We start from the raw sequence: 57,671 nt of genomic DNA, 5'->3' as shown, positions 1-57,671 counted from the left end.
AAATCGTCACATTATTGTGGGATGTGTTATAATGACAAAGTTGATATTTTATTGGATAGGGAGAAAAAACATGGACGGATTATTACCTTTGTGGAAAGAACGTGGCATGACAAGTCATGATTGTGTATTTAAATTAAGAAAAATCTTACATATGAAAAAAATTGGTCATGGTGGTACGTTAGACCCTGATGTTGATGGTGTGTTACCGATTTGCCTTGGAAAAGCGACTAAAGTTATCGAATATTTAAGCGATGCAGGAAAAGTATACCAAGGAGAGATTACATTAGGATTTAGTACAACGACAGAAGACAAATCTGGTGAGGTCGTCGAAAGTAAAACAGTTGATCGATTAATCAGTGATGAAGAAATTGATGAAACAATGAAAAGTTTTATCGGGGAAATCACTCAGATACCACCGATGTATTCAGCTGTCAAAGTGAACGGCAAACGTCTTTATGAGTATGCCAGAAACAATGAAACAGTTACACGTCCCGTGCGTAAAGCGCAGATTGAACGTTTTGAAAGAACAAGTGACGTGCATTGGGACCAAGAGAAGGGGTTGCTATCTTGGCGTTTTGAGGTAGTGTGCGGAAAAGGGACTTATGTACGAACGCTTGCTGTTGATACTGGGAAAAAATTAGGCTATCCTGCTCACATGTCCGATCTAACTCGAACAGCTAGTGGAGGAATGAAGAAGGAGCAAGCAATCACTTTACAGCAAGTAGCAGATTATATGCTTGCAGGAACCTTTGAAGAACATTTATTGCCACTAGAAGCTGGTGTCGCTCGTTTTAAGAGAGTAGACATTAGTGATCGTGTTTGGGAAAAAGTTAAAAATGGTATGCGCTTAGATTATCAGGTATTTAACTTAGCAGAAATGCCGACAGAAGAGATCGCACTTTTTTACCAAGACAAAGTAGTAAGTATTTACCAGCCAAATCCAAAAGAAAAAAATAAATTAAAACCAAGCAAAGTGTTGAGGAATGAGGTATAAAAATGAAAATTATCAAAATTAGACATCCTTATCAAGCAGATCAGATCCCACCAGAAGACGTTGTACTTGTTTTAGGCTTTTTTGACGGGGTACATCTAGGCCATCAACGTGTTATCAATCGGGGAAAAGAAATTGCCAAAAAAGAAGGATTGAAATTAGCTTTGATGACTTTCAACCAACATCCTTCAATCGTCTTCAAAAAAATAAATCCAAGTCAAGTAAAATATTTGACTACGCTGGAACAAAAAGAAGAAAAAATGGCCTTATTAGGTGTTGATTATTTATACGAAATCGATTTTACGTCATCGTTTGCTCATTTAGCTCCACAAGAATTTGTCGATCAATATATCGTAGGACTTCATGCAAAATATGCTGTTTCTGGTTTTGACTATACTTACGGACCTAAAGAAATTGCAGATGTAGCGCACTTACCAAGTTATGCAAAGAATCGATTTGAAATCATCACTGTACCAAAAGAAGAAGACAGTGGCGAGAAGATTAGTTCGACACGGATACGTGAATTATTAAACGCAGGAGAAATAAATGAAGTAACACGTTTATTGGGGGCTGCTTACGAGGTCGAAGGGGTGGTAGTCCATGGCGATGCTCGTGGTCGCCTGCTAGGATTCCCAACAGCTAACATCAAAGTTAAAAGTACTGTTCATCTTCCAAAAGAAGGTGTCTATGTTTCAGAGATCAAAGTTGGTGAAACGTGGTATCAAGCAATGGGATCAATCGGTCATAATGATACCTTTGGTGATGATCGTGAACTTACCGTTGAATTATATATTTTAAATTTTGCTCAAGATATCTATGGAGAGCATGTAAAAGTCCGTTGGCATCATTTTTTGAGAAACCAAGTGAAATTTCCAAACGTTGAATCATTGATTGAACAACTGAAAGCAGACGAAAAAGCGACAGCGGACTATTTTAAATAAAAGTATTGAATTTAACTGAAGACAATAAAAAAGCCTTTTTTGGTGAAATCATTCGAGTCAGCAAGTAGCTTGCTGACTCTTTTATTATAGAAAAAAGTAAATCGATCGAATAAGCGTATCGTTTGCCTAAAAGACAGGGTGCTATTGTACACTTAATACAGGAAGTATGCAGTAGGTGAAAAAGAAGGGTGGAAAGTATATGTATAAAGATCTAACAAATAAGGTGGCAGTAGTAACTGGAGGATCAAAAGGGATCGGTAAAGCAATCTGTGAACGCTTTGGTAAAGAAAAAATGTGTGTGGTTGTCAACTATCATTCGGATGAAGAAGGGGCACAAGAAGCAGTAGCCGAGATCGAAAAAAATGGTGGCAAAGCAGTAGCTGTCGAAGCGGATGTCAGTACAGAAGAAGGGATGGATCGTCTGCTCAAAGCAGCAATCGAAACATTCGGAAGTTTAGATATCTGGGTCAATAATGCTGGTATGGAAACGCAAAAACCAACCCATGAGCTGGAATTAGAAGATTGGGAGAAAGTGTTAAAGGTGAACCTAACAGGCGTATTTTTAGGGACAAAAACAGCGTTGAGTTATTTTAAAACTCATCAGATCAAAGGTAATATTATCAATATGTCCTCCGTTCACGAACAAATCCCTTGGCCGACATTTGCTCATTACGCAGCATCAAAAGGCGGTGTCAAACTGTTTACAGAAACAGTAGCCATGGAGTACGCACCAGAAAATATTCGAATCAACAGTATTGGACCAGGGGCGATCAAAACTCCGATTAATGCAGAAAAATTTGAAGATCCAAAAGAAAAAGAAATTCTAGAAAGCATGATACCAATGGAACGAGTGGGTAAACCCGAGGAAGTCGCCGCTGCTGCTGCTTGGCTCGCTTCTAATGAATCCAGTTATGTGACAGGAATTACTTTATTTGTAGATGGTGGCATGAAACTATATCCATCCTTTCAAGGTGGTAAGGGTTAAAGCTACTTACCATTATTATAGAAATAAGAAATAGGAAAAATAATAAATTTAGAATCTAAAAAACAAGTAAACGACATCTAAAGAGCTGACCTTTGCCAATAAGACAAAAATCCACAAAACATGGGGAGCTGTTTCGAGATTTTTATCTTGATTGCTCCTACGTTTATTCGTCTTAGTTTTTACTTGGTGAGTATTCAGGTCAAACGCTCTTTTCGCAATCTCTTATGCACGGTGCTTATGCATCCAGTTCTTGAAATAAGCCTGAATTTTTTGAAACATGGGAAGCTGTTTCAAAAAATTCAGGCTTATTGTCATCAGAGCAGATCGTTTCTTTCACAGTCTCTCTTTCAAAATAAAAAACTAATTCTTTTTTAGTGAAATGGATGTTTGTTTTTGTAGTTGTTCATAGATCCATGACCCGAAATTAGTGACATAATTAAAGTTACCACCAATTAAAATATCATATTCATTTTCTTTGAAATGCGTGTATTGGATCAATCGATCCTTTTTATTAGCATAAACCTCTGAATGATAGTTAAAAAGTTGCTCTTTAAAGGCATCCATTTCGTGAAAATCATCTGTTACAAGAGATAATTTTAATGTGACAGGGACATCAAGCGTCACTTGATAATCTTTTTGGATTATTAGATTTTCCTTGTCACCGTAAAGGAAATCAAACAAATTTTGTTCAGAAAACTTCCATTTTCCTCCAACTTTTGTTCCCTTTAATTTCCCTTCGTGCAGATAGTTTCGAATTGAACGAGTTGTCACACCAAGTTGGTCGGCTAATTCTTGTACTGAATAATAACCTTTCAATATATCCCTCCTAAAAATTAAACCACTATTTAAACACCGTGGTATCGAATTAAAATAAAGTCCTTATGACCCAAAAGTTAGTTTCAGATTGATGAGGAATTAAATATACTTTATAGATTGTAATTATACTAAAATTCTTATGAAAAAAATAGATTTGTTCGTTAAATAATCGTTATGTTTAGAATAAAATAAACAGATAAAGCAGTGTTTTTCAAATTTAAACTTAAAAAATCGTTATTTAAAATAACTTAATAAAAATTTATGATCACTATGGAAATTTGAGGTGATGAAATAAAATAAAAACAAATTTACTTATAGATAGTAATGAATCCAATCAAATAAGTCAGAAGAACAAATCAACATGTCTTAGAAATTTTAGCGTTATATAAAAGAAACGCATAAATTGTTTAATTTTTTTTATTTTATAACTAAGGTTTTAATAATTTTTCTCTCGAACCGTCATTGACAATATTTTCATTCAAAGTTTATACTATATTTAGGAAAAAAAATGAATATTATCGTGATTTTTCCTAAAAGTTCAGAAAGGAGACTTGTTATGTTTACGAAACCTGTACTAAAAAAAATCTCTGGCAATGTTTTGTCCCCATGTTCTTGTGGGTTATTGATTGGTAACGGTTCTTAATCTAGTCTTCCGATGTCCATTTTTAATTGGAAAATAAAGTTGCCCTACAAAACTCCCCTGTTAAAAAGGCGACTTTATTTTCCTATTTAATATAGTCAAAATGTTATTATTCGTTTGTGATGCTAATAAAAGAGGTGAGTGATCTATGAAAATCAAGGAAAATTTATACGCGTATCCTTTTCTTGATGAAATGATTCTCCATAATGTTCTAAGAAGCAGCTGGCTAGTGATTTCTAAAGAAGAGTTAGAGTTGGTGAAGCTACGAAAGTATTCAGCGTTATCCGAGTCTACGCAAAAAAAACTAAAAATCTTTCAGCTTCTATTAGACGAGCCATTAAAAGTAAAAAAAAATGAAGTCACCATTCCTGAAACCGCTTATTTGGCGTTGACACATCAATGTAATTTAAAATGTGTGTATTGTTACGCAGAAGCAGATATGACCAAGAACTATCCGGATCAATTGTCTTTAATTGAATGGTTCCAACTATTAGATCAATTAAAAGACTGTGGTGTAAAAAAAGTCATTTTTACTGGTGGAGAAATAGGACTGAATCATGATTCTTTAAAATATATCGATTATGCTTATCAACTAGGCTTATCGGTTGGTTTGATCACTAATGGAACCTTGATTGGAAAAAAAAGGAATGCACAATTCTTGGCAGATCGATGCGAATCAATGACCATCAGCTTGGATTCGATTGATAAAGAAGAAAATGACAAGAACCGTGGTAGAGGTTGTTATGAAATAGCAATGAGAGGTATCCGTAATCTTTTAGATATCGGTTTCCATAATATTTACGTTAATGCAACCGTTACCAACTATAACTTAAAATCAGTTGATCAAACGATTGAGTTTTTTAAAGAGAATGGAATCTCCTATAAATTAGGTGGATTTAGCGAATTAGGAAGAGGTAGTATGGCAGATATTTCATTATCTTTTGAAGAAAGAAAAGAAATCGAGTGCAAAGAAAAAAGTGCTCAACGATCTGCATTTTTAAAGCCATTTACAATTAAAGAGTCTTGTGGTTTGGGCTTGGGAGAGTTCGTTATCAATCCAGTTGGGGATATTTTTGCATGTAAATTATTGGAGACAGATGACTATAAATTAGGTAATATCAGAAAAAACAAATTAGCTGATATTTATAACCATAAAAAAATAGAATTGCTTGAATCTCAAAATATCCATCATTTATCTGGTTGTCAAACTTGTTCTTTTCGCTATTTATGCGGTGGTGGTTGTCGTGCGCAACATTATTATCATACCAATGATATTCATGGAGTGGATCGCTCTGAATGTCAATTATTGCAAGAGTTAATAAAAAATCAAATGTATCGTATCTGGAAACAGACAGAAATGACCTGAAGGAGCGTGATTAGATGAGACTGAACGGCGAATTGGCCTATGAGAAATTAGGGAACGACCTCTATCTTTCCTTGAATGATGAAATCTATCTTTTAGATAATGAAGTATCGATCTATATATTTGAATTATTAAAAACAAATGTAGCACTTAGTCATGTAAAAGAAAAAGTATTAATACGATTTGCTGATTCTGGTGACTATTCTAATGAAGAAAAAGAAAAATATATCACAGAGTTTATCTCAGATTTGATCAACAATCAAATTCTCTTACAAGATCAGGTCAATCAATGAAAACTAGCAAAAGAACAATGCGTTTATCAAAAGATAATCAACATTGTTCTTTTTTGCTTCTTTCTTCTGGCTTCACTCAAATTATCAAATGAAGCGCCATATTTCGGTAAAACTTCTCTTTGTCCGTTACAAGACTCAATTAGATAGAGAAGGGTCTAACTCAGTTCTTTGTTTAAAAATTAAACAATACAGTACGCCTATGATAAAGCCACTGATTGCTGGCAGAATAAAACCAACACCACTGGAAGCAAATGGAATCGTATGAACATACCAATTGGTTAAATTTGTTGTCAAATGATTTTGAATAGGTAATGCTTTGATACCATCAAATAAAGCAGGTATGGCTGTAAAGATTGTCGTCAATTGATAAACGATTCTGCGATTTTGGAAAAAGGCAGAGCAAAGTGCTGGGATGATCATTGCCATGGAAAGAGGATAAAGAATCATTAAAAATGGCATGGTCCAAGCAATAATGGTGTCAAGTCCAAAGTTTGCGGTAATAAAAGAAAGTAATGTAGTGATTCGAAGCCATCCTTTATAGCCGATCTTAGGGAAGCGGACAGAGAAATCTTGGGCAAATGAGGCAATCAATCCCATCGCAGAAGTGAAAACTGCTAATAGCGTCATCAAGGCCATAAAAATCAATCCCACTTTACCAAAATAGGATTGAACGATTTGAGTTAATGCAATCCCTCCGTTTTCGGAGATACCAAAGCGATTTAAAGACATCGTACCTAATGCAATAATCCCCAAATAGATACCACCACATAAAACCATCGTTAATAGACCAGATTTTACAGTATTTTTAGCAATCTGGTCTTCATCATGAATCCCCATTCCTTGAAGCGCACGAATGATCGTAATTCCAAAAGCTAATGAGGCTAATGCGTCCATTGTATTATATCCTTCGATAAAGCCGTTGGTAGTTGCTGCTTGTTGGTAATCCAGTACAGGCTTGGCATCCAATGGTCCTAAGGGAAGAATCAAAGCGACGATAAACACAGCGAATAGTAAAATTAAAAATAATGGGTTTAAATATTTTCCAATGATTTTTAATAAATTTGATTCACGAGTTGATAAATAATAGGCTAAGCCAAAGAAAATAACCGAAAAGATAAATAAGCCAATCGTTGTATACTTTTCTGGTAAAATCATTCCTAAACTAAATTGATATCCTAATGCAGCAGTTCTGGGAGTGGCGAATAAAGGTCCTAAGGCCATATGGTTCATAATAAGAAATAAGGTACCATACCACGCAGCCACTGGTTTAGCAAAATCGTACAACCCGCTTGAGCGTGTTTTACTTAAGGCAATCAGTGCAGCTAAAGGTAATAAAGTAGAGGAGATCAAAAAACCAATCCCAGCAGATAACCAATGACTACCTGCAAGTTGACCTAAATGAGCAGGGAAAATAAGGTTACCTGCTCCAAAAAGCATTCCGAAAATGAGTGAAGCTAATAAAAATAATTTCTTTGTTGATAATTTTTCCATCATAAATAACTCCTTAATCGTTTAGTTAACATAAATGAAATGAAGCTAAACGTCTGACTCGTCTTTGTCTAAAAATTTGCATATATCTTTTCCTTTCTTTGGTGAAAAACACAAAAAGCCCGTTGGAATAATTATTCCAACGGGCAATTGACATTGCGGTACCACCGTTTTTTTTGTTTATGAATAAACAATCTCTTAGCGACTCACCAATAGTGAAGCGCATTATCCGATAACGGGGATCGCCGGCACAAACTTCTAACGTCACTTGTGCATCTCCAGAGTTACTTTCACAAATAACAGACCTACGATTTTCCACCAACCAATCGCTCTCTAAAATGCTTATTATTCGTTACTCTCTCTATCAATGATTTTTGTTCATTATAGAAGCAATGATGGACAGTGTCAAGACAAAAAAAGTAAAAAATTGAATTTTCTGTCAATAGATTTGGGTGAAACGTTCACCATTGATTTTTTTCTTTCTTCTTAATTACGGTCAATTTTTATTGCTGTAAGAGTCTTCGTTAAGGACAGAAGCGTAGTTAAGTGTCTACATAATAAATAGTGAAACGAATGCTTAATGGCTTGAAAAATGTGGTGGAATATTCTTTGAGATTGTTAGAAACAGCCAACTATTGTTAGCAAAGTATTTATTTGACTGTCTCTACAACAATTTTGAAATTTGATCTATCACACCGATTTGTTATCAGTCAGTCGTTCGATTCATCTTTTAAGACAAAAAAAGCAAAAATTGCAAGGTTAAACGGTTTCAAACGCCTTTTTTTAGAATGAATATAAGTAAAATAGGATTTACCCAATTGAGCGAAGATTAAAAAAAGGAGGTTTTGTTACATTTGCTGTAAAGAGAAAGGTGAGGGTAAGTGGATGAGAAAGATGACGATTGTTTTCTTTTTGTTCCTTATTTTTTTGACCATTGAGGCATATACGCGAACAATGATTGTCTACGCTGAATCTGTACAAAGCACAGCGGGGATCCGCTTTGTACCAAATCCTTCAAATGCATCATCAGAAGATCTGGCAAAAGAGAAAGACGGGCAGACAAAAAGAATGATGCAAAGAAAGCTCCCAAAAACAATTGATCAGCAGAGTAGTTCTTTGATGATCTGTGGTGGACTCATTGTAACAGCAGCAGGAGGTTTCCTCTTACTGAGAAAAGGAAAGAAGGAAAAAAATGAAAAAAGTAGTTTTAACAATCGCACTATTTAGCACATTCGTTATTAGTGCGAAGGCAACAACCGTTTATGCAGAAATAGCCGATGATACTCATGGCACAAGTATCGCTAAAGTTGGGTTAGAGAAACAAGATGAAACGGATGAACCAACGGATCCAATTGATCCACCAGATGTACCAGGTACGTATATTCCAACAGGAAACACCGGTGCTTTACGTATTGACTATATCTCAAATATTGACTTCGGTACACAAAAAATCGCTAGTGAAACAAAAAACTATACAGCTGGGAATTCAGATGAATTTGTTGAAACACAAATATCTGATCTACGAGGAAATGGTGCAGGTTGGAACTTACAAGTTAGCTATGATAGTGAAAAAGCAGGATTTTATACTGAAAATGGTGTTGCGTTAGCTGGGGCTGAACTAAGCTTGCCAGCAGGGACAGCAAAAACGGTGACAGAGAATCAATCTCCGGCAGCTGAAACGGCAACGGTAACAGTAAATAAAGATGCGCAAAATATTATGTTTGCTGCCGCAACAACCGGTCTAGGGACTTGGGAAGATCAGATGTCAGCAGAAGCTGTTTCATTAAAAGTACCTTCTGGTAACTTGGCAGGAACTTATTCTGCCACACTTGTTTGGACATTAACAGACGCACCAGCTTAATCTAAAGGAGAAGAAACATGAAAAAAAATATTCTAGCAACTACATTATTAAGTGTGTTAGCCATTAATACCATGAGTATGACCATCTATGCAGAAGAAATGAGTGATTCAGCAACTTCAACAGCAAAGATCACATTCGAAGGGAATGATACCCATTCCAATAAACCAGTGAATCCAGATAATCCAGATGATTTAATCGACAAACCAGACGAAGTAGATCCAGATGATCCTAACAATCATGGAACTGGCGATCAAGGACCACTTTCAATTGACTATGTGTCCAATATCAGTTTTGGTACACAAGAAATTTCACAAAATAAAAAAGTCTATGTCGCAGCAAATGCAAAACCATTTGTTCAAATTACAGATAAACGAGGAGTAGCTGGTGGCTGGTCACTAACTGCGACTGCTTCAAAATTTTCAGCAGCTGACAGCACTGAATTAAAAGGAGCAATCCTATCATTTGCGAATGGAGATACTCGAACGACTTCTGATAACATCAGCGGCAAACCTGATGCTTTTGATTTCACTTTTAACAATCATGAAGCTCAACCAGTTATGACGGCAAAAAGTCTGAATGGTCAGGGAACTTGGTTAGATGTATTTGAAGGAGAAGAAGGAAACAATACAAATGTTCAATTGACTGTTCCTGCTGGTTCTGCTCAAGCAAAAGAGTATACCGCAACGATTACTTGGACCCTTACTGCAGGTCCAATTGATGCACAATGATGCATAAACGTCATCATCGTTTTATTTGTTTAGTCACAGGCATCATCGGAGTTTGGGGAATCCTTGATGTCAATTCGCTTACCTCATATGCAGATTCAGCTGAATCTGCATATAGTGTAAGTGCAAATATACCTGAAGAACAAACAAATAAAGATGTATCTTATTTTGATTTAACTGAAGCACCAAATGAAACGCGCGACCTATCCATTCATTTATCCAATGTCGGAGAAAAAGAAAGTGTCTTTGAAATAGAGATCAACAATGCAGCGACCAACACAAACGGTGTGATCGATTATAATCAACGAACAGTTAAAAAGGATACCTCTGCCAAATACCAAGTCAGTGATTGCTTAACCACTGATGCAAAGGAAGTAACAATTCCAGCTGGAGAAGCAAAAGACATTCATTTTCAATTGAAAATGCCAAAAGAATCATTTGACGGGATTCTTTTAGGAGGTATCCATGTAACGAAAAAAGAGAACCAAAGTGAAAAAGTTTCTGGAACAGCGATTCGAAATAAGTATGCTTATGTTATTGGGGTTGAGCTTAGGAACAACAGTAAACCTGTCTCACCAGATTTGAAATTGATTTCTGCAAGAACTGGGTTACAAAATTCGTATGCAACGATTTTTGCACATTTACAAAATCCTACATCAACGATCATCAGCCAAGTTCATACGGAAGCGACAATCACTAAAAAAGGTTCATCAAAAGTGTTGTATACAGCAAACAAAGATTATATGTCGATCGCACCCAATACGAACTTTGACTTTCCGATCAGTGTCAACAAGAAGAAAATCGATCCGGGAACTTATACGTTAACAGTGGATGCGACAACAGAAAATAATCAAAAGAAATGGCATTTAGCAAAAACATTTACGATCAAACCAGACAATGCCAAAAAAATCAATGATGAAGCAATTACAGAAGAAAAAGCAGAAGTGTCTTATTTGCCGATGATCATTGGTATAGGTAGTTTGCTATTAGGGATCATTGCATTCTTAAGTTATAAATTGTTCCAGCAAAAAGGTAGGTGAGAAAAGAAATGAAAAAGCAAAGAGTGAATAAAAAATTATTATTTCTAGTCGCCTATTTTGCTTTGTTCAGTCTCTTTCAGCTAGCCTTCTCTACTAAGTCAGTTGTTGCGGATTCATGGCCTGATGGACAATCAGAAGCTGACATCTATGGTGGACATATCCATGCTAAAATCACCTATGTAAAAGATGGGAATCCAAATTATACAGCGATTGGGGATACGATAACAGTTACAACAGTTTTAGAAAAAAAAGATGATACAAACCTTGAAGAAGAGTATAAGCAATCAACGTTAGTGACGGTTTTTCCTGATAAAGAGCAAGGGTTGGAATTATTAGGAGAACCCGAACTTGTTTATAAACATGGTGGTGTAACAGGTAACGGAAATTTGATGGCTCCATCTAAGGAAGTTGCCTATGACATCATAACGGCTTATAACTTTTATGGACATACAGAATTTGGAGATTCCAAGTCCTATGATGGGCGGATTACAGAAATATTGCCGCTCGCTTCAGACGGTATCTCTGATGGTCCTTATAGTGACAATTACTCGGTTTATCGATTATTGGAAAAAACGGGTGATTCAATGACGATCACCTATCGTGCCAAAGTCACAGAAAAAGCAGTCACTAAGGATAAATTTGTCTTGCGTGCATCTGTTTGGGATAGTATGAAAAAAGATATTGGATTTACTCATTTTTTATCTGCTGAAATGCCAAGCTTTCAATCAGAAAAGTTAGCCTTATCTTTTGATGATACGAGCAAAAATCTAGAATTAGATTCCGAGCAGATCACGCTAACAGGTAAATGGAGTGGTCCTTTGGACGATCTCACAGCTTACTTAACAATCAATGGGATGATAATGAACACTGATGAACTATTGTCTTGCTTCAAGAGTGATGGCACATTTCGTGTACCTGTTGACCTGAGTCAGCTACCATCAGTTTCAGAAGTGAATAATGTGACTTTGATGATTCAAAAAAGTAATGGTGAGTCAGCACAAGATTCAACGGTCTTAAGAATGACCAAACCTGCTTCACCTCCTACGATTGAACTGGCAAATAATCTTGCTAATCAAACGCTCGTTCTTTACCCGGGGGATCAAGGGTTTACCTTGAGTGGCAAGTGGAAAGCCGATAGTGGTTCGTGGATCAATATTTACTATAAGTTAAATGGTGTTGAAAAAAAGCTGAATGATTCAGATTCGATTGCGAATACACAACCTGGAAATATGGTTGATTTTTCAAAGAATTTCACACTTGCAGACTTAGCAGCAGGAGAAAATCAATTTGAAGTTTATGTTAAAAATGAAAAACAACAACAATCAAATATTGAAACATTTAAGGTGATCAAAGAAGCGGGGGTTGTGAGATTTGTAAACGTACCAGATCTTCTGACTTTCATGTCCATCCCCGTTGCTAGTCATACGATTCAAACAAATTTGACACAGGCAGCCAATCTTTTAGTAGAAGATACAACTGGAAAACCGATTAATTGGAAACTTAATGTGTCACAAACTGAAGAGTTTAAAGATGACAAACAAGTATTACCAGCCACTCTTTTTTATCAAAATGGTGATACGGCACAAGTCATCGAAAAAGAACATCCGATCACACTTCCTATGACTGAAGTAACAACTAATAATAATGTCCGGAATTACAGCATTCTACAAAATTCAGAAAACTATTTTTATCTAAATGTTCAACCCGGTGGATATGCTGGGGAATATTCATCACAGGTGGAATGGACAATTGTCAATGCCCCTTAGTTACTTTTATTGATAAAATATAGTGGAGCTGGTTAACAGGGATATTCAAATGATTGAAATCCAGATTTTTAATATTGAAATTAGCGAAATAAGCCAAAGATAGCCAAAATTACTTTTTGTATTTAAGCTATCTTTGGCTTATTTTTTTGTATTGTTTTATTAAGGATGGTGCAAATGCTGATCAAAGAAGACTGTTCATTGATTGAAATAGTTTGGATAGTTCTATGCTACTAAAAAAAGATGAATAAATGAAACTTGGATTTCCATCTAATCGAGAAGGTTAAGGTAACGTGAGATTCAGTTTTACAGTTAAGCTCTAAGGTGGTTAAATAAAAATTAAATTTTTCAAATATTCTAAATATGCTTGCGATTTTTCTAGTATTTTTTATTATTCATGTTATCTTATAACAGTAATGTTATTGGTTGTCAAAAGGGGAGGCACCAATTAATGAAAAAGTGGTATGTTTGAAAATGATAAACTGGTTTGCTTAGGGGGATGGGTTAATGGAAGTGATTATTTATATTATAGTGGTTCATCTTAATTTTGCACTGATAGGTCTCATTTTATTTGCAAAAAAAAGGATTTTTATGGATTGCTTCATTCGTTTGGGATTAACGCTACTTAATATATGGCTGATTGAATGGACGCCAGTATTTTTGGTTTTACTTTATTTTTATAATGGAAAATATATTTTTCAGGAAACAAGAAATCTATTTATTGTTTTTTTATTAAATACTTTTTGTGTAAATTTTATCGGTATTTCTGTTTTTTTGACAATTGAAGTGCCACGATTTTTAGAAAATTATGACTTGTTAGCGAATGCGATCCTAGAAATTTTGCTTTTAGTGGCAATCCTAATTGTAATGAAAGAATTAGATAAAAAGTTTCGAATTAGTAATTATCTATACGCATATAAAAAAAATCGTCTGTTTTCGACATTTTTGATTATATGTATGTTCATGTCACTTTTGTGGTATCATTTGCTTTTTTCGATGGATTCATTGGATTTCCTTTTAACCTCTTTTATTTTAGTTGCTAGTAATTCCTTTTATGGACTACTTATGCTTTTGATTTTATTGAATGAAAAAAAGGAAGAATACTATCAGATCTATTTGGAAAGCATGAAAAAAAATGAAGAATATTATCAAAAGCTAGAAGAATTTCGTCATGATTATAAAAATTATGTTAGTGTGATGGAAGATCTTGTACAGAATAAACAAATTCATAACGAAATAGAGGCCATCGTAGGGGAAGAAAAAGAGTTTTTTGAAACGCAACTCAACGATGCTTTACACATGAAGTTACAAAAAATTTATGATCCACTGTTGCAAGGAGTTTTTGTCAAATTTGTTAAGCGGGCAGAAGAGCTTGGGATACCTTATAAAATCCAAGTCAATCATATCATACCCAAGCTTTCAATGAATTCCTATGACATGATTCGCTTATTTACAAATATTATCGAAAATGCTTTTGTTCATTATGATCAAACGATGGCGAAAGAAAAAAAAGAAATCACGATCATCGTTGAACATTTGTGGGATTGTTTTTATTTTGAATTTAGTAATCCCAGCAAAAACACTGGAAAAAATCTAACTGAATTGTTTCAAAAAGGAACAACCAGTCAGAAAAGTAGTAAGGGAATTGGGTTATACAGTGTCAAAAAAATCGTAGAAGAGAATGAGAATCTTGCATTGAATTTAAAGTATGACAAACAAGAGCAACGTTTTTACTGTATCTTAACTTTGAAAAAGGAAACAGTCCATTAAAAAAAAGCCACTTGCCTATTTACTGAATAGGCAAGTGGCTTTTTGTTGTACGTATAGGACTACTGAACCAAATGATTTTCATTTTTCAGATGTTCCATAAAATCAACTAATTTTTTTATACTTCTTCGGCTAAGGATCAAGGCATCATCGTTTTTAAACACAATTTCATTGTTCTTTTTATCTACTAATTTGATATTAGCTGGATTGATGGAGTAACTCTTCAAATCATTGAAAAAATGAAAGTTTTGAAACGTTTGTTTTAGTTCTTCAATTTTTCCATGAATCAAAAAAAATTCTGTTTGACAGAAAAATTCAATGGTCGAACGAGAACCTGTGATCTTACTTAAGTAATTGACTTCTTTAGGGTCGATTAAATAGATTTTAGAAAGTGATTCGATTTTAATGAGTTTACTTTGTCCTTGTGGCAAATTCGAATGGTTGAACAATAATTCTTCCAAGCCATTTACAGCTTCCGTGATGTCTTTTTTACTATAGTATTTATCTGCTCGAATATTTTGATTGATAATCTCCATCCCTTTAGTTGTGTCATTCGTCAAAAACAGGATGTAACAAGAATGATTTCTCTGACGAATTTTTTTGCTAAAATCAATCCCAGAATGAAAACGGTTCAATTCGATATCAACAATAAAAATATCTGAGTCTTGGATAGGCATAAAATCAAGGTCAGCATAGAATTTTTCTAATTGAGAAGGCAAGGGGATGGTTAACGAAATTGCTGCTAAATTAGCACTACGATTATATTGTTTACGAAATTCTTCTTGATGGAATACATTATCTTCAATATAGTACACTTTCACACACATCACCTCCAACTTTCAATCGTTCTTAGTATAGCAAGAATCAATGTGTGGATAAAGAGAATAAAAGAATAAATTATTAGACTTTTTTTATTTAATATTTAAATAATTGAAAGGAAATATAGATGTTGAAGTAAAATTTGAACGAAAGAGTCAGAGAGAAAACGGTTATTTTGTAAGTCTAAAAATCATCTGGAAATAGTCTACAGGCAAAAGCTGGGATACCTTTTTTAAAAGTTGAATCAATGCGTACTGTTTTGTTCGTAAAAAGAAAGAACATCCTATATTAGTTGGTCATATGAAGAAAAGCAAGAATGAGCAAAGAGAAAAATTAATTGAAATAGCCGTTACAAGAAAACGCTTTTATGTTAAGGTAGATACGTAAAATAGTACATTGGTTAGGGAGGGTATTCAAATGACAAGGGAAGAAAAAATATATGATGTAGCATCACAGATCATTTATGTAGTCATAAACAATCTTTTTTTTATTGTTGTAAATTTACCGCTGTTTAGTTACCTTTATTTGATGATTTATCAAGGAGTTACTTTATATCTAATCTTAATGGGTCTCTTTATGATTCTGTTTGCTATTTCATTGATCGCACTATTTGAATCGCTGTATCAGTTTATTATTAAGAAACAGGAAAGCAATCTCCGATTTTTTTGGCGGAGCATCGCTAAGGCATGTTCTTGGGATAGTTTACCTGTCTATTTGCTCATCAGTTTGATTGCTTCAATAGGATTTCTCTTTTTTATGGTTGAACTTTCTCCAATTTTTTCTATATTTGTCATTATTTATGCTATTTTAGCGGTCTACGGGATGTTGATCCTTCCTTTTGCTATCATGGAAACGATCCTTTTCCAAAACACCTTTTTAAAAACGTTGTTGAATGCGATGATTTTATCTTTCCAGAAATGGCAATTACAGCTTTTTACGATTGCCTATCTGTTATTTGTTCTTTTATTGTTTCCACGCTCGCCAGCTATCTTCTTTTTTGTCGGTTTTAGTGGCTACTGCTACTTGTTTTTAACTTTTTATACACCATTTTTACAAACTCGGATAGCGAGTATTAAGGGATTGGATCAAAGAAATGACTAAAAGCATGACGAGGATTAAACATAACCTTTTGAAACACGCTTTTTATCGTTACATGTTGTGGATGAGTGTTAGTTTATTAGTATTATTCTTTATTATTTATCTCATCACAGTTTCTTTCCATCAAAAAAGAGATGAAAATCTAAAGGAAATCAACTTAAATTTTTATACAGAAATTATGATGATGAAAAATGCAACAGATAATATGTTGGCGCTTTTGTATGCGGAACAACCTGACTTGGAAGATTTGAGGCAAATTACTAATTTATCACTCGCAGAATACTACGAATACAAAACGACTACTTACATGAAACATGCCGGTTCAAAGTATAATGGAACCCAAAATTTTGTTAATCAGTCCTTTAAAATGAATGATTATTTGTCAACTGTAGTTATTTATCATGCGCAGACGAAACGTAGCGTAGTCTTTCAAAAAGATCAGACAACCACGATGAAAAAAGTGGATGAATTTCATCTAGCAGACCCAAACGATATCGAAAAGACAAAAAAGCAAATTTTTAAGATAAATAAGAATAGAAATCTGATTGGATTTCACAAAGAATTACATAAAGAAACAGATTTAAGTTACGCAGCAGATGTCTATTTTTATTATGATATTTCTCCATTATTTGAAAAGATTCATTATCAAGTGTTAAGAAACAACGGCAATATTCAAGTTTTCTACAAAAACAACCCTATTCCATCGGAGATAAAACCAAAATATGTTCTAGACCAACGTCAAGCAGAACATTACGTGGTTACAGCCACGACAAAGTATGCCAATGTTTTTACAGAATATTCTTTGATCTATACTGTCTACTCTTTTTTTGCCATCCTTGTGTTTTTAGGTTTTTTCCCATTTCTATTTCAGTATTTGCAAAAAATAGAGGGAAGACTCTCTCAACTAACTCAAAAAATTACCAAAGTAAAAACAGGGAATTTTGACCCTGAAAAGTTCGCTCAATCAGACGACTATAAAAGTGATGATGCGATTTCTTTGATCTCTTCTAGTATTGATGAATTATCGTATCAGTTAAATGACCAGATTCATCAAGTTTATAAAAGTAAGATTAAACAAAAGGATTATCAGATCCAAAGTATTCGGTCTCAGATCAATCCACACTTTCTTTACAATACGTTAGAAGCAATTCGAATGAAAGCAGAACTAAATGAAGATCACGCAGTGGCAGGAATGCTCTTAAATGCTGCAACATTATACCGTAAATTGATCAAGGGGAAAGATGTCATTTGTTTAGCGGAAGAATTGGAATATTGTGATGCTTATCTTAGTCTTTTTGAAATACGTTTTGAAGATGCACTATTTTATGATATCGTTTGTGATCCAAGTCTTGAATCTTTGCTGATTGAGAAATTTACGATCCAACCAATCATCGAAAATTTTATTCATCACGGGATTGATTCGCAACGCCAAGATAACTTCATCGAGATTCATTGTTTTGAAAAGGATGATCGGTTATACATTGAAGTAGTAAATAACGGAAAGCCAATTCCCAAAGTAGAAAAACAAAGAATCCAAAAACAACTTGCTCAAAACAGCCATGATCTGGAGATGACTGCCCCTACTGGCTTATTTGGGGTAGATTATCGAATCAAACAACGCTTTGGTCATCAGTATGGCGTAACATTTACTACGCAAGAAGATTATGTGAAATTTCAAATCACCATGCCTAAAAAAAGAGGAGGGGAGATCGTGTGAATGTTTTACTAGTTGATGATGAACCGTTAATCACAGAAGGAATTGAGAAACTGCTAAAAAAAACAACCGGTAACACAAAAAATTTCACGACATTTAAAACAACTTCCGGTATTGAAGCATTGAAAATCCTAAATGAGGTAGCTATTGATATTTTATTAACAGATATCAGAATGCCTGATATTGATGGATTGGCACTTGCTAAAAAGGCACGTTGTGTACAAAAACAAATAAAAATCATCTTTATCAGTAGTTATGATGATTTTAGTTATCTGAAACAAGCTATTCTCATTGGAAGCAGTGATTATCTTTTAAAACCAGTCGATCCTATTGAGTTAGCCACTACTTTTGGGAAGTTGACAAGAGAAATAAAAGAAGAAAAACTCTTTCAGCATTTGAAGAACAATCAACAGATTGATGTGTTTCGTGTCAATTTGTTGCGGAAATTGCTGCATCAAGAAATTTCGTCAACGGAATTAGCAAAATGGCAGGACATCCTTGAACCAATCACGGATTGGCAAAATTATACCATCACTTACCTAGAAGGTGCTTTTTATAATGATAAACTTTTTGAACGTGTTTCTGAGCAGTTATCGGTATTATTCGTCCAACCTTATAGCCTTTTATTGGAACCGAATAAACTTCTTTTGTTTTTTTCTCCTAAAGAAGAACAACATTATCGGTTAAGTATTCAATATTTATGTGAGACATTTGATTTATTTGCGGTCATCGGTAGTGGCTGCCATTCATTAATTGAGATCACGCATTCTTATCGAAGTATTGAACCATTTATGGAAAGTAAAAATATCTTGGAAAACCCATTAGTCATTGATCTATTTCCTAAAACTACATTGATCAACGAATACCAACTAACGCAGAAAATTTATTTTAAAAGTTTAGCTTATCTTGAAAACCAATCGATTGAAGCATTCCAACAATTAGCTATTGCCAATATTGATCAATGGAAAGAACATCCGATTCAGTCGTTAGTATGTCATTACTTGCTGATCGCACTTCACAAAGGGATTGCTACTCTGGAAAAACAAGAACAAGCTTATCAAGAGTTACAACCATTGATCTACGCATTAAAGTCAGCAGACAAATCAGTTTTTAAGAAAAAGATAGGTACGATCTGTTCAAAACTGACTGAAATAAGTTGTACCACAAAAAGTCATTCTCCAGTGATTGACCAAATCTTATATCTAGTCAATCAGGATTTCACGAAACGCTACTCTTTAAAATCATTAGCTGAGCGGTTTCATATGAATCCAGCCTATCTTGGACAGCTTTTTTTAAAAGAATTGAATATGAGTTTTAGTGAATATGATAAAAAAATTCGTATGAGAGAAGCCAATCAGCGAATCAAAGAGAGTACTGAAAGAATTACTGTGATTGCAAAAGCCTTAGGATATGATGATATCAGTTTATTTTATCGTCATTATAAAAAAGAATACGGAATAACCCCCAATAAAGCACGCAAGTTCGAAAATGAAAGAGAGCCGTTGAACCTAAAATGAAAAATCATTCTTTTATCATTTTTTATGACTAAGAAAGGCGTAGCAAAACCAATAATGAAATCATGAATCATTTTTCGAGAAGAGTGATATTCCAGACTCTTCTTTTTTGTGTCTTTATTACATACAAAAAATATTGTCTATAATTTTGCCAATAAATCTATAAAATCGCAAATTGAGAAAGCGCTTTATTTACTTTATGATAAACGTAGATAAGGAGTTGAACAGGATGGAAGAAAAATTAGCAGCAACATTTGTTAAAAAGAAGCAGGAAAATCGTGTGTTAAAAACATTTAAAAAAAACCGACCTTTATTTTTCCTTTCTTTACCAGGAATCATTTGGTTTGCGATATTTTCCTATTTTCCACTTTTTGCGATTTTAGTGGCGTTTAAAGATTTTCGATTAAGTGGTAATTTTTTTGAGAGTTTTATGAAGAGTGATTGGGTCGCTTTTAAAAACTTTGAATTTATTTTTAAAAGTGGGAATGCTAGCCTGATTATTCGCAACACGGTTGGTTATAATGTGCTGTTCATTGTTATGGGAATCATCGTGCCATTGATCCTTGCATTATTGTTAAATGAAATTTTCAGTAAGCGACTATCAAAATTGTATCAAAGTGTCATGTTTATTCCTTACTTTCTTTCGATGGTCGTTGTCAGTTATATCGTATTTGCATTTTTGGACCCGACAAATGGGTTTATCAATCAGTTTTTGATAAGTATTGGGAAAGAGCCGATCCAATTTTATATGCAAGCAAAGTATTGGCCTTATATTTTAGTCGTTGTACAAATGTGGAAAACGATGGGCTACAATATGATTATTTTTTTAGCCGCAATATGCGGGTTTGATAAATCTTATTACGAAGCAGCTAATCTTGATGGAGCAACAAAATTCCAACAAATCTGGTATGTCACGATTCCTATGTTGAAACCGGTGATCATTATGTTGACGATTTTAGCAGTAGGGGGGATCTTTCGGACAGACTTCGGATTGTTTTATCAAGTGCCAAAAGATTCAGGGGCGCTTATCAATGTGACACAAACCATTGACACTTATATCTATCGCGGATTGTCGTCTATGGGAGATATCGGTTTATCGGCTGCTGGTGGACTGTTGCAGTCAGTAGTTGGCTTCTTTTTAGTGTTAGGAACCAACATGATCGTCAAAAAAATCGATAAAACACAAGGAATCTTTTAAGGGAGGAAAAAAGAGTGGAAGCAAAAAAAACACTAGGTGAATCTTTGAACCGATTTGGACGAATCAGTAAAAAAAATAACCTTTTGATTAGTCTGGGTTTAGGGATATTGACCTTTTTAACTGCTGTTCCTTTTATTTTAGTTTGTATTATCGCCTTTACTGATTCAGAATCGATCCAACGAAACGGGTACCGACTGCTACCTGAAAAATGGAGCCTAGCAGCTTTTCAAGCAATTTTTGAAGAAGGAGCGATTTTTTCCGCTTTCGGTACAACGATTTTCATTACGATCATTGGGACCGTCATCGGTGTGTTTTTAATGTCGACCTTTGCGTATACCCTTTCTCGAAAGACTTACGCTTATCGAGGGTTTTTATCAAGGTATTCTTTGATACCCATGTTGTTTAGCGGTGGGATGATTGGTAATTACATTGTGATTGTGAATGTTTTAGGGTTGAGGAACTCTATCTGGGCATTGATTTTACCTTTGTGTATGTCCACGTTTTCAATCATGGTTTTGAAAACGTTTTATCAAATGTCTGTCCCAGAAGCATTGATTGAATCAGCATATATCGATGGTGCCAGTGAGTGGTTGATTTATTTTAAAATCGTACTTCCGTTATCGTTGCCAGGTATCGCAACCATTGCCTTATTTTTAACCTTAGGCTATTGGAATGATTGGTTTTCAGCATTACTTTATACCGATAATAATCAATTGGTACCGTTACAGTATTTGTTGATGAAGATGGAGAATAATATTGAATTTATTGCAAACAATGCTGGAAAAATGGGGATGACCCAAACCGGTGCTTTACCCACTGAAACGATCAAAATGGCGGTGGTAGTAGTAGCTACTTTACCGATCTTGATTGCATATCCTTTTTTTCAAAAATATTTTATTGGTGGTTTAACTGTTGGCGCAGTGAAAGAATAGTATAGGAGGAAAAATAATGAAAAAATTTGTATTGCTAGGAGCTGCATTATTAGCAGGAGGTCTTTTAACAGGATGTTCAAGTAACAAAACCAGTAATGCGAGTGAGTCTGATACGGTGGATCTTACTTGGTACATAACGGGTATTCCACAAAAAGATGTGGCAAAAGTGAATGAGGCGGTCAATAAGTATACAAAGGACAAATATAATGTCACAGTGTCTCTTAATCAAATTGACTGGGGTGAATATGACCAAAAGATGAGTGCACTGGTCAATGCCGGAGAAAGCTTTGATCTCGCATTTACTGCGTCTTGGCTAGGAGGATTTAATTATTTAACCAATGCTCGAAAAGGTGCATTGTATGATATCACAGAATTACTTGATAATGAAAATCAAGGATTAAAAGCTGAAATCTACGAGAATTTTTGGAAAGGTTCCACCATTGATGGAAAAATATATGGGGTACCAGCGCAAAAAGAAATCGCTGCTACGGAATATTTTGTCTTTAATAAAGAACTAGTTGATAAATATGATGTTCCGTACGAATCAATCAAAATCTATGATGAACTTGAACCATGGCTCAAAACGATCAAGGAAAAAGAAGGAATCAATCCTTGGTACATGTCTGAAGGTTACCGAAACCCTTATAAATTCGATGAATTATCAACATCCGTTGGGATCAACCTTGAAGGAGATGAAGGGAAGATCGTCAATTATTATTTTGAGAAACCATACGTTGAACGGGTTGAAAAAGTGAGAGATTTTATGAAAAAAGGCTATGTGAATAAAGATGCAGCACTGGCAAAACAAACCGATATTGTTGGGAAAGAATGGTTTGTTACTTCAACCGTGATGGGACCACTTGATACAGCAACAGTCAAAGACCAAGTGAAAAAAGATGTAGTGGTAACGCCTATGGTAGATTCAATTGTGACGAATGCTTCAGCAATGGGTGGCGGTACGGTGATCAGTGCGAACTCGAAACATCCAAAAGAAGCGATGAAGCTATTAGAAGCTGTGAATACCGACGAAAAATTGATGAATCTCTTATCCTATGGTATTGAAGGAACACATTATGAAAAAACTGGGGAGAAGACAATCAAATGGTTAGATGCTCATAGTAATTATACGATGCCATTCTATATGTTTGGGAATTACTTCAATCTTTATCACCAAGAAGGTGCGCCAACAGACGAATGGGAAGTGTTGAAATCTTATAATGAGCAAGCAGAAGCATCTCCAGCACTTGGATTCAACTTTGATACGAAAGCTGTGACAACGCAACTTGCTGCTTTGAATAACGTACAAGAAGAATTTAAAGCATTGATCAACACTGGCTCAGTTGAAACACAAGAGAATTTGAATAATATGAAGAAAAAAATGAATGCGGCTGGACTAGATGAAATTATCACGGAAATGCAAACACAATATGATAGTTGGAAAAAAGAACAAAAATAATACAGATAGTACAAGCCAGGAGCTCAATTTTTTAGTTGTTTCCTGGCTTTTCACTAGAAAAGAGGAATAGTGTGAAAAAATTACTAGAATTTGAACGTGTGCAACGAATCATCATAGAGTTAAAAAAGAACATGATCAAAACTGCGATACCTGTTGAGAATTTAGTTTTTCATTCTAAAACGGGGACAAAAGAATTTGAAAGAGGCGCTTATTTTGGCGAAAAAAATCAGTACTATACAATTGCAGGAGAACTATGTTTACCAAATGAATTTCAAAATCAAACAGTCGATTTAGCAATCTTTTCTTCACTAACTGAATGGGATTCAACGACAAACCCACAAATAAAAGTGTATTTTGGTGATCAGCTGATCCAAGGATTAGATGTTAACCATACGACTTTGCGGTTACCCAAAGAATATGCTTCAAGAGATCGGATTCCATTGCAAATCGAGGTTTTTTCAGGTCGGGAGGAAAAAAAATATCCTTTGACGGTTGAGCTAAGGCTGATCGATCCTTTGTCTTATGAACTCTATTACGATTTGTTCGTGATATTGGATAGTTGGCGATCGCTAAACGAGCATGACTCGAATTATATCTATTATGAAAGAGAATTAGGACAAGTAGTTGATCAATTGAATTTTTATAAACCTTATAGCTCAGAATATTATCAAGGATTAATGAAAGCAAAAGAACACTTAGAACGTGCATTTTATCAAACAGGCTTAGTAAAAAATGCTCCTCGTGCCTTGGTTGTTGGTCATACACATATCGATTTGGCTTGGTTATGGACAGTGATGCAGGCGGTTGAAAAGGGAGAACGTAGTTTTTCGACTGTATTGAAATTAATGGAGGAATATGATGAACTGACTTTCATTCAGAGTCAACCACAAATGTATCAATTGATCAAAAATACCTATCCGCAACTATATGAGAAAATCAAAGAAAAAATTGTTGCAGGCAAGTGGATTCCAGAAGGGGCTATGTGGGTAGAAGCAGATTGTAATCTTGCTTCAGGTGAATCATTGGTCCGTCAATTTCTTTATGGGAAACAATTTATACGCGAAGAGTTTGGTCAAGAAAGTCAAATTTTGTGGTTACCAGATGTTTTTGGTTATTCTGCAGCTTTACCGCAAATTTTGAAAAAAACAAACACGCCCTATTTCATGACAACAAAACTTTCTTGGAATCAATTCAATCAGATCCCTTATGACAGCTTTTTTTGGCAAGGAATCGATGGTAGCCGAGCGCTAACTCATTTTATTACGACAATCAGTGACGGTTATAGCCCGACACCTTACTATACGACTTACAATGGACTACTCGATCCTTATACGGTGAAAGGAAGTTGGGAACGCTACTTAGATAAGGATGTCAATGACAGTATTCTGATCGCTTACGGTTATGGAGACGGTGGTGGAGGACCAACACGAGACATGTTGGAAACGTTGAAGCGTATGAAAAAAGGTTTGCCGAGTATGCCCCAAGTCATTGAAAGCACAGCGATTGATTTTTTTGAAGAACTCTCCGAAAAAATGGTCAAGCATCAGGAAAAAGAGTGGCTCGGAGAACTGTATTTTGAATACCATCGGGGAACGTATACCTCCATCGGGAAAAACAAGCGCAACAATCGATTTGGTGAAACGTTATTACAGACAGTTGAAAAATTATATAGTATCTTTGCCCGAGAAAAATATCCAGCTGAAATGTTGGAAAAATCATGGAAACAATTATTGTTAAATCAATTCCATGATATTCTTCCAGGAAGCGGAATCAAAGAAGTTTATAATCAGACAGATATTGATTATCACGAACTTTTCACTGAAATGAACCAATTAATTGACACAGTGTTGCCAAGTCACGATGCAGGACAGTTTCTTTATCTGTTCAACCCTAGCGGAGTAAGTGAACAAGTCATCGTTCCATTACCACTGGAATCAGGAGAATGTCTGGAACATCAAGGTCAGTCGATTGTCAGCCAAAAAACGTATGATGGACAATTCTTAGGACGATTCGATCATTTACCTGCTCTCGGTGGGAGTTATTACACTATTGTAAAATTAGATCGTGAAGTCACGACTAAAACGGAAACCACTCCTTTAACTAAGCAATACGAGACACAAGACTTTAGTCTTTTATTCGACGAACACTATCGTATGATCAGTGCATTCGATAAAAAGAACCAACGAGAAATCGCTGGTAAGAAAGCAGTGAACGAACTACTGGTTTACGAAGATCTGCCTTTAAATTATGATGCATGGGACATTGATTTTTACTATAAAAATAAACCAACAATCATTACCGATATTCAAGAAGCATTGATTGTTGATCAAGGTCCGATTCGGGATACGTTGAAAATCGTTAGAAAGTTTTATGATTCGACTATTACGCAATACATCCATTTGATTCACGGAAAAGCACGAATCGATTTTGAAACGAAGGTTGATTGGCAGCAAAATCATAGTCTCCTTCGAGCGGAGTTTCCAGTGCCTGTCAATGCCTATCAAGCGACTTATGATATCCAGTTTGGCAATCTACAACGACCGGCGCATAAAAATACTTCGTGGGACAAAGCAAAGTTTGAAGTATGTGGACATAAATGGGTCGATCTATCCGATGATGGCTATGGGATTTCATTATTGACAGATTCAAAGTATGGCTTTGATGCTCAATACCAACATTTAGGAGTCTCATTGATCAAATCCGCCACAGATCCTTATGAAACAGCAGATCAAGGCAATCATCAGTTCACCTACTCGCTTTATTGCCATGCTCAAACGTGGAAGGAAGCGAAGACCCAAGAAGAAGCTCGTCAATTAAATATCCCTTGTTTGGCTGTTCGTCAAGAACAGAAAACTTTACCAGAAGGTTCGTGGGTGAACTGTCAAGAACGAAACATTTGTCTGGAAACCTTAAAGAAAGCTGAAACGGATGGATCCATCATTATGCGGGCTTATGAATTTGAAAATCGCCAAACAACAACGGTCTTAAAATTTTCTCAGCCAATTCAACATGTACAGATTTGCGATCTATTAGAAAATCCGATTGAAACAGTCGCTTTAGACAGTGAGCATGAGGTAACAGTGGTGTTCAAACCTTACGAGATCCATACCTTCAAAATCCAATTAAAGGAGCAGAACGATGGGTGATTTGCAAAAATTGTTGCAAAAAATGACACTAAAAGAAAAAGTTGGACAATTGAATCAACGATTGTATGGCTGGCAAGTCTACGAAAAAAAAGACGGAAAGCTTTTTTTGACGGACTATTTCAAAAATGAAGTGAAAAAATATGGCACGGTCGGTGTCATTTATGGGGTATTTCGTGCCGATCCTTGGTCTGAAAGAAATGAGCTGACTGGATTAACAACCAGTGAGGCACAAGAAGTCAGTCAGATGATCCAACAATACATGAAAAAAGAGACCCGTTTAAAAATACCGGTCTTATTATCCGAAGAATGTCCTCATGGGCATCAAGCCTTAGAAGCCACCACTTTGCCAACGAATTTTTCAGTGGGATGTAGTTGGAATCCAGAACTTTACCAACAATTGCAAGAAGTCGTGGCTGCTGAGTTACAGGAAAAAGGGGCTCATCTTGGACTGATTTCGACTTTAGATCTATTAAGAGATCCACGCTGGGGCAGAACAGAAGAATGTTTTAGTGAAGATCCGTATCTAACAGCGGCCTTTACCCAAGCAGCTGTAACTGGTTTACAAAAAGAACAAAAAATTAAAGCTGTGTTAAAACATTTGGCTGGTCAAGGAAACGTCATGGGAGGACATAATTCTGGTCCAGTGGCAATCGGAGAGCGTGAGTTAAGGGAAATCCATTTACCCGCCATTCGAGCAGGAATTAAAGCTGGCGCAAAAGGCTGTATGGCAGCGTATAACGATATTGATGGTGTATTTTGTCACACGAATCCCCATTTGTTACAAGAAATTTTACGAGAAGAATACGGGTTTTCTGGAATCGTCATGGCCGATGGTTGTGCATTAGATCGAGTGGCAGAAACTTGTGGCGATCCATCAATGGCTGCAGCCAAAGCCATCTCTAGTGGAGTTGATCTTAGCTTATGGGACGAGGTGTTTCCTTATCTAGAACAAGCAGTGGCTATTGGGCTGGTAAGTGAAGAAGTGATTGATCGTTCTGTTTTAAGAATTCTTGAGTTGAAAAGCGAATTAGGTCTTTTCTCTAGCCAAAGTTCACCGAAAGTTTCTTTTACTTCGGCACAAAAAGAAACGTTGTGTACAGCTTTGGCAGAAGACAGTCTAGTATTGTTGAAAAATGACAATATATTACCTTTGAAAAAAGAGAAATTAAATCAAATTGGAGTTGTAGGACCTCATGCGAATAATATCTATCATCTATTAGGTGATTACACGCCTTTTAAAAAAATAGCATCATGTTGCAATCTATTGCAGGGGATCGAAGAGCACACGGCAAATTCAACTACCCAATTGGCTTTTGCTCAAGGCTGTCAGATCACAACTAATCTACCTCAAGGACTAGACGAAGCAAATCAAGTAGCTGAAAATGCAGATGTCATTGTCGTGACTTTAGGTGGGTCCAGTGCCAGAGATTTTTCAACGGCTTTTGCTAAAAATGGTGCTGCATTACAGGGATCACAAGAAATGACTAGTGGAGAAAACATTGACCTAGCCTCGATCGAACTACCGGAATGCCAAATTAAACTAGTCAAGGAATTAGCAAAACATGGAAAACCAGTCATTGCCGTTTTGATTGAAGGCCGACCTCATAGTATCTCAGCGATTGAACCATATGTTTCAGCGATTCTTTTCGCTGGCTATCCAGGACAATACGGAGGAAAAGCGATCGCGAATGTTCTTTTTGGGAAAAATCCGAATGGTAGATTAGCGTTTACGATTCCCGAGCATTCAGGTCAATTACCCGTTTATTATAATTATCGAAATACTCAATTTAAAGAAACGTATACCGATTATCCTGAAAAGCCAATCTATTGTTTTGGCTATGGCTTAAGCTATACATCGTTTGAATTGACCGATGTACTCTTTACCGGTCATCAAGATCATTCGATTAAGGTTTCTTGTCGATTGAAAAACACAGGTAATCATAGTGGAGCAGAGACGATTCAAATTTACGGGAAAAAACAACAAGGTTTTATTCCCCCACGAGAAAAAGAATTGCTCGCATTTAAAAAAGTACATCTAACCCCATTGGAAGAACGAATGATTGAAATGATCCTAACAAAAGAACAGTTATACTATTTAGATGAAACGTTTAAAGAAGTATTGCCAAGAGAAGTTCATTTGACAGTTGAAACAGTTACCTTTAAACAAAGTATTCAATTATTTAGAAAGGTTGATGATCATGAAAAAAGCACATGGTGTATCCGCAGTTGAACAGGAAAACGAAGACCGTAAGCTGCGAAAAGACATTGTCGAAAACCATCAAAGCGAAACAGATCATTACCAGGAGTTACCCGCTAATATCCAAAAAAAACTCGATTGGTTTCAAGATCAAAAACTGGGAGTGATCTTTCATTGGGGGCTGTATAGTATTCCCGGTATTGTAGAGTCTTGGCAATTGTCACAAGAAGACAGCTGGGCAAGAAAAATACCTTGGCGCACGAACATGGTCGAATTACGAGAAGATTATTGGGGGTTGATCCATAGTTTCAATCCTTATAAGTTTGAACCAACTAAGTGGGCAAAGCTGTGCCGACAAGCTGGTTTTCGCTACATGATTTTTACAACAAAACATCATGACGGCTTTACAATGTATGATACAAAGTATTCGGATTATAAAGTAACTGCAGCGACATGTCCCTACCATAAAGCGCCTCAAGCAGACATTTTTAAGGCAGTTGTCACCGCTTTTAGAAAGGAAGGACTAGCGACAGGTGCTTATTATTCAAAACCAGATTGGCATAGCTCTTATTATTGGTTGCCAGAAAGAGAAGCGACTGGGCGATACGCAAATTATGACCCAAAAGAGTTGCCTGAAGTCTGGCAGAAATATGATCGGTTTGTTACGAATCAACTCACTGAAATTAGCCAAAATTATGGCCAACTTGATATCTTATGGTTAGATGGAGGCTGGGTGAATCAGGGCAATGAACAACTCGATATGGAAAGAATAGCGAGTGAAGTCAGGCATTCTCAGCCAGATCTCTTGATTGTCGATCGAACCATTGGCGGGGCCTATGAGAACTATGTGACACCAGAAAGAAAAATACCTGAACAACCACCAGTCAAAGTATGGGAAAGCAATATCCCATTAACCAAAAATTGGGGCTATTGGCCAAATGACGAATATAAAGAAGTAGCAGAAGTTATTCTATCATTCGTCCAGATCGTTGCAAAAGGAGGAAATCTACTACTAGGAATCGGACCTAAACCAAATGGAGAGTTACCTACAGAAGCGGTAGCGATTTTAGAAAGACTAGGCGATTGGTTGGAAAAATATGGCGAAGGAATCTATGAGACAAGAGCAGTACCGTTTGATTCCCCTGAAGGCTGGTATGTGACCCATAAAAATGGCGATTATTACTTTTTTTATAAAGAAAACGCTTCATCTTTATTGCTGTCTGAGGTAGGATTGGATTATAGAAACTTTACCATTCAAGAACTGTCTGAAAAAAATCAGACAAAGAGGTCTGAAACTTTAGTACCAGGAAAAACGATGGAGGGCATTGGTTGTTGGCAACTAATGGCAGAATAAGGAGTGGATGCTAATTGATGAATGAATCAAACAAGCCATTATCTGTTACAAAAGCACCTTCTTTAAAAGAGCGTGGCGTGATTTTAGATATTGGACGTAAATTTTATTCAATGGATTTTCTGAAAAAACTTGTAGACTACATGGCTTCATTGAAAATGAATGCTTTGCAACTTCACTTTTCTGATAATGAAGGATTTCGGTTGGAATGCGAAACAATTCCAGAAATCACATCAGAGAAATTTTTGACGAAACAGGAAATGACAAAATTGATTGATTATGCGGAGCAAAAGGGAATCTCTGTGATTCCAGAGTTTGATAGTCCTGGTCATTTGCAACGGTTGTTGGCAATCTATCCACAATGGCAAATGGAGAGAGAAGGCGAAGATTCTTTGATTTTTCCGACTAATCGAGCCCTTGATATCACCAAAAAAGATGCGGTTACCATGATCAAAAAGATGATAAAAGAATATGCAGAGTTATTTCATCGTTCCGATTATTTCCATTTAGGGGCTGACGAATACATTGAATTTTCAGAGTTGGATAAATATCCGGCACTAAAAGCACAAGCAATCGCTGAATACCACGATCCAACCCGTCAGTATGATGTTTTCATCGACTACATCAATGAGTTAGCAGACTATGTCGAAACATTAGGTAAAAAAGCTAGAATTTGGAATGATGGTGTCTATAAAAAAGGACTGCTCATGAAAAGTAAATTAAAACCTTCTATTCAAATTACGTATTGGACAAAACATCAAGCAACAATGGCGACTGCGGGGGAATTTCTCACTCGTGACCATCAATTGATCAATGTCAACGATCAATTTTTCTATTTTGTTTTAGGAGAAGGAGCTAGTTATAAGTATCCTACAGCTCAAAAGATTCAAGACCACTGGACGATTGATCAATTTCCTGAAAACCAACGATTAACAAACGAACAAATGAAAAAAGTACAAGGTGCCTATTTTGCCATCTGGAGTGACTACCCTGATGCTTTGACTGAAGAGGAAGTCTTAACAATGATTAAAGAACCATTAGCTGCACAACAGCAAATCATCTGGCACGAAACAATATGAACAATCAGTGATCAAAGAGGTGAATCTATAGTTGATGTTGTCTTCAATAATTGATCCTGGTGTTTCTTAAAAGTTGTCCAAACAAAAAAGCCGAAGATTTCAAAAATTGTTTCTTTTTTGACATTCTTCGGCTTTTTTAGATCTAGAAATTGTTACCAGGTTCTTAACTATCTAATCAATAATAAGATCTGGTTAGAACGATTCTCGTACCAAAAGGCATCAACGCTAATTTAGCTAATTTAAACGACTGTTTACCAAATGGAATACCAATGATCGTAATATAGAGTATAAGACCACTAATCACGTGGGCAATCGCTAATGGGAGTCCACTGATAATCAACCAGATGATATTGATAATTAAAGAAGTCCCACTATCGCTATAAATCACTTCTTTACCAAATGGGAAAAAGCTAAGAGTTGCCAGCTTAAAACATTGTAACCCGATTGGAATACCAATGATCGTTATACACCAAATGACTCCTGCTAAAAACCAACCAATCCCACCGATACAGCCTCCAAAAATAAACCAAATCAAGTTTCCTAACATTCTCATTTTAACACCTACTAAATTTTTTCCCATTATACCATGTAATGGTTCTTAGGGTTCCTTTATTAAAGTTATTTAATTATGTGTTTTTTGTTTTGAATAAATGTTTTTTAATATTAATTATATATAAAAATAGTTATTTAATGGTGAACTAAGAACAGAAAGAATGTGAATGGCAAAGTGAGTTTGCTTAATTATCTTAACAAAGAAAAGTGATTGACTTATGCATCTTTTAGATATATCATTCTTGTATCTAAAAGATAGATAAGGAGGAAGAAACATGATGAATGAACTGTTTGTTCTAGGAGAATTGATGGAATCACCACAAAATGGTTATCACTTAAGAAATGCAATGCAGGCTTCTTTAGGCAAAAATCGCAAAGTCAGTTTTGGTGTTTTATACCCATTGTTAGACAAGTTGGCAAAAAATGGCTTAATCACTATTACTGTTAATGAAGAAGGCCGTACACAAAAGACTGCCAGTATTACTGATAAAGGACGTCAACGATTTTTTGAATTAATGAAACAAGATGTTCCCAGTGGCGCTCATACAGAAGAAATTTATTTAATCAAACTCGATTCGATGCAACATCTCTCATTAGACGAACAAAAAGAATTATTAATGGTCTACATACGTGAAAAACAAATCACGGTTGACGAAATCAAGGGCTATTTAAAAAAATTAGACGAAGTAAAAAAAATTGATCATTGGTATGCGACTAAAAAATTAGAATTATTACTTGGAAAAGCCCAGTTAGCAATCCAGTGGGCAGAAGATTTTTTATCAGAACTACCTTATAGGGAAGAATAGACTTGATCAATAGAACAAGACGTGACAGTCCTTATCAACGGAGCGCTTTTTAAAACGTCATAAAAAAGCAACGATACTGTAACTTTTTATTAGTTACAGTCTCTTTTATACAAAAAAATATATATCTAAAAGATATATTAAGGATGATATTTGGAGGAAGAACATGTCTCAACAAATCAAAATTGCCTTAGTAATGGCAATGAGTTTATTTATGGAAATATTAGATGGTACGATTGTTACAACAGCTTTACCCAAAATGGCGACCACTTTTTCAACAAATATGTCACAAATCTCACTTTTAATCAGTGCGTATTTAGTCACAGTGGCGATTTTTATCCCAATGAGTGGCTGGTTAGCCAATTATTTTGGTAAGAAAAAAATCTGGCTTCTGGCTGTTTTCCTATTCACCATTAGTTCATTAGGGAGCGCCCTTGCGCCTAGTTTTGGGGTTCTTTTAGGAATGCGAATGTTACAAGGTTTCTCTGGAGCGTTGATGACACCTACTGCACGATTGATCGTTTTTGAAAAAACGCCAGTCGACCAACTATTAAAAATGACGAGTTATCTTGTTTGGCCAGCATTAATCGCACCTGCGATCGCTCCTATAATGGGTGGAGCAATCATTACCTATTTAAGTTGGCATTGGATTTTTTTGATCAATTTGCCAATCGGTATGTCGATCTTGATCCTAGGATATTCATTGATTCCGTCAGACCATGACCTGATCAAAAATAAATTTGATTGGCTCGGTTTTGTGGAAATGGCAACGGCATCCACCTTACTGGTAGTCGGTGCAGAATTATCTTCACGAGACGGTCTTTCATTTGAGATAGCAGGAATTGTGTGTATCGTGAGTGGAATAATATTTCTTTTGTTCACATATCAACATTTAAATAAAGTCGAACAACCCTTATTTTCATTAAAAGCCCTATCAAAGACTTCTTTTAGAATCGGCCAAACTAGTGGGGCAATCCTGTGGTTATCTGTCGGAGCGATGCCGTACCTATTGACGATCTATTTACAAAATATTTTTCATTGGTCAGCAGTCGTTGCAGGAAGTTATGTTATTTTCATCTTTATTGGAAATATTGGGATCAAACCCTTCACGACAACGATTATTCGCTCACTTAACTACAAAGGGGCATTGATTGCGTCATTCCTAATGATTTTGAGTAGTTCTTTCTGCTTAGTTTTCATTGAATCAACCACGTTTCCAGCGATTATTATGTTACTAGCTTTTGCCTCAGGAATCGGACGCTCGCTCGCACTCACAGCGTTTATGGGATTAAGTTTATCAGAAATTCCACCACAAGAACGCAATAGCGCCAATACATTGAATACAGTTGTCCAATCTTTAGCTCAAGGATTAGGGGTATCATTTATTACGTTGGTGATTCATTTATTGGAAATCCAACTGTCGATCCCACTGGCTTATAGCCTAGGCTTTGCTGTTTTAGGGGCGCTAATGCTTCTGCCAATCATTGAAATCCTAAAAATTCCAAAAACAATGGGTATAGCAACAATTAAAAAGTAAATCTAAAATAGTAGACAGGTAGACTTATTGAAGAAAGATTTGAACTAAACGTACTTTACAATCAAAAAACTATTCAAAAATTAGCCCTTCGCTGACTTGATTGAGCGAGGGGCTAGTTTATGTATTGTTTTATAGAAAAATAGCATCTATTAGTAAGTGAATCATTGTTTTAGCAGCATTATGTATAAGAACAAAGCTTATCTTTCAAAATTTTTCTGAGCTATTTGTAGGTTTTTTAATGATGCTTCTTTCATAGCTCAACGCCAATGGTTTTTCCGATACTGTGCGGGACTGATACCTGTACTTTTTTTGAAAACTTGAGTTAAATAGGATTGGGAGGTATAACTAAGCATTTCTGAAATTTCTGCAATGGAAAAATTAGAAGATAGCAATAGTTCTTTGACGTTTTCCAAACGAATAGTGTTCCAATATTTGATCGGTGAAATCCCATAATCTTTTTTGAATTGATGGCTTAAATAATATTTACTCATATGGAACTGTTTAGCCAAATCTTCTAACGAGGGATCTTCTTTAAAATTGACATCGATATAATGTTTGATAAGAACAGTACTCTTAAGATTAATCTCTGGGATTTCAGTAGCGATCATTAATTGGTTCTCTCGTTGTAAGATCAGTAAAAACGATGAGATGAGATTTTTGATGATTTGATCATGATGTTCATAATTTTGGGTATGTTCTTCAAAACACTTGTAAAAATAAAAAGGGTATTCACGTTTTGTATCTTGAATGACTAAATAGGGGAGAGTGAAGTGCGTCTTATTTTTTACGGTAAACCCGCTTAACCCAATGACAAAGTATTCCATTGGCGTATCATATTTAGACAGTTCGGTATGTTCAGCATTCGGTGCGATGTAAATCAAGTCAGTTTCGGACACTTCGACTTCTTCCTCACCAATGATAAATAATCCTTTACCACTTGTGATATAAAATAATTCAGCAAAAGGATGTGCATGTTTAAAGTGAAGCCAATTGCTATTGTTACGTTCTGAACGATGGACATACATAATTTCTAAATTGTTTTGTTGGATCATATCTAGATTTTGGACTGTCATAGAAAGCCTACTCCTTTGTTGGTTTTATAAATATTGAAGAAAAAAACAATATTTATAAAAATAATAGCAAAAAACAAAATACAACCGCTTACATTCCATTTATAATCAAATTATATTAAAAATGTGGGGGGAACACAAATGAAAAAAGGTATGGTAACTTCGCTAATTTTTTTAAGTACACTAACACTAGGTTTAACAGCATGTGGAAAATCAAACAAAAGCAACGTTGATGGGGAAGAAGTAAATGGGAAAACGAATCAAGAATTAACGATTGCAGCATTAGAAGGTGGCTATGGTCGTGAGATGTATAGCGAAGTTATTTCGGCATTTGAAAAAGCCAATCCAGGAGTAAAGGTAAATTTGACAATCAGTAAAAGCTTAGAAGATGAAATCACACCCAATATGAAAGCTGGGAAATTTCCAGATTTAGTAATATTAGGCCAAGGACGTTCAGCGGGATTAACTGAATCGTTGATCAAAGATAACGCTTTGGAAGATGTAACAGATGTATTAGAAATGACGGTACCTACCGAAGACGTCAAAGTAAAAGACAAATTGATTGATGGCATTGTCGGCAATCTGAATACCAATCCATATGGGGACGATCAAACTTATTTAATGCCAATGTATTACGCTCCTACTGGATTAGTGTATGACCAAAACTTGTTAAGTCAAAACAATTGGGAAGTACCTACAACGTTTGAGGGATTATTTAAACTTGGGGATGAAGCTAAGAAGAAAGACATCAATCTCTTTACTTATCCAACCGCAGGTTACATGGATTCTTATTTCTTTTCTATCCTAGCAGGTGTGGGCGGAACAGACTTTTATAGCGATGTGATGACTTATAAAAAAGATATTTGGAAAACAGAAAAGGCCACAGAAGTTTTAAAATATACGGAAAAATTATTGACACAATATACTGATAAAGCGACTGTTGGACATGCAAATGAGCAAGATTTTACTAAAAATCAACAATCTATTTTAGATGATAAAAATATGTTTATGCCAAATGGTACGTGGATTGTTGGCGAAATGGCAGATGCCCCTCGCGCAGATGGCTTTACTTGGGGGCTGATGCCACTACCTTCAGTAGAAGAAGGAGGTAAGCGTTACTTGACAACATCAGTCGAATCCGTTTGGGTACCTAAAGAAGGAAAGAATACAGATTTAGCTAAACAGTTCATGGCCTATCTTTACTCTGATGAAGCTGCCAAAATTTTCTTAGAATCAAATGCTATCCAACCAATTAAAGGGATTGAAGAGAAAATTGAAGGAGAAACTAAAGCATTTTACGAAATCTATCAACAAGAGGATGTGGAAGCTTTGGTTGGTGGTTTTGCGAGTACAAAACCAGTAGAAGGTGTGAACATCAAGGAAATTCTATTTGATTCAGCAAACAGTATCATCTCTGGTGATAAGACATTGAAACAATGGCAAAGTGAATTGAATGAAGCAAGTGAAAAATTGCGGGCTGCGAAAGACTGATTTGCGAGGAAAACAAGGGTCAGGTAAAAAATGCCTGACCCTATATTAAAAGGAGGAAAAGGAAGTGGAACGAAAGAAACCTTCTCGTAAAAGAAACAATACGATCTTTGTCACCTTGTGTGTGATGCCTGCTTTGATCGCATATATAGTCTTTATGATTATTCCAACGTTTAATATTTTTCAAATGTCTTTATTCAAATGGAGTGGTTTTTCGGCGGTCAAACAATTTGTGGGGCTAGATAATTTCAACATTTTATTGAGAGACAACAATTTTATTCGAGCTTTTCAAAATACCGTGTTATTACTAGTAATCGTTACTGCGATCACCATGGCATTCGCTCTTTTATTAGCAACGATTATGTCTGGTCATCAGCTTAAAGGCAAGTCGATTTATCGATTTATCATTTATATACCGAATATTTTATCTATCGTTGTAATTGCAGCGATCTTTTCCGCTATTTATGATCAGAACCATGGGTTACTCAATAGTATTTTAGGTCTTTTTCACCTCGATCATTGGAAACAGATGTGGTTAGGAGACCAGAAAATCATTATCTACAGTATTGCTATAGCAATGGTTTGGCAATCCGTTGGTTATTATATGGTCATGTATGCAGCAAGTATGGCTAGTATTCCAACAAGTCTTTACGAATCGGCTGCTTTAGATGGAGCACCACCCTTTAAGCAATTTTTTGAAATTACTCTCCCTTTGATCTGGCAAAACGTTCGGAACACATTGACTTTTTATATTATCAGCTCGATCAACTTAAGTTTTGTATTGGTTAAAGCAATGACTGGTGGTGGTCCCGATGGCTCATCAGAAGTTTTATTAAGTTATATGTACAAACAAGCCTATACTAATTCTTCTTATGGGTATGGTATGGCGATAGGTGTTGTGATCTTCTTATTTTCATTCATTCTTTCTTTGATTGTAAGTAAAATTACAGATCGCGACGTTTTGCAATATTAAAGATGAGAGGAATTCGATCATGGAGATGAGCAAACAACATAGAAATACCAAGATATTAAGATTTTTAACGATTGTTTTAGTAGGATTAATTGCACTTTCGGTGTTTGTTCCAGTCGTTTGGGTGTTCTTAGCCTCTTTAAAAGACAAAAGTGAATTTTATAGCAATCCTTGGACCCTTCCGAAAGGACTGAACTTCCAAAATTTCATCGATGCGTTTCAAGAAGCGAATATGGGAAATTATTTTTTGAATTCTGTCTTCGTTACGATTCTCGCCTTAGGAATCAATTTAGTGATCTCATTGCCAGCGGCTTATGTCATTTCACGCTTTAAATTTAAAGCACAGAAGTTTTTACAAACTTTCTTCATGGCTGGTTTATTCATCAATGTGAACTATATTGTAGTACCAATTTTTCTAATGTTGGTCAATGGCGATCGAGCATTGATTGAGTGGTTACCTAATGGTTTTTTTATTGACAATCTTTTTATTTTAGCACTTACTTACGCATCAACGACGGTTCCATTTACGATTTATCTGCTACAAGGGTATTTCAAAACCATTTCAGCTACTTATGAAGAAGCTGCGATGATTGATGGTGCGACAAGTTTTCAAATTATGGTAAAAATCTTTATCCCGATGGCAAAACCATCAGTAATCACAGTTATCCTATTTAATTTTTTATCCTACTGGAATGATTATATTATTTCATTGACATTAATTCCAGGCGAAAAACGCACATTGCAAGTTGGTTTACTGAATTTGATGACCGCACAAAAAGCAGCTGCAAACTACGGTCGGCTTTATGCGGGGATGGTCATTGTCATGATACCAGCTTTGATTTTATATGCCTTCATTCAAAAACAAATGCTCGAAGGAATGGCTCAAGGCGGATCCAAAGAATAACAAGGAGGAAAACGACATGGAAAAGGGACGAGTGACATTACCCAGCGAAGAAAATTATTATGATGAAACAATGGCGGTAGCTAAAAAATGGAAGGCTGATGCCATCCGTGATAGCGACGGTACAAAATTAGACAAACAAATAAAAAACAGTGGTTTAAAAATCTATAATGCGTATTTTCCTACCCGCGCACATAACGATTTTATACAAGAACATATGGAAGAGTGTCCGCAAATTTATTTAATGTCGGACCGAATCTTATCAAAAGAGACTTCTTTAACGATAGCCTTTATGAAAACTTACTATCCGGACCAATTGGTTCCTAATTATCGGGATAATCCTAAAAAATATTGGGAAGTAATTGACCGGACAACTGGCGAGGTGATCGATGCTAGTTTATGGACAATTGATCAAGAACAGCATCGTGTGATGATCAAAGAAACCACCCCATGGCATGAATATACCGTTTCATTTCTAGCATATATCATTTGGGATCCAGTAGAAATGTACAATCATTTAACCAATGATTGGGGTGATAAGGAACACGAGATTCCATTTGATGCACTTCAGCCTCATTCCCACCAATTTATTTTAGATACAATGAAAAGTTGGCTTAAAGATAATCCAGAGGTTGACGTCGTCAGGTTCACCACGTTCTTTTATCAATTTTCATTAGTATTCAATCATCAAGGAAAAGAGAAGTTTGTCGATTGGTTTGGCTATGGTGCAAGTGTTTCACCTAAAATGCTTGCTCGCTTTGAAGAAACCTATGGGTATTCCCTCACAGCTGAGGATTTTGTTGATGAAGGATATTATAATTCTTCGTTTCGTATTCCGAATCAACGTTATAAAGATTATATGTCGTTGGTTCAAGCATTCGTCGTGGATTTTGTGGCAGAACTAACAGAAATGGTTCACGAAGCAGGAAAAGAAGCCATGATGTTTTTAGGGGATCAATGGATCGGGGCGGAGCCCTATGGACCTTTAGCAGAAAAAATGAAACTTGATGCAGTGGTTGGTAGTGTGGGTGACGGTACGACACTACGGATGATCTCAGATATCCCACACGTGGATTATACAGAAGGTCGTTTTTTACCTTATTTCTTCCCTGATACATTTTATGAAGGAAATGATCCATCGATTGAAGCAATGACTAATTGGGTTCAAGCAAGAAGAGCGATCTTGCGTAGTCCGATTCAACGCATGGGGTATGGCGGATATTTAAGTTTAGCAAATAAGTTTCCTAAATTCATCGATACCGTAGCGATGATTACCGAAGAATTTCGAATGATTCATACACAGATGAACCACACTCGACCATATTCTGGGTTAAAAGTAGCTATTTTAAATCATTGGGGGAAATTACGAACATGGCAAGCTTTCACTGTTGCACATGCGCTTTACAGTAAAGAAGCCTATTCTTATTATGGCGTGTTAGAATCCTTGAGTGGAATGAATGTGGATGTAAGTTTTATCAGCTTTGAGGATATTTTAAATCATGGAATTGATCCGAGTATTGATGTGATCATCAATGCTGGTTTAACAGATACAGCTTTTTCTGGAGGAAAGATTTGGACCGAAACGGCATTACCACAAATCATTACAGAATGGGTCGCACAAGGTGGAGGCTTCATCGGAATCGGCGAACCAGCTAGTTATCCACATCAAGGACGCTTTTTCCAGTTGGCTCATGTGTTAGGGGTAGAGAAAGAACGAGGCTTGTCACTTTCAAGTGATAAATATTTTAAACAAGTCACATCGAACCATTTTATTACAGAGTCTATACCAGCATTCAAATTCGGTGAAACGGTCAAGAGTGTCTATGCATTGTCCGAAGAAACTAAAATTTTAGAATACAGCGAAGAAGAAGTCCATTTAGCTTGTCATGAATTTGGAAAAGGTCGTAGTGTCTATTTAGCTGGTTTACCATTTGATTTTCAAAATGCTCGACTACTCATGCGTTGCTTGTATTATGCAGCGAATAAAGAAGACGAAATTTATAATGGCTATGCAGAAAACATTTATTGCGAAGTCTCTTTATTCCCAGAAGTACAACGTTATTGTGTGATCAACAATTCTGCTGAAGTTCAAACAACGAACATCTACTTAAGCAACGCACAGGTGGAACAGATGACTTTACAACCTTATGAAATGATTTGGAGTGAACTAGATGACTGAATCGGCAAAAACTATACTAAATATTATTGGGAATCTGCTATTTTTCTTCTTTTGTGTGTCTTTAGTTATTTATGGACAACGAACGATTGGCTATCACTTTTTATTTATTGAGTTACTCGGTTTAGCAGGAGTTCTACTACAATTATGGAACTACAATAGAAAATTTAAATAACAGGGGACAAACATGGATATTAGTAAAGCAGTACAAGTTTACCCAAGCCAGCGTCAAATGACTTGGCAAGCAATGGAATTTTATGGATTTATCCATTTTGGCATGAATACCATGACGGACAGAGAATGGGGATTGGGTCACGAAGATCCCAACCTGTTTGATCCGAAAGAATTAAACTGTTTGGAATGGGCAAAAACCATGAAGTCAGCCGGTATGAAAGGTGCGATTTTAACTTGTAAACATCATGATGGTTTTTGTCTTTGGCCAAGTGCTTATTCGAAACATACCGTTGCCTCAAGTCTGTGGAAAGATGGACAAGGAGATGTGGTTAAAGAATTTGCTGATGCCTGTCGCCAAACAGGTTTGAAGTTTGGCATCTATTTATCTCCATGGGATCGAACTGAAGCCACATACGGTGAAGGAAAAAGCTATGATGATTTTTATGTCAATCAATTAACTGAATTATTAACACAGTATGGAGAAATTTTTGAAGTCTGGTTTGATGGTGCCAACGGTGAAGGGGATAATGGCAAACAACAGGTTTACGATTGGGATCGTTATTATGAGGTGATCCGTCGTCTACAACCACAGGCAGTGATTGCTGTTTGTGGACCAGATGTTCGCTGGGTTGGCAACGAAGCGGGTCAAACAAGAAAAAACGAGTGGAGTGTGGTTCCAGTCACATTGAGAAATGCTGAAAAAATTGCCAAGGATTCACAGCAAGTTGATGATGGTTTGTTTTCTCAGAAAGTCTCTAGCGTTGACGAAGATTTAGGTAGTCGTACTGCGTTGGAAAATTATACTGGTCAGTTAGTTTGGTACCCAGCCGAAGTGAATACTTCGATTCGCCCAGGTTGGTTTTATCATCAAAATGAAGATCAGAAAGTGCGAAGTAGTAACGAATTATTTGAACTCTATCGACGTTCTGTAGGCGGAAATGGTACTTTCTTATTAAACCTTCCACCAACACCAGCAGGCCAGCTAGCGGATCCTGATAAAAAGGTGTTAGCAGAACTAGGAAGGATGATTGAAGAAATCAAAACAAATCAACCTGAGTTACAAGGCGAATTAGTTTTTTCTTCTTCCTGTGAAGTAGTAGATCCAGTCGAATTTCAAATACAAAAAGAACAAAAGAAAAGCAGTTGGAAACCAGCTGCAGATGATTCCACCCCAATGATGACATTGTCTTGGCAAACTGCAAAAACGCTCAATACATTGATTTTGCAAGAAGACATTTCAGTTAGTCAACGAGTAGAGGGATGCAATATTTCCTATTTGACTGAAGAAGGCTATCAACCTTTGGCGAAGATTGAATCAATTGGATATAAACGTATCATTGATTTTGAGAAAATCACCACCACACAAATCAAGCTAGAGTTTGTTGCTTACAGAGAGTATCCTACTTTATCAGGACTTTATGCACTATTAGTGAACAAATAACTAACCGTTTAAAATCTATTTTTACAAAACTAAAAGCATTCATCCATCCAAGCACTGATCTCTTATGAATAAAATAGAAGAACTGTTTCAGTTACTAAGTGATCAGCTATGGTGGATGAGTGAAGGCAATTGATTGTGGAATGCTAAGCAAGAAAGGAAATGACTCACTAATTCCAAGAAAAAATAGTTGTTAGCTAAATCTAAAGATGGAAAGGTATTTTAATATTCAGGAATAGGTTAAAAAGCACAAACAATTTTTGTGTTGTGCTTTTTTATCTGAAATGAGTGTGTTTTTTTGATAAATCTCCACTGAAAAATAATGAGGTTGTTATTTTTAATTATAGGTTTTTTATTAATTTCCGATGGACAACTTTCATTAAAAGTCAGTTGGAAAAGCAGACGATGAAACAATTGATAGGGGATCAATCAAAAGTGGATGAAGATTTCTTTTATGACACATTTTAAGTGAGGTAAAAAGAGATGAAAAAAATAGGTGGGTTCTTTTTTGGTATATGTATTCTCTTATTTTTAGGAGGAAACGTAATGAATAGAAATCAAAACGTAGGTAAGTTTGAAGATTTGACTATCACGCAAACTGAATTTCACATGCAAATTAAAAATCATCTGGCAAACGTTAAGAATCGATATAAAAATGAGCAAATCACTGGATCGTTAGCTGAAAATAAAAAAGCAATCGAAGAATTACAAACGGCTTCTTGGGAGCGTGCGATTTGGGATAAAGCCATTTTTTTTATTGCAAAAAAGGAGGGGATCGGAGATTTTACTTCATATGCTGAAATCGTGAATACGATGGCAGATGAAAATAAACAGAGAGAGGAGAAAATTTCCAAAGGCGAAATCGTCTACGGTCTATCACGATTTGGATTGAATGAGTTTTATGGTCATCTTTTGGCTGAAACGAAAACAAGTCTGATCAAAAAGCTGTCACAAAAGAATGGCCCACTGTTTTGTTCTGATCAGGATGTTTATACACGTTTTCAAACCAACAAAGAGGAGTGGTTGCGAGCTGGTACAAATTATCGCTTAACAAAAGTAAGTTTACCCAAAGATTCAAAAGAGTATTCATTATTTCAAAATAGCGAATATCCATCACCAGAGGAGTGGTTAAAACATACTCCAGAAGCAAAGCAGAATGAAGAATATATTTCATTGGCTGAGGTGCAAAGTTTAAACGCTTATCAGCAAGAAAAAATGAATAAGATTGCTGATTTACAAGTAGGTTCATGTTCTGCTCTGATTGATAACGGAGCCAATGTTTATTTTTATCGATTAGAGGAAATAATTGTTAATGAAGACGAAGCATTGGAAAAAAATTATGAAAAAATCAAACAAACGATCATCAATGAAAAATTTGAGGCATATGTCCAATCCGTCATTTCTTCGAGTCGTACGACTAAAAGCGAACGACGATTAAAAGAAGCGATTCTCCAGGTTATTTAGAAGAAGGGAGTAACAAATGAAAACAAAAAAATTTAAAGTGTTGCTTTGTTTGGTATGTTTACTTGTCCCATTGCTTTTGCCGGTAGAAGGGTTAGCAAAAGAAATCAAATCGTTGGTAAATGAACAAAAAGTCATTCAAGAAGAGTATCTTCCCTTACCAGGAAATAGCACAAATCCTTATGGCGGTACAGATTACTATATTGATGCCACTTTAGGTAACGATGAAAATACAGGGAACTCAAAAGAACAACCTTGGCAAAATGTCACAAGAGCGAATAAAGTGACTTTTCAAGCAGGCGATCGCATTCTTTTAAAAAATGGAGAAGAATGGCAAGATCAACAATTATGGCCAAAGGGTTCTGGTGAAGAAGGAAAGCCAATTACCATCGATTGTTATGGTGATGCTGATTTAGGTCGACCTTATATCGCCACTAATGGAAATGTTGAAAATCCTGTGAACTACGTCGCAGGTACGTTCAAAAAAGATAAAGACAAAGTTGGTTTGACTGGAGCGGTCGTTCTTCGCAATCAGCAGTACTGGGAAATCCATAATTTAGAGCTTTCCAATGATGATGATTTCAACGAAGACATTAATGTATCTGCTAAGATTAAGTCAGTAGTGAGAGATGGGATTTCTGTCTCAATCAATGCGGATAAGTTCGCTCCGGAAGAAACCAATCGGATCATGCACGGCATCAAGATCACTAATTGTTATATCCACGATATCGATGGTCCGACTGATTGGCAACAGATCCATTATGGTGGGATCGTTTTTCAAGTATTCGGAGAAAAAAGTTATAAGGAATATGACGAAGGGCAGTATTATTTTAAAGATATCGTTATTGAAAATAATTCATTTAAAAAGACCGAACTTCATGCGATTGAATTTGCTTTTAATTGGTTCTACGATCGGGATTATGAATCAGGAGAATACGATGAAACAGGTAAATTTCATGAAGGCTGGGAGCAACTTTGGGTCAGAAATCGAGATTTGTATAGTCGAGATGTCAAAATAACTAATAACTATTGTGAAGATATCGGTCAAGGGGCCATTCAACTTGCAAATACAAAAGATATGGTAGTCGAATATAATGAAGTAAATGGATTTTTACAAAGGTATCATGCTGTTTCCTGCGGGTTATATCTATGGGCTGGAGCAGATACCGTCATGCAATACAATGAAGTATATGATGGACCTTGGGATGAGTATGATGGAACTCCTTGGGATTTAGAGTATACTAATTTTAATGTAACGTACCAGTATAATTATTCTCATGATAATGCGGCTGGGTGGATGGCTTATATGGGCAACAGCTCTAATTCCATCGCACGTTACAATTTAAGTGTCAATGATAATGGCGTGATCATGAAAAATATGTTATCAACTAATTATTCGCCTACGTTTATTACCAATAACATTTTTGTCTATGATGCAGAAAAAATGGATTGGTTCCACGATGAAGTTTTTAAAGATAAAGTTTATTTTATGAACAATGTTTTTTATAATACTTCAACTACTACACCAACAAAATGGTACCGTAAGGACGGGGCATTAAATCATGCAGTTTTTTCTAATAACGCGTTTTTTGAAACAGGCGGGGAACACTCACCACAAGAACCAAATGATCCTAAAAAAATAACGGCGAATCCGCAATTTGTGGGCAATCCTTTAAATTATAAACAAGGCAACGGAGTTCAAAATATTAGCAACTCAGCAGCTATTTTTAAATTAAAAGAAACTTCACCACTGATTGATGCCGGACGTTACCATCGTAGTTTAGGAACAACTGACTTTTTTGAAACACAATTGTATTATGGTACAGCACCAGATATCGGAATCCATGAATATATCCAAGGAGAAAAAGTGGAAAACCCGATCGATGATCAGTCAATTGAGATAGAAAAGGATCGAGAAAAAGAAAACTTAGCTTACAAGAAACCCATCACTGCCAATTATACACATCCACACAATAACTACTATTATAGTGCAGATAACTTAGTTGATCACGATACAACCACTCGATGGGCAGCCCCAGATCCAGAGCTAATGACTGAAGGTTATCCTATTAAAATTGAAATTGATTTTGAAAAAAACACTAAATTTGACGAAGTTTATCTTGATGAATTTTCTGATTCAGGTACCAATTTACGTATTCAATCCTTTGAACTACAAAAGTTGACTAGAGATGGAGAGTGGGAAACCTTTACCAAGCGAGATGATGGTATGGGTCACGACTTAACGTTAAATGATTTTGGGGAAATCGAATCAGCAAAGCTACGGTTATTGATCACGAGTCAAAAACCGACAGAATATTACACTCCAAGTATGACGGAAATTCAAGTTTATTCATCAAACAGTCAAATCGGATCTGAAGCTAGCATATCACCTCATGTTTTTGTTTATGATCAAAATCCTGCGATGCGGCAAGATAGCAATAACCAAATTCAATTTTTAGTTGATGTAGCCGATGATGAATTTACCAGTATCCGCTACATTGGCTCTGAAGGGAATGTTTTAGGAAGCTTAAACGAAGGAGTCGATTATCAATTTGATGGTCAAGTAATGAATATCTCGTCGACTTTTTTAACTTCTAAAGAGGTTGGTTCAGCAGGATTGCAATTTGAATTTAAATCAGGTAAGGCAATCAAAACAACGATGGAGTTAACAGACACTACCATGCTATGCGAACGAATCAATGAAGGTGAAAAACTTTCTGCTAAAAATGACCAACTCAAACAAGCGTTGATTGAAGCAAAAACAGTACTAGCTAAAGTCAATCGTGAGACCACTGCAATGGGCAATGATCAAGTAACCCATAAAGAAGTTGTTGAAGCAGAAATGGCACTAGCAAAAGCGATCACAGAATCTCAAAATATCAACGACACTTCGATTCAAACAAACGCCAACCCTATTACCAATAAGCAAATCAAGGGTCATAGATTAGCGAGTCAATACACGCAGTTGTTTTAAGTAATTGACTAAAAACTCTGAATGGTTATTTTTTAGAGTAAACCTTGCAAAGCAAGACAGCCATCCACTACTATAACCAAGTTCATCCGAAGAACCTGAAAATGATGTAAGTTATTTTCGAGGTTCTTCGGATGTTTGTTGTAGATCTAAATTTTTGATCAACACAAGAACAAGTAACAATCCAATCTTTCCAAATAGGAAAAATCCTTTGTGTGACTCGGACACAAGTTAGCTTTCCTTAAAATATAATCGAGCCTATTTGATAAAGTTTCTTTGAGTATAGGAGAGGAATGATACCCAGTAAACGATAGTTCAAATCAATGATAATCAACGAGAATGCCTAAAAAATCTGTAATCTTCACAATAGTTCTAGTAAGCGAAGTATCAACGGATTGATTCTTTTAATCAAAATTATTTAAAAATTTTTATTATATAACAAATTAATACTCTTGTTATTGATTTACAATGTAATTGTCAGAACGATAAGCGAGAGGAGAAAATAATGGTTTTTAAATTCTTACAAAAATTCAAAGAAGCCAATCAACTGGAAAGCAACGCCCAAGAAGTGGTTTCCAAACAATACTTAGAAATAAGAAAAACGTCTTTTGTGCAAAAGAAAGATGAGAAGATCGTAATCGACTTTTTAAGTGACATGGATAAAGATTTCGGTAGTAGCCAAGATGATCGAGTGAGGCAAGGAGAACATTTTGAGCAATTTTTAGCAGCAGCTTTCCGATTAGCAGGATACGGGGTTGAGATAACGAAGAAAAGTTATGTCAAAGATCATCGTAAGTATGTGGGAGATGGGGGTGTCGATTTAATTTTGACGAAAGAAAAAAAGCGGATCGCGGTACAAGCAAAATCCAATCGCTTAAACGCAAAACCCACACCGACACTGATTGGACGTAAAGATATCACTAATTTTTCAGGAATTTCAAATAAAAATTGGGATAAAAAAATGTTTATCACCACTTCATTTTTTTATCAACAGGTCTATGAAGAAATTGAACAAAATGAAAAAGCAAAAGAAATCGAGTGGTATGATCGCTACGGGTTATTACAATTATTAAATCAAATCATACCAGATACGATGCTAAAATTTCAGCTTTTAAATTCTTTGCCAATGGGTATAAAAATATGCCCCAAATGTAGCGAAGGAATCATAATTAATTGTCGGAATGGAAAAACCGGCCATCTATTTAAAGCATGTTCCTTACATTGTGGTCATACAGAAAAGTTCAACACAACGGAATGATTACATTAGTCAGCGATTCTTTTTCCAAAATCTCTACATATACTAATACAGTGATACTTCGATTGAATGCTAGTCAATACTATGGACGCTAAGACAGCGTTATAGTTTAAAAAATCCACAAAAAATATGTGATGCAGCCATACTTGGGAATAATTCCCCGTCAATTTTTCAATAGAAAGAATAAACAGTTCAAACAAGTGATTAAGAAAGGACTCTAGAATGGATAAATGACAAAAATACTCAAAGTAAAGCAAATTGAAGCAATGAAATTTTATACGGATATCTATCGAGAAGCAAGTTCATTCAGAAACATGTGGGTAATCAAACCCTTTTATCTGTTTTTATATGTTCTTAGCCTATGGATTAATACGTTATTTATTCTAGTTATTTTGGGTAGTAGTTTTTTATATTTAACTGGAAATCCTCATGCTTATAATAATATTGAAACAATCTTTTACCAATTCATCGTGGCGACTGCGTTTCTGTTATTCTGTTACTATAAAAGATATCGAACAAAGCATGGTCGTCCTAAAAAATACCATAATTATTTATATAAACGAAAAGCTGAAAGAATGCTTGACGAGCGAAGTATCAATCAATTGATTTTTGATGTGGAATACTTGATCAAAAAGAAAGAAAACCACGGAACCAGTATGTTAAGTATCTACCAAAACTTTATCGTAGCTTTGTGTTTTCCCATTACAATCTATCTCATCCAAAATTTTTTTGAGAAAGGCAGTATAAATTTTAGTACTTTTCTAATCAGTCTTTTTCCACTGACATTCATTTTTGGGATTTTTAAATCGAATAATTTATTTATATTAGTAAAAAGCCTTTATGTTGAAGATTATTATATGCTTGTTCATGTAAAAAAAGAATTAGAATATATGAAGACAATCAAAATAGATCGGAACAATGAATAACGGTACTCATGAGTCTCATGTAATCAATAGAAAAATAAACAGCACCTAATCCTTTCTAAAATAGTAAAACCATCATTTTAGAAATAGGTTATATTCAATTTAAAGCTCAAACTCATCTTCGCATTGATATAGAGTGGAATACGACTAAGGCTAGAGTGCGCGGAATAAATTCATAAAGAGAGGGATATTAGATGAAGTATATCACTAAAAGTTGGTCATTTATTTCTATTTTAATCTTATTAATCATTTTTGAATTAGTTAACACATATCTTATTTGTCAGTTTCCTATTTATTTACGAATAGGCATACTTATGCTCATTGGGTGGGGATATGAAATAATCATAAGACGTTTTTTAAAACATTAACTATAAAAAACTATGGTAGAACATCATGAAAAAATACTATAAGATTATCTCTGATTTACGTTGAGCAACTTTAGAATCAGCGCTTAATACAGCATTTTCAAGAAAATGAGATAGAATTAAAAAAGGTTAGGCTGGTTTCCTACGAGAACTAGCTATAATGATGCAGGAATAGCTATAGCCGGAATAATATAGAGGAGTGAGTTTTCTTGTATAAAAACTGGAAAAAGTATACGAAAAACCATCCATACGCTAGTATTATCATTGTGGCGTTAGTAGCCAGTTTAATAGGTATTTTTATCGAATATTTACTGAATCGAGACTTTCTAAGAAGCGGCTTTGGGGTAACGTTGATTTTGATTATCGGGCAGATAGTTGTTGTAAAGAAAAATAAGAAATAATTTACTGAAATAAAGTGTCGGGGTAAGAAGCGTTTTTGTAGTGTGAAAAATGATGAGTTTATGAAAGATTAAATGATGAATAATGAAACAATTGAACAAAAGAGAAAGGGTATGCTATAATAAACATGAAAAAAGGAACTGCGTCAACAGTTCCCTTTTGACAGCACCGCTAAAGACGGTGGCAAGTTATATAGTTATCTCAAAAAGGAGTAACCAATCTCTCGCTAAAGTGACGGTTACTTCTTTTTGTCGCTTTTGTGGGCTAAGGTTAGAATGCCAAAAATCAGTGTTGCGATCAAAGATCCAAAACTGATCATTAGCCCTAACGCTGCTTCCACAGACAAAAGGCGTCTCCTTTCTCTAAAGTTTGAGATTATGTGCATAAGCACCACCTCACTTTCAGATTAGATAGCCACCGTCATTAAACTTTACTGTCATAACTGATTATAGCATATAGGATTTGTTATTATTACCTTAAAAATAAAAAACAACTGTTCTTTTGTTTTGAAAATTGAATAGAAGAATAAACGTATGCTATAATGAAGATGAAAAAAGGAACTGCGCGAACAGTTCCCTTTTGATAGCACCGTTTAAGACGGTGGCTCAGTTTAATTATAGTTGCAAAAAATAACCGTTAAACTGCCTAAGTGTAAATTGCGGTTATTTTTTGTCGTTTTTGTGATTGCTGATTGTCAGAACTAACGTTGCAAAAGCTATTGCAAACATTAGCGCTTCAAAAACAGACAAGCTTATCCTTTCTAGGAAGCAAGTCACAAATCAACATAGGCATCACCCAATTTCTATTGGGATTAGCCACCACATAAACTGTGCTGTCTCAACTATATATAGCATATAGACCTAGTTATTTTCTTGAAATTTCAAGTATAATTAGGTCTATTTTTTTGCTTAAAAATAAGAAACCAAGAGGGATTGTGAACTGAAAAAAGATCAAGAAAAAGGACAAAAACTTTTTATCCGTGAAAACGTAAGTATATTAGAATCGATGGAAGTTAAAGTTATTTAGTCAAATAAGAAAAATTAAAGTTGCTTTATAACATAAGAAAGAAACAAAATAAAATAAGATTAAGGGGAACAAAAATCAATGAAACAACCAATCCCGCAGAACAAAAGGTTTCTGCGTATATCCATATCCCGTTTTGTGAGCATATCTGTTCATTACTGTAACTGGCTGACTAAAATTAGTTCTTTTATTTAAAAAATTCAAACAGTTATGACTTTAAAAACGCTTTTTATGATGAGGTAAACTAATAACATCGTTATTAGTTTACAGTTGTATCGTCATATAAGACAAATAAAATAATTGGGAGGATACATATTTTTAAATGAAAATTAGTATTACTTACATCTGATTTGGTTGTCTCTATTACTCCATCAATCTCGATAGGATAAAATGTATTTGCTAATGAAAATACAGAAATTTCGTTGAATCAATCAATAGACAGAACTATTACTGAATAAAAGCTTACTGAAGGATTCAGGCAATTATTTAATTTAAATATTGACGATTTAATCACTATTTTGAAACAATAAGGAATTGATCCATATACAATTTTTACTGCTAGCGAAATAGCATTACAAAGAAGAAAAGAGCTACTTAGGGCTAGGGTAAATAAAGTATTTAATTTCAATAACGAAACAAAAGATATTTATTTGAACTCTTATATTGCGACTACTGCAAAAACTGTTGGGCTTGCAGCGATTGTAGATTATGTAGGTTTAGGATAGCTCAAGCTATTAATGGTTCTATCGGAACTACGATTCATACAAGTAAAGGAATGATTATTCTTGTAAATAAACAACCAGGATGAAAATGGGGTTCGAATATTGATTGTTGAGTAATCATAAGTGTACGCAGCCAATAAAGTAAAGAAATCTTGATTGGATGGTGTTTTATATGAATTATTTATCTAAAATATGGCTATTTGTTCATTATTTGATATTACTAGTGATTTTTGAATTGATTAACATATTTATTATTTATTGTTTTCCTATTTATGTGAGAATTGTAATACTTGTTCTCATTGCTTGGGGATATGAAATAATCGTAAGCCATTTAAAAAAAACATCTTTATAATCATAAGCAATAAAGAAATTGTTACATAAAATCATGAAAAAAAGACAACAAATTATCGCTGATTGGTTAAACAATTGTTGGCCAAAAAACAAAAGAAATGATGAAGTACATAGTTAATGGGATAAGCAGTAAATAATAAAAATTAGTTAATGTGGATAAAAATGGTTTGAACAAGGTCATATCTTAAACGTAGATATGACTGTGACTATTAAAATGTGTTAAAGATAATGTCTCACATCCAAATGAAACTTTTTATGGCATTAAATTGTCGTTGTGGTACTCTACATTTGCGACGACTAGAAAGCATTTTCTTTGTTTGGCATAGATTTTATAGTTGTTGTGTTTTTTGTCTAGCTTTTTACTTTCCATAGGATAAGTAAAAAGCATTAAATGAAAAGGAGATGGATACTATATGAAAATAGGTAAACTGATTACTGCTGCTCTTGGTGTGGCGAGCATAGCAAATGAAGCACGTAGTTTAGGACACCAAAATCAAGGAAGGGAATTAGAACGAAATCCGTATGTAGAAAACTTGGATAGAATTAATTTTTTACCTGATGACATTCATCCACACGAAGTTCAACACTCGAAATACAACAATGGGATGAACGCTGACCAAACCTCAAGACTACTAGACGAAATGCAAAGAGATGATCCAAGACACCCCTATTCAGCTCAAAAATCTAAACAATCAAAAGAAATTGATGTAGAATTTTCAAAGCATCTCGAGGATCAAAAAGCTCATGACGAAGCAATTTATCAACTAGTGGAAAAAGAGTCAGAATTTATCAAACTCTTAAACGGATATATTACTGAAAAACCTGCAGAAATTAATCTATTAAAATCATACCGTGAGCAGTCTGAAGAATTATGCAAAGAATTACGTCTTGTGAGGAATGATTTAAAAACTTTTGTGAATAAGACAGAACAGAAGTTGGAATCGCTTGAAAAATATTTAAAAAATGATGGAATAGAGAATAGAACAGAAGTAGAAGAATATGAGTTTCGTTACATAATGGACTTAGACAATCTAAAAAACAAAAAAAGGGAGGCCAATAGTTTTTTAGCGAATTGTAGAAAGCTAACAAGTTTCCTAAAAAATGAGATAAACTACCTGAGAACCCCTGCAGTGCATTCTCTTGAAACAGAAAGTCCTACTATTTTTTCACAAGAGTCTACAAAATCAAAAGGAACCCATTTGGGTAGCGCTTATAAAACAACGATAAGTATGCCTGAAATAACGAATAAACCTACAACAGCGCTACCTACTCTTTCTCCACAAGAAGAATCTATAGCAATAAGATTTGAAGATCTTTCAAACAATTTCAACATGGCAACTAAAAATATAAAATATTTACGTGAACAAATTAATGAGTTCCATTTACAGTTACGCTCGAATAAGAAAATGTCTCCTAGTGATATTCAGCAGACAGAAAAAAATCTTAATATTTTTGAGAATATCATCCTTCCAACATTAAAGTGTGAAAAAACGAATATTCAATATGCAATAATTAATGAGAAAAATTGTATAGAGTTGCTTGTAAAAAAAGGAAAATTAAGCCCCTCGTTAGCAACAAAGTATACTGATGAATACAATAAACTCATTAATAACTTTGAACAATCTAATAACAGAAGAAATAAAAGAGGCCAGTCAATGAAACCTACTCTTTCAGAAAAACTAGCAAATACTGCTATAAAAAATAACAAAGAATTTTCAAGAACTAAACGAGAGTCAACTTTTGAAAGGTAGTCTATAAAAAAGTGTGTAAACCCCCAGAGGTTGTATCAAGTGATGCAGAGAAGTTTTTCAAATGGATAAACCTAAAGAAAAGAATGATTAAAAGAATTAGATTTAAAACGTACATACAACATAAAAGACAGAATGAAATAGCTAATAAGTTCAGCAATTGAGGAGATACTTGTTGAATTACCATGTGCCTGGTCTTTTTTGATTAGTCACTGTATAAACATTACTGTCTTTACCATTACACTCATATCTCTTTATTGGCAGAAGCAGGCGTTCCGATTAAAGCGATCATGGAACGAGTGGGTCATTCCAACATGAAAACAACTTTAGAAATTTATAACCAAGTAACCAATACAACCAAAGAAAAACTAGTCCAAGAAGTCGATTCTTGGATTTTTTAGTGGATTTGTTTGGAAAATACGGTTAGTATGCGTATATGAGAGGTTGTGAAAGCGATGGTATGCTTCAAGAATTAAGAGCGAAAAATCGAAAATAGCTTTCCATATTTTTGAATTTTTTGAACTTAATTCCGTAGAAGCAATCGCTTGAACACCGTTTAAAGAAGGTCGAAAACAGGTACGACTTTTCGACGTAAGGAGAATTTAGTTTAATGAATGAAACAACCAATCCCGCAGGACAAAAGGTTTCTGCGTATATCCATATCCCGTTTTGTGAGCATATCTGTTATTACTGTGACTGCTTTAAATAATAAATATTACTTTTTAAAGTTGCAACTAAAATATTAGTTGTAACTTTTTTACTATATATAAAATAAGAATTATTAATTTATGAAGAGTAATTTTGCAGTTAATAGTTCACACAATAATCGGGAAAATTAATAATAACTTCAGTTGACTATTAAGAGAACGTATGTTCTAATGGTTAATGAAGAATAAATTTTATTTTTTGTCCCTAAATAAACATTTTTGTCCCGAATGTGATAGAATAGGATTGAGGAGGAAATGAATAGCTATGAAGAAAAAAAATATATTAAATTTAATTAAATATCATGCTGAAAAAAATGACTTACAATTTAGAGAAGAAGCTATTGGAATTGCGCGATATTTTGACACAATAGGTGATCATCAATTGTCAGAGTATATTATGAGTTTGTTGTCAAGTACAAATACATTTGTTCCTCAAAATGAATTATTTGAAAGTCTTTTTTTTAAAGAAATTAAATTAAATGCTGAACCTTTACCACTACCTGAACAGATTGCAGACGATATCAAGGGGATAATAAATGCAGTAAATCATAATATAGGAATAAATAAATTCTTATTTGAAGGTTCACCAGGAACGGGTAAAACTGAGACAGTCAAGCAAGTCGCACGTTTACTAGACCGTAAGTTATACATGATTGAATTTAGTGAGCTAATAGACAGTAAAATGGGACAGACAGCTAAAAATGTTGTTACGGTTTTTAATGAAATCAATAGAATCCCTTTTCCTTCAAAGATAGTTATACTTTTTGATGAGATAGATGCTATTGCATTGGATAGGGTAAATACTAATGATTTACGAGAGATGGGACGGGTAACATCTACCATACTAAAAGAGTTAGATAAATTAAATGAAGAAGTCGTTCTTATAGCAACAACGAATCTTTATGAAAATTTTGATAAAGCCCTAGTTAGAAGATTTGATACAGTAATAGATTTTAATCGATATGAAAAAGAAGATTTATTAGAAATCGCAGAAATTATATTAAATGACTTACTTAAAAAGTTTAAAAATTCTGGAAGAGATATAAAGATATTCAGAAAAATTATTTCAAATATGAAAGAAATTCCAAATCCTGGAGAACTAAAAAATCTAATTAAAATTTCTCTGGCCTTTAGCGATCCTAACAATGAATTTGATTATTTACGAAGATTATTAAATTCAACTCAGAAATTCCCAAACGTTATAGGTACCAAAGAGCTTAAAAGATTGCAGTCATTGGGGTTTACAGTACGGGAAATAGAAATATTAACAGATATTTCTAAAAGCCAAGTATCTCGAGAGTTAAAAGGAGAGTAAAATGAATGATATTTTAAATTTAAAAGGAAGATTTGAGCAGAAGCCGAGTAAACAACGTCCAGGTTCACCTAAATTGCCTAAAAATACAACTGTAACTAGTAATAATATTGAAATTTTAGTTAATGATTTAGTTGGAGTTGAACAGTTTTGGAAAACACAAACGCTTATCAATGGTTGTTTGATAAGCGTTCGTTATAAAAAGATAGCTGCAAAGAGTAATAGAATTCAAGGTTTTTTATCCAAGGGAAGCAAAACTCCAAATATAAGTATTGTAGGTGCAAAATTTTCAAGTAAAAAGAACAAGCACATAATCACGCATTTTGTATCGTTAAAAACTATTTCTGAAACGATCAATTATGGGAAGATATGTATTAATATTTTAGAGAAAGAGTTTAAAGGAAGTTTAAACGATAAAATATTCAATGCGCCACGAAGTGTAGATCATATTAAATTTAAAGAATATGGCATTTCTAAAACTAAATTTCAAAAAATCATTGTTGATGCAGCATACACTGAAAAATTCGACGTGCCTAAAGGAGAATTTGATGTAAATAAAAGTTCGATTGTGACTTTATATGAGACAGGAAACGATACCAAAGAATTATTAAGTAAATTGAATATTCCCATATATGATGAAAGAATAATTAATGATACTACAATCTTACTTGATGAAGATTATCTAAAAATACTTTTACAAAAAGCTCCATATTTAGTATCTATGGCAACAGAAAATATATCGGAACTTGCTCCAAATGATTTTAGTAATATAGTTGATACATCGAAAAATAAAATACCTCTACCAATTGAAGAACCAGTAGTTGGAGTTATTGATACATTATTTGATGAAAGTACCTATTTTAGTAGTTGGGTTGAATTTCATAATATGGTTGATGAAAATATACCACTTAATGAAGAAGATTATAAACATGGTACAGCTGTTTCCTCAATAATAGTTGATGGTCCTAATTTAAATCCTAATTTGGATGATGGGTGTGGAAGATTTAAAGTTAGACACTTTGGAGTAGCAACCAATAAAGCTTTTAATTCTTTTTCAATTATTAGATCTATCAAAGAAATTATTATGACTAATAGAGATATTCATGTATGGAATTTATCTTTGGGATCAAATGATGAAGTTAACGAAAATTTTATATCTGCAGAAGCTGCAGTTCTCGATCAAATTCAATTTGACTATGATGTGATTTTTGTAATTGCGGGCACTAATAAAAAAAGGGATGAAAATGATAAACGAATTGGCGCACCCGCTGATTCGATTAATTCTGTAGTTGTAAATTCAGTAAGCATATCAAAAGAACCGGCTCTTTATTCTCGAAAAGGAATTGTTTTATCTTTTTTTACGAAGCCAGATGTTAGTTATTATGGTGGAGATAGGGATAATCCTCTGATTGCTTGTGAACCATTAGGCAATGCCTGTGTATCAGGAACTTCCTATGCGGCCCCTTGGATTGCAAGAAAATTAGCCTATTTAATTGAAATTATTGGACTTACTAAAGAAGTAGCTAAAGCGCTATTAATAGATTCTGCAATTGGTTGGAGTGATGATAAATCTTTTGAAGAGTTAGCCACTGTAGGACATGGTATCGTTCCAGTAAGAATTGAAGATATTATAAAAGCGCCTGATGATGAAATCAAATTCTTAGTCTCCGATGTATCTCAAAAATATGATACGTTCAATTATCAATTTCCAGTACCAATCTATAAAGACAAGCATCCATATATTGCTAAAGCTACAATGTGCTATTTCCCAAAATGTTCTCGAAATCAAGGGGTAGATTATACTAACACAGAGTTAGACATTTATTTTGGTAGAATAAAAGACAATGGGGCTTTAGAAAGTATAAATAAGAATAACCAAAGTGTTGAAAATGAAACTCATTATTTAACTGAAGAAAGCGCAAGAAAAATGTTTAGAAAATGGGATAACATTAAACACGTTAGTGAAGGTATAAAACGTAACCCTAAAGGTAAAAAAGTTTATGAGAATAATATGTGGGGAATGAGTATAAAAACAAAAGAGCGACTCAATCCTCGAGATGGAGAAGGGATTAGATTCGGTGTAGTAGTAACGTTAAAAGAAATAAATGGAGTGAATCGGATAGACGAATTTATTCAAAGATGTAGTTT

At 34.9% G+C, this 57,671-nt stretch carries 43 protein-coding genes and 1 other annotated feature (1 of these 44 running past the window's edge); of the genes, 37 read left to right on the top strand and 6 right to left on the bottom strand.

From position 1 onward, the window contains the following. Nucleotides 1-70: 70 nt before the first annotated feature. The 3 genes from truB to IGJ27_RS07665 all read left to right on the top strand — a co-directional run bounded on the left by truB (nucleotide 71) and on the right by IGJ27_RS07665 (nucleotide 2,917). Nucleotides 71-994 (top strand): tRNA pseudouridine(55) synthase TruB, encoded by a 924-nt coding sequence (truB, locus tag IGJ27_RS07675; protein ID WP_010718888.1) that lies wholly within the window; start codon nucleotides 71-73, stop codon nucleotides 992-994. A 2-nt stretch (nucleotides 995-996) separates the two neighbouring features. Further along, nucleotides 997-1,932 (top strand): riboflavin biosynthesis protein RibF, encoded by a 936-nt coding sequence (gene ribF, locus IGJ27_RS07670; protein ID WP_010718889.1) that lies wholly within the window; start codon nucleotides 997-999, stop codon nucleotides 1,930-1,932. Nucleotides 1,933-2,131: 199 nt separating this feature from the next. Then, entirely contained in the window at nucleotides 2,132-2,917 is a 786-nt protein-coding gene (locus IGJ27_RS07665; RefSeq protein WP_010737770.1) for a glucose-1-dehydrogenase, read from the top strand. Nucleotides 2,918-3,277: 360 nt separating this feature from the next. Here IGJ27_RS07665 and IGJ27_RS07660 read toward each other — a convergent pair whose 3' ends face one another. Then, nucleotides 3,278-3,733, bottom strand: a complete 456-nt coding sequence (locus IGJ27_RS07660; protein WP_178305867.1) for a helix-turn-helix domain-containing protein — start codon at nucleotides 3,731-3,733, stop codon at nucleotides 3,278-3,280. A gap of 788 nt (nucleotides 3,734-4,521) precedes the next feature. On the opposite strand from IGJ27_RS07660, the gene IGJ27_RS07655 reads away from it, so the two are divergent. Both IGJ27_RS07655 and IGJ27_RS07650 read left to right on the top strand, forming a co-directional pair. Further along, a complete protein-coding gene (locus tag IGJ27_RS07655) occupies nucleotides 4,522-5,739 on the top strand; it encodes a radical SAM/SPASM domain-containing protein (RefSeq protein WP_178305868.1) in 1,218 nt (405 codons plus the stop codon). 14 nt (nucleotides 5,740-5,753) lie between these two features. After that, a complete protein-coding gene (locus tag IGJ27_RS07650; protein ID WP_010737768.1) occupies nucleotides 5,754-6,029 on the top strand; it encodes a hypothetical protein in 276 nt (91 codons plus the stop codon). 135 nt (nucleotides 6,030-6,164) lie between these two features. Here IGJ27_RS07650 and brnQ read toward each other — a convergent pair whose 3' ends face one another. Then, the gene (gene brnQ, locus IGJ27_RS07645) at nucleotides 6,165-7,523 is read right to left on the bottom strand and encodes a branched-chain amino acid transport system II carrier protein (RefSeq protein WP_034698322.1); all 1,359 of its coding nucleotides are present in this window, start codon (nucleotides 7,521-7,523) and stop codon (nucleotides 6,165-6,167) included. 133 nt (nucleotides 7,524-7,656) lie between these two features. After that, nucleotides 7,657-7,894 (bottom strand) — a binding site (T-box leader). 508 nt (nucleotides 7,895-8,402) lie between these two features. Here brnQ and IGJ27_RS07640 point away from each other — a divergent pair. The 6 genes from IGJ27_RS07640 to IGJ27_RS07615 all read left to right on the top strand — a co-directional run bounded on the left by IGJ27_RS07640 (nucleotide 8,403) and on the right by IGJ27_RS07615 (nucleotide 14,676). Beyond that, nucleotides 8,403-8,744, top strand: a complete 342-nt coding sequence (locus IGJ27_RS07640) for an LPXTG cell wall anchor domain-containing protein (protein WP_010737766.1) — start codon at nucleotides 8,403-8,405, stop codon at nucleotides 8,742-8,744. Continuing rightward, a complete protein-coding gene (locus IGJ27_RS07635) occupies nucleotides 8,710-9,378 on the top strand; it encodes a WxL domain-containing protein (protein WP_010718897.1) in 669 nt (222 codons plus the stop codon). The genes IGJ27_RS07640 and IGJ27_RS07635 overlap by 35 nt, the downstream gene beginning before the upstream one ends. 17 nt (nucleotides 9,379-9,395) lie before the next feature. After that, nucleotides 9,396-10,106: a WxL domain-containing protein gene (locus tag IGJ27_RS07630; protein ID WP_178305869.1), complete on the top strand. Its 711-nt coding sequence runs from the start codon at nucleotides 9,396-9,398 to the stop codon at nucleotides 10,104-10,106. After that, complete coding sequence (locus IGJ27_RS07625) at nucleotides 10,103-11,143, top strand: DUF916 and DUF3324 domain-containing protein (protein WP_178305870.1); 1,041 nt, start codon at nucleotides 10,103-10,105, stop codon at nucleotides 11,141-11,143. The genes IGJ27_RS07630 and IGJ27_RS07625 overlap by 4 nt, the downstream gene beginning before the upstream one ends. Nucleotides 11,144-11,151: 8 nt before the next feature. Beyond that, nucleotides 11,152-12,909 carry a hypothetical protein gene (locus IGJ27_RS07620; RefSeq protein WP_178305871.1) on the top strand — a complete coding sequence of 586 codons (1,758 nt, stop codon included), beginning with the start codon at nucleotides 11,152-11,154 and terminating at the stop codon, nucleotides 12,907-12,909. Nucleotides 12,910-13,413: 504 nt separating this feature from the next. Further along, complete coding sequence (locus IGJ27_RS07615; protein ID WP_063627240.1) at nucleotides 13,414-14,676, top strand: sensor histidine kinase; 1,263 nt, start codon at nucleotides 13,414-13,416, stop codon at nucleotides 14,674-14,676. Between the two features lie 59 nt (nucleotides 14,677-14,735). On the opposite strand, the gene IGJ27_RS07610 is transcribed toward IGJ27_RS07615, so the two are convergent. Next, nucleotides 14,736-15,500: a LytTR family transcriptional regulator DNA-binding domain-containing protein gene (locus IGJ27_RS07610; RefSeq protein ID WP_202606086.1), complete on the bottom strand. Its 765-nt coding sequence runs from the start codon at nucleotides 15,498-15,500 to the stop codon at nucleotides 14,736-14,738. Nucleotides 15,501-15,909: 409 nt separating this feature from the next. Between IGJ27_RS07610 and IGJ27_RS07605 the strand changes: the two genes are divergently transcribed. The 10 genes from IGJ27_RS07605 (at nucleotide 15,910) to IGJ27_RS07560 (ending at nucleotide 31,177) form a co-directional block, all read left to right on the top strand. Continuing rightward, nucleotides 15,910-16,593 (top strand): hypothetical protein, encoded by a 684-nt coding sequence (locus IGJ27_RS07605; RefSeq protein ID WP_081127432.1) that lies wholly within the window; start codon nucleotides 15,910-15,912, stop codon nucleotides 16,591-16,593. After that, nucleotides 16,586-18,307, top strand: a complete 1,722-nt coding sequence (locus IGJ27_RS07600) for a sensor histidine kinase (protein ID WP_178305872.1) — start codon at nucleotides 16,586-16,588, stop codon at nucleotides 18,305-18,307. Before IGJ27_RS07605 ends, IGJ27_RS07600 begins: the two co-directional genes overlap by 8 nt. Then, the gene (locus IGJ27_RS07595; protein ID WP_081127435.1) at nucleotides 18,304-19,821 is read left to right on the top strand and encodes a response regulator transcription factor; all 1,518 of its coding nucleotides are present in this window, start codon (nucleotides 18,304-18,306) and stop codon (nucleotides 19,819-19,821) included. Before IGJ27_RS07600 ends, IGJ27_RS07595 begins: the two co-directional genes overlap by 4 nt. A gap of 226 nt (nucleotides 19,822-20,047) precedes the next feature. Next, nucleotides 20,048-21,016: an ABC transporter permease gene (locus IGJ27_RS07590; protein ID WP_010718906.1), complete on the top strand. Its 969-nt coding sequence runs from the start codon at nucleotides 20,048-20,050 to the stop codon at nucleotides 21,014-21,016. Nucleotides 21,017-21,030: 14 nt separating this feature from the next. Beyond that, entirely contained in the window at nucleotides 21,031-21,948 is a 918-nt protein-coding gene (locus tag IGJ27_RS07585) for a carbohydrate ABC transporter permease (protein WP_080704589.1), read from the top strand. Between the two features lie 16 nt (nucleotides 21,949-21,964). Further along, complete coding sequence (locus tag IGJ27_RS07580; RefSeq protein WP_373191443.1) at nucleotides 21,965-23,404, top strand: ABC transporter substrate-binding protein; 1,440 nt, start codon at nucleotides 21,965-21,967, stop codon at nucleotides 23,402-23,404. Between the two features lie 71 nt (nucleotides 23,405-23,475). Next, the gene (locus tag IGJ27_RS07575; protein ID WP_178305873.1) at nucleotides 23,476-26,550 is read left to right on the top strand and encodes an alpha-mannosidase; all 3,075 of its coding nucleotides are present in this window, start codon (nucleotides 23,476-23,478) and stop codon (nucleotides 26,548-26,550) included. Further along, complete coding sequence (locus IGJ27_RS07570; RefSeq protein WP_178305874.1) at nucleotides 26,543-28,780, top strand: glycoside hydrolase family 3 N-terminal domain-containing protein; 2,238 nt, start codon at nucleotides 26,543-26,545, stop codon at nucleotides 28,778-28,780. Before IGJ27_RS07575 ends, IGJ27_RS07570 begins: the two co-directional genes overlap by 8 nt. Then, on the top strand, nucleotides 28,749-30,101 hold the full coding sequence (locus IGJ27_RS07565; protein WP_178305875.1) for an alpha-L-fucosidase: 1,353 nt from the start codon (nucleotides 28,749-28,751) through the stop codon (nucleotides 30,099-30,101). Before IGJ27_RS07570 ends, IGJ27_RS07565 begins: the two co-directional genes overlap by 32 nt. 17 nt (nucleotides 30,102-30,118) lie before the next feature. After that, nucleotides 30,119-31,177, top strand: coding sequence for a family 20 glycosylhydrolase (locus IGJ27_RS07560; RefSeq protein ID WP_256733945.1), 1,059 nt, complete (start codon nucleotides 30,119-30,121; stop codon nucleotides 31,175-31,177). Between the two features lie 175 nt (nucleotides 31,178-31,352). On the opposite strand, the gene IGJ27_RS07555 is transcribed toward IGJ27_RS07560, so the two are convergent. Further along, nucleotides 31,353-31,730 (bottom strand): YccF domain-containing protein, encoded by a 378-nt coding sequence (locus IGJ27_RS07555; RefSeq protein WP_010718913.1) that lies wholly within the window; start codon nucleotides 31,728-31,730, stop codon nucleotides 31,353-31,355. Nucleotides 31,731-32,004: 274 nt separating this feature from the next. Here IGJ27_RS07555 and IGJ27_RS07550 point away from each other — a divergent pair, with 274 nt between their 5' ends. Then, nucleotides 32,005-32,535, top strand: a complete 531-nt coding sequence (locus IGJ27_RS07550; protein WP_010718914.1) for a PadR family transcriptional regulator — start codon at nucleotides 32,005-32,007, stop codon at nucleotides 32,533-32,535. Between the two features lie 163 nt (nucleotides 32,536-32,698). Further along, nucleotides 32,699-34,069: an MFS transporter gene (locus IGJ27_RS07545; protein ID WP_178305877.1), complete on the top strand. Its 1,371-nt coding sequence runs from the start codon at nucleotides 32,699-32,701 to the stop codon at nucleotides 34,067-34,069. A 257-nt stretch (nucleotides 34,070-34,326) separates the two neighbouring features. On the opposite strand, the gene IGJ27_RS07540 is transcribed toward IGJ27_RS07545, so the two are convergent. After that, on the bottom strand, nucleotides 34,327-35,142 hold the full coding sequence (locus tag IGJ27_RS07540; RefSeq protein ID WP_094940600.1) for a helix-turn-helix transcriptional regulator: 816 nt from the start codon (nucleotides 35,140-35,142) through the stop codon (nucleotides 34,327-34,329). 138 nt (nucleotides 35,143-35,280) lie between these two features. Between IGJ27_RS07540 and IGJ27_RS07535 the strand changes: the two genes are divergently transcribed. The 11 genes from IGJ27_RS07535 to IGJ27_RS07485 all read left to right on the top strand — a co-directional run bounded on the left by IGJ27_RS07535 (nucleotide 35,281) and on the right by IGJ27_RS07485 (nucleotide 49,662). Next, a complete protein-coding gene (locus tag IGJ27_RS07535; protein ID WP_178305878.1) occupies nucleotides 35,281-36,630 on the top strand; it encodes a carbohydrate ABC transporter substrate-binding protein in 1,350 nt (449 codons plus the stop codon). Between the two features lie 64 nt (nucleotides 36,631-36,694). Further along, nucleotides 36,695-37,600 carry a carbohydrate ABC transporter permease gene (locus IGJ27_RS07530; protein ID WP_240274102.1) on the top strand — a complete coding sequence of 302 codons (906 nt, stop codon included), beginning with the start codon at nucleotides 36,695-36,697 and terminating at the stop codon, nucleotides 37,598-37,600. A 19-nt stretch (nucleotides 37,601-37,619) separates the two neighbouring features. Next, on the top strand, nucleotides 37,620-38,501 hold the full coding sequence (locus IGJ27_RS07525; RefSeq protein ID WP_094940598.1) for a carbohydrate ABC transporter permease: 882 nt from the start codon (nucleotides 37,620-37,622) through the stop codon (nucleotides 38,499-38,501). Nucleotides 38,502-38,517: 16 nt separating this feature from the next. Then, the gene (gene gnpA, locus IGJ27_RS07520) at nucleotides 38,518-40,677 is read left to right on the top strand and encodes a 1,3-beta-galactosyl-N-acetylhexosamine phosphorylase (RefSeq protein ID WP_178305879.1); all 2,160 of its coding nucleotides are present in this window, start codon (nucleotides 38,518-38,520) and stop codon (nucleotides 40,675-40,677) included. Further along, nucleotides 40,670-40,849 carry a DUF6903 family protein gene (locus IGJ27_RS07515; RefSeq protein ID WP_094940596.1) on the top strand — a complete coding sequence of 60 codons (180 nt, stop codon included), beginning with the start codon at nucleotides 40,670-40,672 and terminating at the stop codon, nucleotides 40,847-40,849. Before gnpA ends, IGJ27_RS07515 begins: the two co-directional genes overlap by 8 nt. 12 nt (nucleotides 40,850-40,861) lie before the next feature. Then, entirely contained in the window at nucleotides 40,862-42,289 is a 1,428-nt protein-coding gene (locus tag IGJ27_RS07510) for an alpha-L-fucosidase (RefSeq protein WP_096710234.1), read from the top strand. Nucleotides 42,290-42,832: 543 nt separating this feature from the next. After that, the gene (locus tag IGJ27_RS07505; protein WP_161651420.1) at nucleotides 42,833-43,750 is read left to right on the top strand and encodes a hypothetical protein; all 918 of its coding nucleotides are present in this window, start codon (nucleotides 42,833-42,835) and stop codon (nucleotides 43,748-43,750) included. A 16-nt stretch (nucleotides 43,751-43,766) separates the two neighbouring features. Next, nucleotides 43,767-46,721, top strand: coding sequence for a discoidin domain-containing protein (locus tag IGJ27_RS07500; RefSeq protein ID WP_178305880.1), 2,955 nt, complete (start codon nucleotides 43,767-43,769; stop codon nucleotides 46,719-46,721). A gap of 502 nt (nucleotides 46,722-47,223) precedes the next feature. Beyond that, nucleotides 47,224-47,976 (top strand): restriction endonuclease, encoded by a 753-nt coding sequence (locus IGJ27_RS07495; protein WP_053766763.1) that lies wholly within the window; start codon nucleotides 47,224-47,226, stop codon nucleotides 47,974-47,976. A 227-nt stretch (nucleotides 47,977-48,203) separates the two neighbouring features. Beyond that, nucleotides 48,204-48,899: a hypothetical protein gene (locus IGJ27_RS07490; RefSeq protein ID WP_256733946.1), complete on the top strand. Its 696-nt coding sequence runs from the start codon at nucleotides 48,204-48,206 to the stop codon at nucleotides 48,897-48,899. 571 nt (nucleotides 48,900-49,470) lie between these two features. Then, a complete protein-coding gene (locus IGJ27_RS07485; protein WP_010718919.1) occupies nucleotides 49,471-49,662 on the top strand; it encodes a hypothetical protein in 192 nt (63 codons plus the stop codon). Between the two features lie 236 nt (nucleotides 49,663-49,898). Here the strand turns inward: IGJ27_RS07485 and IGJ27_RS07480 are convergent, their stop codons facing one another. After that, nucleotides 49,899-50,045 carry a putative holin-like toxin gene (locus tag IGJ27_RS07480; RefSeq protein WP_231105500.1) on the bottom strand — a complete coding sequence of 49 codons (147 nt, stop codon included), beginning with the start codon at nucleotides 50,043-50,045 and terminating at the stop codon, nucleotides 49,899-49,901. 2,124 nt (nucleotides 50,046-52,169) lie between these two features. Between IGJ27_RS07480 and IGJ27_RS07475 the strand changes: the two genes are divergently transcribed. The 3 genes from IGJ27_RS07475 to IGJ27_RS07465 form a co-directional block, all read left to right on the top strand. Continuing rightward, complete coding sequence (locus tag IGJ27_RS07475) at nucleotides 52,170-53,507, top strand: hypothetical protein (protein ID WP_256733947.1); 1,338 nt, start codon at nucleotides 52,170-52,172, stop codon at nucleotides 53,505-53,507. A gap of 969 nt (nucleotides 53,508-54,476) precedes the next feature. Then, nucleotides 54,477-55,526 (top strand): ATP-binding protein, encoded by a 1,050-nt coding sequence (locus tag IGJ27_RS07470; RefSeq protein WP_178305881.1) that lies wholly within the window; start codon nucleotides 54,477-54,479, stop codon nucleotides 55,524-55,526. Between the two features lies 1 nt (nucleotide 55,527). Continuing rightward, nucleotides 55,528-57,671, top strand: partial view of a S8 family peptidase gene (locus tag IGJ27_RS07465; RefSeq protein WP_178305882.1) — the 5' portion only. Its footprint extends 85 nt past the window's final position; the window shows 2,144 of its 2,229 coding nt (coding positions 1-2,144); its start codon is at nucleotides 55,528-55,530; its stop codon lies beyond the right edge, outside the window.

Source organism: Enterococcus sp. DIV1726a, from assembly GCF_051710985.1.
In the GTDB taxonomy this organism is placed as follows: Bacteria; Bacillota; Bacilli; order Lactobacillales; family Enterococcaceae; genus Enterococcus_B; species Enterococcus_B hirae.
The sequence above is the reverse complement of the archived record's forward strand: the minus strand, read 5'-3'. Positions and strand labels throughout refer to the sequence as shown.

What these genes read in the sequence shown, in the direction of transcription:
- truB (WP_010718888.1), top strand. Translation starts at nt 71, where the DNA reads ATGGACGGATTATTACCTTTGTGGAAAGAACGTGGCATGACAAGTCAT.
- ribF (WP_010718889.1), top strand. Translation starts at nt 997, where the DNA reads ATGAAAATTATCAAAATTAGACATCCTTATCAAGCAGATCAGATCCCA.
- IGJ27_RS07665 (WP_010737770.1), top strand. Translation starts at nt 2,132, where the DNA reads ATGTATAAAGATCTAACAAATAAGGTGGCAGTAGTAACTGGAGGATCA.
- IGJ27_RS07655 (WP_178305868.1), top strand. Translation starts at nt 4,522, where the DNA reads ATGAAAATCAAGGAAAATTTATACGCGTATCCTTTTCTTGATGAAATG.
- IGJ27_RS07650 (WP_010737768.1), top strand. Translation starts at nt 5,754, where the DNA reads ATGAGACTGAACGGCGAATTGGCCTATGAGAAATTAGGGAACGACCTC.
- brnQ (WP_034698322.1), bottom strand. Translation starts at nt 7,523, where the DNA reads ATGATGGAAAAATTATCAACAAAGAAATTATTTTTATTAGCTTCACTC.
- IGJ27_RS07640 (WP_010737766.1), top strand. Translation starts at nt 8,403, where the DNA reads ATGAGAAAGATGACGATTGTTTTCTTTTTGTTCCTTATTTTTTTGACC.
- IGJ27_RS07635 (WP_010718897.1), top strand. Translation starts at nt 8,710, where the DNA reads ATGAAAAAAGTAGTTTTAACAATCGCACTATTTAGCACATTCGTTATT.
- IGJ27_RS07630 (WP_178305869.1), top strand. Translation starts at nt 9,396, where the DNA reads ATGAAAAAAAATATTCTAGCAACTACATTATTAAGTGTGTTAGCCATT.
- IGJ27_RS07625 (WP_178305870.1), top strand. Translation starts at nt 10,103, where the DNA reads ATGATGCATAAACGTCATCATCGTTTTATTTGTTTAGTCACAGGCATC.
- IGJ27_RS07620 (WP_178305871.1), top strand. Translation starts at nt 11,152, where the DNA reads ATGAAAAAGCAAAGAGTGAATAAAAAATTATTATTTCTAGTCGCCTAT.
- IGJ27_RS07615 (WP_063627240.1), top strand. Translation starts at nt 13,414, where the DNA reads ATGGAAGTGATTATTTATATTATAGTGGTTCATCTTAATTTTGCACTG.
- IGJ27_RS07610 (WP_202606086.1), bottom strand. Translation starts at nt 15,500, where the DNA reads ATGTGTGTGAAAGTGTACTATATTGAAGATAATGTATTCCATCAAGAA.
- IGJ27_RS07605 (WP_081127432.1), top strand. Translation starts at nt 15,910, where the DNA reads ATGACAAGGGAAGAAAAAATATATGATGTAGCATCACAGATCATTTAT.
- IGJ27_RS07600 (WP_178305872.1), top strand. Translation starts at nt 16,586, where the DNA reads ATGACTAAAAGCATGACGAGGATTAAACATAACCTTTTGAAACACGCT.
- IGJ27_RS07590 (WP_010718906.1), top strand. Translation starts at nt 20,048, where the DNA reads ATGGAAGAAAAATTAGCAGCAACATTTGTTAAAAAGAAGCAGGAAAAT.
- IGJ27_RS07580 (WP_373191443.1), top strand. Translation starts at nt 21,965, where the DNA reads ATGAAAAAATTTGTATTGCTAGGAGCTGCATTATTAGCAGGAGGTCTT.
- IGJ27_RS07570 (WP_178305874.1), top strand. Translation starts at nt 26,543, where the DNA reads ATGGGTGATTTGCAAAAATTGTTGCAAAAAATGACACTAAAAGAAAAA.
- IGJ27_RS07565 (WP_178305875.1), top strand. Translation starts at nt 28,749, where the DNA reads ATGAAAAAAGCACATGGTGTATCCGCAGTTGAACAGGAAAACGAAGAC.
- IGJ27_RS07560 (WP_256733945.1), top strand. Translation starts at nt 30,119, where the DNA reads ATGAATGAATCAAACAAGCCATTATCTGTTACAAAAGCACCTTCTTTA.
- IGJ27_RS07555 (WP_010718913.1), bottom strand. Translation starts at nt 31,730, where the DNA reads ATGAGAATGTTAGGAAACTTGATTTGGTTTATTTTTGGAGGCTGTATC.
- IGJ27_RS07550 (WP_010718914.1), top strand. Translation starts at nt 32,005, where the DNA reads ATGATGAATGAACTGTTTGTTCTAGGAGAATTGATGGAATCACCACAA.
- IGJ27_RS07545 (WP_178305877.1), top strand. Translation starts at nt 32,699, where the DNA reads ATGTCTCAACAAATCAAAATTGCCTTAGTAATGGCAATGAGTTTATTT.
- IGJ27_RS07540 (WP_094940600.1), bottom strand. Translation starts at nt 35,142, where the DNA reads ATGACAGTCCAAAATCTAGATATGATCCAACAAAACAATTTAGAAATT.
- IGJ27_RS07535 (WP_178305878.1), top strand. Translation starts at nt 35,281, where the DNA reads ATGAAAAAAGGTATGGTAACTTCGCTAATTTTTTTAAGTACACTAACA.
- IGJ27_RS07525 (WP_094940598.1), top strand. Translation starts at nt 37,620, where the DNA reads ATGGAGATGAGCAAACAACATAGAAATACCAAGATATTAAGATTTTTA.
- gnpA (WP_178305879.1), top strand. Translation starts at nt 38,518, where the DNA reads ATGGAAAAGGGACGAGTGACATTACCCAGCGAAGAAAATTATTATGAT.
- IGJ27_RS07515 (WP_094940596.1), top strand. Translation starts at nt 40,670, where the DNA reads ATGACTGAATCGGCAAAAACTATACTAAATATTATTGGGAATCTGCTA.
- IGJ27_RS07510 (WP_096710234.1), top strand. Translation starts at nt 40,862, where the DNA reads ATGGATATTAGTAAAGCAGTACAAGTTTACCCAAGCCAGCGTCAAATG.
- IGJ27_RS07505 (WP_161651420.1), top strand. Translation starts at nt 42,833, where the DNA reads ATGAATAGAAATCAAAACGTAGGTAAGTTTGAAGATTTGACTATCACG.
- IGJ27_RS07500 (WP_178305880.1), top strand. Translation starts at nt 43,767, where the DNA reads ATGAAAACAAAAAAATTTAAAGTGTTGCTTTGTTTGGTATGTTTACTT.
- IGJ27_RS07495 (WP_053766763.1), top strand. Translation starts at nt 47,224, where the DNA reads ATGGTTTTTAAATTCTTACAAAAATTCAAAGAAGCCAATCAACTGGAA.
- IGJ27_RS07490 (WP_256733946.1), top strand. Translation starts at nt 48,204, where the DNA reads ATGACAAAAATACTCAAAGTAAAGCAAATTGAAGCAATGAAATTTTAT.
- IGJ27_RS07480 (WP_231105500.1), bottom strand. Translation starts at nt 50,045, where the DNA reads ATGCACATAATCTCAAACTTTAGAGAAAGGAGACGCCTTTTGTCTGTG.
- IGJ27_RS07475 (WP_256733947.1), top strand. Translation starts at nt 52,170, where the DNA reads ATGAAAATAGGTAAACTGATTACTGCTGCTCTTGGTGTGGCGAGCATA.
- IGJ27_RS07470 (WP_178305881.1), top strand. Translation starts at nt 54,477, where the DNA reads ATGAAGAAAAAAAATATATTAAATTTAATTAAATATCATGCTGAAAAA.